The organism is Paenibacillus sp. fava2 (assembly GCF_058313675.1).
This window is the reverse complement of sequence record NZ_CM177755.1, coordinates 5,787,501-5,845,171: the sequence shown is the minus strand read 5'-3', so window position 1 is coordinate 5,845,171 and position 57,671 is coordinate 5,787,501. Positions and strand designations below refer to the sequence as shown.

Sequence of the window (57,671 nt, the reverse complement as noted above, 5' to 3'; positions counted from 1 at the left end):
TGGTAATGGTAATGGTAATGGTAATGGCAACAATAACGGCACCAATCCGGGTACGGATACCGGAACAAGTCCAGGCACTAATACAGGTGGAGTTACACCGTCACCAGCTCCTGTTACAGCTGGCAATTCCGAGAACGTTCAGAAGCAGAATGACAAGCTGCAGGACTTGCTGACCAGTACCACAGGTTCAGCAGCAGATAAAGCGGCAGCAGCACAAACAGCCATCAGCAGTATTGCGGATTCGTTCAAAGCTGCGTCAACCGCAGCGGAAGCGGAGCAGAGCAGCAAGAGTCTCTCGCAGGCGATGAATATAGCTTCAGACTTGCTGGCAACCATTCAGGATCCTGCAGCCAAGCAAAAGATTGTTGACTCGATTGCAGAGCTTGTTGGAAGTGCACCTTATCTGCTCGGCCGGATGGACAGCTCTGACAAAGCGGTTACGCTGGCGAATACACTGATTGACAATGCAGCGGCAGTGCTGAACAATGCGCAGGGAGTATCGGCAGAAGAGCTGCAGAAGCTGAAAGCTAATGTCATCACTTCAAGCCAGTCAGCGATTAACAAAGCGGGAGAGGTTACGATCGCCAAAGCGAATGTAAAGGTTGAAGGCAATGCGGTTTCTTCACAGCTTGATGAATCGCTGATCAGTACACAGATCCAATCTGCGAAGCTGGCCCTGTCGGATCTCTCCAAGAATCTGACCAGTAAGCTGGGAGCAGGAAGTGCCGCGGATCTGAAAGCAGGTATTACCGTTAAGGTGCCGGCAGTAGAAGAAGGGATTCACAAGCTGAATACTTCCCTTCCTTCGGATATCCTTACACTGGTTAAAGACAATGATATTTCCGGCCTGAAAATAGAGATGGACCAGACAGCCTTCACTATTGAAGCAGATACCTTCGGTCCGCTTGCAGCAGGACAGACTATTAAGCTTGCGGCAGAGGTTGTTGAAAATGCTGTCGTTACCAAACCAAGCAAGGCTGATCCGTTGGCAAGCATTCCAGTAATGGAATTCAGTGCATTTGTAGGAGCTGAGCAGGTGAAGAGCTTCAACAAACCAATTGATGTGACCTTTGATGTGTCGGCAATTGATACATCCAAATACTCTGAAGCGAACCTGGAGAATCTGACAGTGTATTTATTAAATGAGGAAAGTCTTACATGGGAGGCTGTCGGAGGAAAATATGACCCGGTTACCCGGACAGTGACAGCACCGAGAGGACACTTCAGTAAGTATACGGTAATGCTGGCTAAGGCTGCATTCACAGATGTAGCGGCAAGCCATTGGGCAGTGCAGGAAATTAACTATCTGCTGAATAAGGGAATCCTGGATCAGACTGCAGAGTTCCGTCCGGCAAGCGCAATTACGCGCCAGGAATTTGCAGCCATGATTGCCCGGGCTTATGGTCTTAGCGGCGATGGTCTGACATTATCGTTCAAGGATGTTACAGCAGCAAATCCTTACTACAAAGAAATTGCTGCAGCCTATGCAGCAGGCATTATTACGGGCAAATCGACTAATGCATTTGACCCGGATGCAACCATTACCCGTGAGGAGATTGCAACGATGCTTGCCCGGGCACTTACCGGCTTTAACGGCCAGCAAGCCGTTTCCCAGCCTGCATCTGTAAATGCCGTCTTTACAGATGCAGCCAAGATATCCAAATGGGCAGCGTCAAGCGTAGCCCTGACCAAGAGTATCCGGTTATTTGAAGGATTCGAGGATCAGAGCTTCCGTCCGGCCCAGACCGCGAGCAAAGCGGAGGCCGCTGCGTTAATCTACCGTCTGTATCAATTGAAATAGCAGGATACAATAAAACTGGCAGGGCAGCAGCGATCCTACTCGGGATCATTGCTGTCCTGTTTTTTGTGGTTTATTATGGTAAGTGCTTATTAAGTAAATAATCTCTAATAGGAGCTGAAACATGGAACAAGCTAAAAAAGCCCTGCTGAGGAATCTTGCCGTGTTCTCCTTAATCCTGAGCATCATGTACAGTTTTATCATAACCAATATGAGTAACTCATTCGTGTCTACACCGTATGCCAGCGGCCCGGGAGATGCTGTTGTATTTGTGCTGTTTTTTCTGATCTTGTACATGTGTCATATTGTGCTCAGTCTGTTACATTTCCTTATATTTAGGAACGGAGCATGGAAGCTTTCCGTAAAAATGATCATTTTTAACGGTATAGTAGCCGCTATAATTGTCATTTTATACTTGTCATGGAATGAACCAGTTGTGTTGTCATTACTCGTTACTCCGCTGGTCTTCTCTTTTAGGTTGTCGTAATCGAAGGAATCGTTGAATGGGAGGGCCTTCTATGCAAAAAAGAACGCCGTATCAAATATTATTAGCACTTTTAAAAACTATGGCTGCGATGAGTCCGTCAGTTGTGCTACTGATGGTCTTGATTCATTATTTTCCGTACACGGGACTTGCGAGGATTATTACTGTTCCGATTACGCTAGTTATTAATTTGCTATTTATAGCTTTTGGACATCTGTTAAGCCTGAGACTAAAGCGGCGGCCGTACAAGGTTTTATTGTGGGCCTTTATCATGGTCATAACGCTGGCAGTTACTTTATACATGTATCCACAGGAAAGCAGGCCGGCTGTTGTTGATGTACTGTGGGACAAGCTGGCTGGAAAGTAAGATCAGGAATCTTCTCTTTTTTTCATACGTAAGGTACCTCTGGTAAAAGAAAAAAACCGCCCCGGCACCCGTTATCAAATAACGGATACCCTCAGGCGGGCTTTCCTCAAAACCAATCTACAGCCTAATGCCCGCCATCCGTCTCCACAATCCATACCTCCGGCAGGTTGCGGTACTGCTCGGCGTAGTCGAGGCCGTAGCCGACGACGAACTCGTCGGGGATGTCGATGCCGCTGTAGTCGATGGGGATATCGGCCACACGGCGGGAGGGCTTGCTGAGGATGGTGCAGATGCGGACACTGGCGGCTTCGCGGAGGGCGAAGAGCTGCTTCAGGTGCTGCAGGGTAAGGCCGGTGTCGATCAGGTCCTCGACGAGCAGGACATGCTTGCCGCGGATGTCGGTGTCGATGTCCTGCTTGATGGTAATGACACCTGAGGTGGTAGCGCTGCTGCCATAGCTGGATACAGACATATAGTCAACGGCGACAGGGAAGGTGATCTCCCGCATCAGATCGGACATGAATACGGCGGCTCCCTTCAGGATGCCGATGAGGACAAGCTCCTTGCCTTCATAATCGTGTGAGATGGCGGCGCCCAGCTCCCGCACCTTGCTCTCAAGCTCTGCCTTGCTTACCAGTACCTTGCGTAATTCGTTCATAACCACTGCTCCTTGTGAGTCGATATTATCTGTCAGGATGTACGATCCTTCTCCTTTAGCATAACATCATGTGCCCCGCCTTCGTAAATAGTTGTGGCGGAGACAAGGGTGATTTTGGCGTGCTGCTGCAGCTCAGGGATGGTCAGGGCGCCGCAGTTGCACATGGTTGATTTGATTTTGCTGATGCTGAGATCCAGGTTATCCTTGAGCCGGCCGGCATAGGGGATGAAGGAATCGACGCCTTCTTCGAATTCGAGCTTGCTCTCCTTGTCGGCATTGCCGAAGTCGTAGCGCTGCCAGTTGCGGGCCCGGCTGGAGCCTTCGCCCCAGTATTCCTTGACGAAGTTCCCGCCTACGAGCAGCTTGCGGCCCGGGCTCTCGTCAAAACGGGCAAAGTAGCGGCCGAGCATAACGAAATCTGCGCCCATCGCCAGGGCAAGCACGATATGGTAGTCGTGAACGATACCGCCGTCAGAGCAGATCGGCACGTAAATTCCGGTCTGCTCGTAATATTCCTGGCGGGCTGCAGCCACTTCGATTACAGCGGAAGCCTGGCCGCGGCCGATGCCCTTCTGCTCCCGGGTGATGCAGATGGAGCCGCCGCCGATCCCGACCTTGATGAAATCCGCCCCCGCCTCCACCAGGTAGAGAAAGCCCTCCTTATCCACGACGTTGCCGGCGCCAACCTTTACAGCTTCTCCGAACGTTTCCTTTATATACCGGATCGTCTCCGCCTGCCATTCGGAATAGCCGTCAGAGGAATCGATGCAGAGCACATCTGCTCCTGCTTCTACCAGTGCGGGAACCCGCTCCTTGTAGTCACGGGAGTTAATGCCGGCGCCGACGATCAGCTGCTTGTTGCTGTCATGAAGCTCCAGCGGGTATTCCTGATGGCTGTCATAATCCTTGCGGAAGACCAGATACATCAGATTGCCTTCGCTGTTCACGACCGGCAGGCAGTTCAGCTTGTGGTCCCAGATCATATCGTTGGCTTCGGTCAGGGTAGTACCTTCCTGTGCGTAGATCAAAGAGGAGAGCGGAGTCATGAACTCTGTAATCGGGCATTCCCGCGGCAGCCGGTTCTCACGGTAGTCACGGCTGGTGACGATGCCCATCAGCTTGCCGGTCGGCTCCCCGTTGTCGGTAATGGCGATGGTGGAGTGGCCGCTGCGGGCTTTGAGAGACAGCACATCCTGCAGGGTGTCCTCCGGACGGAGGTTGGCGTCGCTTACGACGAAGCCGGCTTTGAATTTCTTGACCCGGCGGACCATCTCCACCTGCTGCTCGACGGACTGGGAGCCGTAGATGAAGGAGATGCCGCCGCTTTTGGCCAGAGCAATCGCCATATTGTGGTCAGAGACCGCCTGCATAACGGCAGAGGTAACCGGAAGGTTCATGGTCAAAGCCGGAGCCTCGCCGCGTTTGAATTTGGTTACGGGGGTGCGGAGATCCACATTGCCCGGGATACATGCTTTGGTCGTCAGATTTGGAACGAGCAGAAATTCGCTGAACGTTCTGGACGGCTGCTCATAATAGTAAGCCATTATTTTCACTCCTTGAATGTATGGTGAGCGCGGCTTCCTCAACTTTTGCCGTATGCAGCCCGCTTTTGGATAAATACGCAGTATTCTTTCATAAAACCGTCCGTTATACCGCCGACAGCACCCGTACCGGAATCCCGTAGTCTGCTTCCAGCTGTCTGTAATGCTCGCCTTTGGCCAGAATGCCCTGTACCCCGACAAGCTCAATCCCCATAATCTTCATTTGATCAGCGATGCAGCGGATCGTAGCGCCCGAGCTGATGACATCATCGAGAATAAGCACCCGGTCCCCGGCCGTGAAGCCGTCAAAATAAATGTAATTCTCGTTATACGCCGTCTCCCGCTTGATACATACCTCATAATTATCATACAGCTCGGTGCTGAGCCGCAGGATGTTCATCGGTTTGTTCAGCTTATAGGCCGCAAGCATCCCCCAGGTGTGACCGCCCGGCTCGGGCGACACGATGTAATCAAAGGCCGGGAACTGCTCCGTAATGCTGCTGGCCAGATTAGCGGTAATTTCACTGATCAGCTCCGGATGGATATAGGTGCCCCGCTCACCAAAAGGGTACAGCTTGAAATCATAGGCGGTCTCCTTGTTTTTGTAGATCCTCACGTTCTTGGCGCTGCTGATGGATTCACTGAGCCGTGCATACGATGCGCTCATGGCCTTCACTCCTTTTGTCTGAATATGCAAAAAACCCCGGAATACAAGAGACGCCTGCAGAGCAAATGTCGCTAAAAGCGGGCGGTCACAGTAACTTCTGCGGCAGCACGGATTCAAGCTTCTTTGTTCATGCGGAGTCTCTTGTAGCCTGGGGCAATTTACGGTTGCCTGTAGAAACGCTCAAACCGGATTAATGAGCTTATACAAGAGTTATGAATTTGTAAAGTTCGTGTTAGGTATTGTGACTTTGATTATTTTTATATATGCTATCACTGAGGATTATATGTGTCAATCCTTGATTTTTTGTCATTATATATGACATAAAAATCAGCGGATTTCAAAAAAATATGCCGATAAAGGAAAAACGTCTATAGTATACGAAGATGTAAAGGGATCGGGTACTTACTGTGAACAGAAAGAAGGGGAGAGACATGGTTAGCATTAGCCATTGGACAGTAGAAAAATATACGCTGCAAGGAGACGGGCAATGGAATGAGGATGCGCTGATCGTCAATGAACCTGCGGATATTTACGGAGTTGTGGACGGGGCCACCTCGCTGTCTCCTTACCGCAACAAGGAAGGAATGACCGGAGGGTATCTGGCTGCACAGCTGGCCGCTTCCTTTTTCGGGGAGGCGGACGGGCAGGCGCTGGAAAAGATAGCGGTTCAGGCCAACGCTCGTTTACGCGAGGTAATGGAAGCTGAAGGTGTGGATGTGCTGGATGCTTCTGCGCTATGGTCAGCTGCCTATGTCATTGTCAAAGTAAATCGGCATTCTATCGACTATATACAGTCAGGAGACTGTATGCTGCTCTGTAAATACAGGGATGGGGCGGCAAGGGTGCTCACGCACACCCAGGTGGCCCATGTTGACCGGCTGACGCTGAACCGGATGGAGGAGCTGCGTGCATCGGGAGTTGAAGATCCGGCCGAGCTTCGCAGGCTGCTGCTCCCGCTGCTTCAGGATAACCGCAGAAAGGCGAATACGCTGGAAGGTTACGGCGTGATGAACGGGAGTCCGGAGTTCCCGCTTTTTCTGGAAAAGGGTACATTCAACCGGGCCAATGTGGAGAGCCTATATTTGTTTACAGATGGCCTGTATTCAGGTGCGGAGAGCTGGGGGAGTCTGCTGGATAGCATTGATGCAAAAGGGCTGCAGGGCTACACGGATGAGATGTATGCAAGAGAGCAGGAGGATGCCATGCTGCTGGCTGTTCCCCGGCTTAAGGGTTCGGATGACAAAACAGGGCTCGTGATTCGTTTTTCCTGACTTATAAAAAAATAAAATTACCCATCATAAACCATAGTACTTTTATCATTTTTTATTTATAATTATTATTATCTGGATGTCATAAAGAATTCAAAGGTTTTGTAAAAAGCCCTATATTGATGTGATATACTTAACACACGTGATTTGAGGAATTGTGAAAGACAGTGCCTGCACCACTGAATAGAGACTAGGATGGTGAACAAGCGATGCACATTGTCGTCGTTGGCCTGAATTACCGTACGGCTCCCGTTGAGGTGAGAGAACAGTTCGCTTTTGCAGAGAAGGATCTGCCCGAAGCGCTTCATCAGCTGATGAAGACCAAGAGCGTGCTGGAAGGTGTCGTTGTTGCCACCTGTAACCGGACGGAAATTTATGTGGTCGTAGACCGCCTTCATATGTGCGGATATTTCATCCGCAGCTTTATGGAGCAGTGGTTCAATGTGAAAAGTGAGCAATTTACGCAGCATATGTATATATACGAGGATGAGCAGGCAATTGCCCATCTGTTCCGCGTAACCTGCGGTCTGGATTCCATGGTGATTGGTGAGACGCAGATTCTGGGCCAGGTGCGCAATTCTTTTTTGACTGCCCAGAGCGAGGGTGTGACCGGTACCTGGTTCAACCAGCTGTTCAAGCAGGCGGTGACGCTCGGCAAACGTGCGCATAATGAGACCTCGATCGGCGAGAGCGCGGTTTCGGTCAGCTATGCGGCAGTGGAGCTGGGCAAGCGGATCTTCGGCATGTTCACCGGTAAAAGAGTGCTGATTCTCGGCGCCGGCAAAATGAGCGAGCTGACCGTCAAGCACCTGTATAGCAGCGGCGCGGCTGAAGTTATTGTCGCGAACCGTACGCTTTCGCGGGCGGTAGAGCTGGCGGAGAAATTCTCCGGCAGACCGAGCACGATTGCTGATGCGCTGCAGCATCTGGATGAGGTCGATATTGTGATCAGCTCCACAGGGGCTGAAGGCTATGTGCTGACTGCGGACCAGGTATCCGCCGGCATGAAGCGCCGCCCGTCGCGGCCGCTGTTCATGATCGACATTGCCGTGCCGCGTGATATTGATCCGGAAGCTGCGAAGGTACAGGGTGTATTCCTGTATGATATTGATGATCTGGAAGGTATCGTGGAGAGCAATCTGGAAATGCGCCGCAGCGAAGCCGCGAAGATTGAAGTGATGATTGCCGAAGAGATGGAGGAGTTCCAGGTCTGGCTGAAGACGCTTGGCGTCAGACCGGTCATCCGCGCGCTGCAGGACAAATCGAATGCCATTTACGATGATACGATGGACAGCCTGTTCAACAAGCTGCCTGAGCTGGATGAGCATCAGCGCAAGGTGATCCGCCGCCTGACGAAGAGCATCGTGAACCAGATGATGCATGATCCGATTAATGTGATTAAGGAAATGTCCGGCGGCGACCAGGGAACCGAAGCGCTTGCGTATTTCACGCAGATCTTTGCCCTGCAGGAGCAGCTTGAGGCCGGCGGCGGAAGCGGAAGCAGACCGGCTCCTGTGCAGAAGAAAGAGGATGAGCGTGTATCCGCTGCTGAATTCATTGTGCCTAAGACCGTTTTTGCTCCGGCAGGCCTGCTGGGCGGGTGAGCAGCATGCAACTGCTGAACGGAATATATGATGCCGCTCTGCTGCTATATGCCCTGAGCCTGCTGTTTATTTTCTCGGATTGCCTAAGGCGTAATCCGGGCGGAAAGCGGCTGGGCACAGGGCTTCTTGCTGTTGTGGGCCTGCTGCAGCTGGCGGGACTTGCGGTGCGTTTCTCCCAGGAGGGCGGGCTGCCGATTTTTACCCCTTATGATTTTCTGTTCTGGTTCTCCTTCATTATCGTAATCACGTCGCTGGCCATTGCCTATACACGCGGCGGGGAATTTACCATTCTGCTGCTTAGCGGTGCCGGTTTCAGTGTCTTTCTGCTTAACCGGGTATGGCTGACGGCGGCAGATCATGGACTGGAGAGCTGGAGGGCAGTGCACGGCTGGCTGGCGATGCATATTATTTTGGCCAACCTGAGCTTTGGCGCACTGACACTGGGGACGGTTTTTGCGATAATGTACCTGTTCCTGCATATGAAGCTGAAGAATAAAAAGTGGGATGACCGTATCCGGCGGCTGCCGAGCCTGGAGACGATGGACAAATATTCGTATACGGCGATACTGGCCGGTGTTCCGCTGCTGGTTGTGTCACTGCTTCTGGCGGGGATGTCGATTATTGCCGAAGGGCGGACGCCGTTGTTTCAGGATTCCAAGGTATTGACCACAATGATCGGGCTGGGGGTATATATTACGTATATTCTGCTGAAAAAATCCGGCCGCAAAAGCGGTACGGTGATGGCCCGCTGGGCGATTTCGGGGTATGCTTTTATTATTCTGAATTTCCTGCTGAACTCGCTTTCTGACTTTCACGGCTGGAGCGGGAGGTGAACGGGATGGCGGGGTATTTGCCGGTTATGCTGGATGTCAGCGGGCAAAAGATTGTGGTGATCGGCGGCGGGGCTGTTGCGGAGCGCAAGGTACAGTCTCTGCTTGAAGCGGGGGCCGCGGTTACGGTAATCAGCCCGGCGCTCACTGCCGTACTCTCCGGGCTGGCCGGGGAAGGCAGAATACAGTGGGCTGCCCGAGGTTATAAATATGGCGATGTCTCGGGAGCGTTCCTCGTATACGCTGCGAGCGGTGATCCGGCGGTAAATGAAACGGCGGCTGCCGAAGCCAAAGCGCTCGGACTGCCGGTAAATGTAGCCAGTCATGCGGATGCGGGAAATTTCATTACACCGGGGGTTCTGCGCCGGGGAAGGCTGACTGTAGCCGTCTCCACATCGGGTGCAGGACCCTCTGCTGCGGCTGAGATTACTGCGCAGCTGGCGGATATTTTGGGTGTGGAGTATGAGCCTTACCTGGATTTTCTGCACATGATGAGGTCGGAGATTAAGCGGCAGGAGGCCTCTGCCGAAGTCCGCAGACGGCTGCTGCGCCGGCTCGGGCAGCTGGATGTGTTGAATCAGCTGCGGCAGGGCACCTTTATAGAATGGACGCCGGAGACAGCCCGGGCTTGGATTGCGGCGAACCGGGAGGAATAGCGGCGGAAGGAAGCCACCAGACCCTGGATGAGGGAAGAGATTGCACTTTGTGCAACAGAATCCTTGCTGATCGGGCGGGAAAAACATTCTATTGTATTCTGTACAATTGATTTCGGGAAAATGAGCCTAATACGCCTAATACGCGAGAATCTGCTGTACGCAATACAATAGATCCGCTGCTTAGGCTGATTTTACAATGATCTGTTGTACGAAATACAATAGATTTTCATTGCCTCATTTGGTCTATATGGAAGGTTCAACGTATATAATTGCATGCCGCAGACTGTATCAGAGTACAATGGCGGGAATAGCGGCGGGAGAAGTAGCGATACCGGGAGGAAGATGAGAAATGCGCAAAATTATTGTAGGCAGCAGACAAAGCGCGCTGGCGCTGACCCAGACTGGGCATGTCATTGACGATCTGACGCGGCTGAGTGAGAAGCATGGCTTCGGGTTCACCTTTGAGGTGCACAAAATCATTACCAAAGGCGACCGGATTCTCGATGTCACCTTATCCAAGGTCGGCGGCAAAGGGCTGTTCGTCAAAGAAATCGAACAGGCCATGCTCGATAAAGTTATTGATATGGCCGTACATAGTATGAAGGATATGCCATCCGAGCTGCCGGAGGGGCTGATTAACGGGGCTGTACCGAAGCGGGTCGACCCGCGAGACTGTCTGATTGCCACGGATGCGGCTAGCCTTGAGGAACTGCCTAACGGCGCACGCGTAGGCACAAGCAGCCTTCGCCGCTCCAGCCAGCTGGCCGCGCTGCGCCCTGACCTGGTGATTGAGCCGGTACGCGGCAACATTGATTCCCGGCTGAAGAAGCTGGAGAACGGCGAATACGATGCCATTCTGCTGGCCGCAGCCGGCCTGACCCGGATGGGCTGGCAGAACCGGGTGACCTCTTATCTGGAGCCGGAGGTATGTCTACCGGCAGTCGGCCAGGGTGCGCTTGGTATAGAATGCCGCGAGGACGATACTGAGCTGCGTAAGCTTTTGGCGCTGTATAATGATGAGCAGACGGCTCTGACTGTAGCTGCAGAACGGACGTTTCTCGGTGCGCTGAACGGCGGCTGCCAGGTGCCGATTGGCGCGTTTGCGGTACTTGGGGCAGAGGAAGCAAAGAGCGGGGCTGGGCGTGAAGAGGCGGCTGCGGAGCAATCTGCGAATAATGAAAAAGCTGTAGAAGAAGCCTCGGGTGTACAGGGAGCGTCAAGTAATCCGGCTGGACGGGTAATTACTTTGACAGGGATGGTCGGAACACCGGACGGTTCTGTGATTCTTAAAGAGACGCTTACGGGGACTGATCCGGTACAGCTTGGTGAAGAGGTGGCCCGCAAGCTGATTGCCCGGGGTGCGGAGAAGATTCTGGCGGATACAAGGGGATGATGGAGATGGCGGAGAAGACGGGGAAAGTATATCTGGTAGGCGCCGGTCCGGGAGATGCGAAGCTGATTACAGTAAAAGGGCTGGAGTGTATCCGCAAAGCGGATGTGCTGGTCTATGACCGGCTGGCCAGTCCAAGGCTGCTCAAGCAGATGAAGTCCGGCGGTGAGAAAATCTATGTCGGCAAGCTGCCCGACCGCCACACCATGAAGCAGGAGGAGATCAACCAGCTGCTGGTTGATCTGGCGCTGGAAGGCAAGACGGTGGTGCGGCTCAAGGGCGGGGACCCGACGATTTTTGGCCGGGTGGGCGAAGAAGCGGAGCTGCTGCGCCGGAACGGCATCTATTACGAGATTGTGCCGGGCATTACCTCGGCCATCAGCGTGCCGGCGTATGCCGGCATCCCGGTCACACACCGGGACTATGCGTCCTCCCTGTCGATTATCACCGGACATGAAAGCCCGGACAAGCTGGACCATTCCATTCATTGGGACAAGGTAACGAATGCTACGGGAACGCTGGTCTTCCTGATGGGCGTAGCCAAGATCGGCTACATCAGCGGCCAGCTGATCAAGCACGGCCGTCCGCCGGAGACGCCGGTGGCGCTGGTGCGCTGGGGCACACGTGCGGAGCAGGACACGCTGACCGGCACGCTCGCCGACATCGAGGCGAAGGTCATTGCGGCGGACTTCAAGCCGCCGGCGGTCATTGTCGTCGGCGAAGTGGTGCGCCAGCGCCAGCAGCTGATGTGGGCCGAGGCGCTGCCGCTGTTCGGCAAGCGCATCGTGGTTACCCGCGCCCGCAGCCAGGCGAGCGAGCTGGTGGACCGCATTGAGGAGCTCGGCGGCGAGCCGTACGAGTTCCCTGTCATTGAGACGGTCATGCCGGAGGATGCCGGGAAGAAAGCCGCCATCGCTTCCGCGCTGGGAGCGCTGGAAGCCTATGACTGGGTTTTCTTCACGAGCCCTAACGGCGTGGAGTTCTTTTGGCGCCACCTGGCGGAGCTGAAGGTGGACATCCGCGGTTTGCACCGCGCGCGCATCGGCGCGGTGGGGCCGGCCACAGCCGCCGCGCTGGCGGAGCGGGGGCTGGTGGCCGAGGAGCTGCCCGCCCGCTTCCAGGCGGAAGGGCTGCTGGAGGCGTTTGGCCCGCAGCTTGAGGCGGGCCAGAAGGTGCTGCTGCCGCGCGGGGATCTCGCGCGGGAGTGGCTTCCGGCCAAGCTGCAGGGGCTTGGGCTGGAAGTGACCGAGATCGACACTTACGAGACGGTGGTGACGGGCGAGGACGATATCGAGCTGCTGCGCCTGCTCGAAGAGAAACGCATCCATGCAGTTACCTTCACCAGCTCTTCGACCGTGCGCAATTTCATCGAAATCCTGAAGCGCATGGGTCTGGAAGATCCGGTGGCCGTGCTGGCCGGCGTGAAGATCGCCTGCATCGGCCCGGTGACCGAGGAAACCGCCGTTGCTGCCGGCCTGACCCCTGGCCTGCTGCCGGACGAGGCCACGATCGAAGGCCTGGTGCAGGAGCTGTGCCGCTGGAACGAGTCAACGAGAGTAAGGTAATAGGGGGGCTGCATCCCATACCTGCGAGGCGTGGGACTCTCCCGACCAACATCAAAGGTACTCCGGACATGCGCTGACATTGCTCAGTGCTGCCGGACTTTTTTTACATATTAACTACACAGGAGGATACATCAATGAGCTTTCCAATTACCCGGCACCGCCGTCTGCGCGGTACAGCCGGAATTCGCGGGATGGTGCGGGAGACCGTGCTGAATACGCTGGATCTGATCCAGCCGATTTTTGTGACGTACGGGACGGGTGTGAAGACTGAGATTGGCTCGATGCCGGGCGTGTATCATTTTTCGCTCGATATGCTGAAGGCTGAGGTGGACGAAATAGCGGCGCTGGGAATTCCGGCGGTCCTGCTGTTCGGGATTCCGGAGACGAAGGATGCGGTGGGTTCTTCCGGTTTTGCCGATGACGGGATTGTGCAGGAGGCGACACGCCTGATCAAAAAGTGGTACCCTGAGCTGCTCGTTGTAGCTGATACCTGTCTGTGTGAGTTCACGGATCACGGCCATTGCGGCATGGTGCACACTCATGTGGTGGACGGCGTGGTGCATGGCGATGTTATCAATGACGCTTCACTTGAGCTGCTGACTCGCACTGCGGTATCGCAGGCCAAGGCCGGGGCGGATATTATCGCGCCTTCGAACATGATGGACGGGTTTGTGCAGGCAATCCGCGCCGGACTGGATGAGAATGGTTTCGAGCATGTGCCGATCATGTCTTATTCGGTAAAATATGCCTCTGCCTTCTACGGCCCGTTCCGCGAGGCTGCTGATTCTGCGCCGCAGTTCGGCAACCGCAAAACGTATCAGATGGACCCGGCCAACCTGCGGGAAGCGATCCGCGAAGCGGACTCCGATGTGCTGGAGGGTGCCGATATGCTGATGGTTAAACCGGCGCTGGCTTATCTCGATGTGATCCGGACGATCCGCGACCAGTTCGATCTGCCGCTGGTGGCCTACAATGTGAGCGGTGAGTATTCGATGGTCAAAGCGGCGGCGCTGCAGGGATGGATCGATGAAAAAGCAATCGTAATGGAGATGCTGACCGGCATGAAGCGGGCGGGCGCGGACATTATTATCACTTACTTTGCCAAGGATGCAGCCCGCTGGCTGCGCGGCTAAACTAACGAACAGAACAGGAGTGAATAACATGGGCAATGTGCCATTGTCGCGCCGGGAAGAGGCTTCCCGGAACGCTTTTGAAGAAGCTAAGCAGTATATTCCCGGCGGGGTGAACAGCCCGGTGCGGGCGTTCAAATCGGTCGGCCTGACACCGGTGTATGTGGATCACGGGATCGGCTCGCGTATTTATGATATCGACGGCAACAGCTTTATCGACTATGTCTGCTCCTGGGGCCCGCTCATTATGGGACATGCCCATCCGGAGGTGGTTAAAGCGCTGCAGGAGACTGCGGTAAAAGGGACAAGCTTCGGCGCGCCGACGCTGCTGGAGACGGAGATGGCCAAACTGGTCGTAGAACGTGTGCCGTCTGTTGATATCGTGCGGATGGTTAATTCCGGTACAGAAGCTACCATGAGCGCCATTCGTCTGGCCCGCGGCTATACCGGACGCAGCAAAATCCTTAAGTTCGAAGGCTCCTACCACGGCCACGCGGACAGCCTGCTGATCAAAGCGGGATCGGGTGTCGCAACCTTGGGCCTGCCGGACAGCCCGGGAGTCCCGGAAGGGGTAGCGGTGAACACGATTACTGTACCTTACAATGACCTGGAAGGTGTCAAAATCGCCTTCGAACGCTACGGCAACGAAATCGCCGCAGTCATCGTCGAGCCGATTGCCGGCAACATGGGCGTGGTGCCGCCGCAGCCGGGCTTCCTGGAGGGCTTGCGCAAGGTGACTACGGGTTATGGGGCGCTGCTGATTTTTGATGAGGTGATGACCGGATTCCGGGTGAACCGCAGCTGTGCGCAGGGCCTGTTCGGTATTGAACCTGACCTGACCTGCTTCGGCAAGGTCATCGGCGGGGGGCTTCCGGTCGGCGCTTACGGCGGCCGCAGGGAGATCATGGAGCAGATGGCTCCGGCGGGGCCGATCTATCAGGCCGGTACGCTCAGCGGCAATCCGCTGGCGATGGCTGCCGGCTACAGCACGCTGAAGCTGCTGACTCCTGAAGTGTACGACCGTCTGGAAACGCTGGGCGCGCGTCTGGAAGCAGGGCTGAAACGCAATAGCGTTGACACTGGTATTCCGCTGACAATCAACCGGATCGGATCGATGGTCTGCCCGTTCTTTACGGAAGGGCCTGTCTATAACTTCGAAACGGCCAAGACCAGTAACCTTGAACACTTCCGCAGCTACTTCGGCAAAATGCTCGACCAGGGCATCAGCGTTCCGCCTTCCCAGTTCGAGGGCATGTTCGTGTCGGGCGTACACAGCGAGCAGGATATCGACGATACGCTTGAGGCGCACTACCAGGCGCTGAAGTCACTTTGATGGCTGGCGGCGGGGAGAAGCCGAGAAGCGGCAGCGAGGGCAAGTCTGTAAAGGGCGTTGAGAATAAAACGGGCAGAGGCCGCTGGGACAGGGCTGCAATGGTCAACGAGAACAAGACGGTGACTGGCCGCCGGAATAAAGAGGTTCAAGGCAGCGGGAAGAAGGCTGCGAAGGGCTTTGAGAATAGGACGGCCAGAGGCAGCTGGGATACGGCTGCAAAGGTCAACGTGAACAAGCCGGCAACAGGCAGCTGGGATAACGCTGCAACAGGCACCGAGAACCTAACTATTAAGGGAGCCGTCAACAAGGCGGTAACAGTTAGCTCTGAGAAGGCCGCCAACAGCAGCATGGACCAAGCTTTAAAGAACGTTGAGCATAAGGCGGCAGAGGCTGCGGGGAACAAGGCGGTCCAAGGCGGCGGCGCCTGGAAACGGCGCGGGGAATGGCTTGAGGCCATGCCCGGCCGGGCCGTTACCGGAGCGGCCGATAAGGAGGCCGCCATTGACCGCTGGCTGCTGGAGACTGCCGGGATGCCGGCGAAGCTCCATGCCCGGCTGCGCCGCGAGGGCGGCATCCAGTGGCGGGGCGACCGGCTGCGGCTGGCGCTTTGGCCGCAGCGGGAGGCCGGGATAGAGCCGGTATGGCAGGAGGCCCGGGTGCTGTATGAGGATGACTTCTGCCTTGTCGTCCATAAGCCTGCGGGCATGGCAGTCCACCCGGACGGCAGCGGATCGGATGTAACACTGGACCATCTGGTGGCCGGTCATTACGCCGCTTCCGGCGGCGGCATTGCCGTGCGCCATATCCACCGTCTGGACAAAGATACGACCGGTCCGGTGCTCTATGCGAAGAATGAGTACGCGCAGCTTGTACTCGATGAGGATATGCGGAGCAAGGACATTTCGCGCCGCTATGCAGCCATCGCTGAAGGTGCTGTGCCTGCCCAGCTCACCGTCATCGACGCGCCGATCGGCCGCGACCGCCATCATGCGTCGCGGCGGCGGGTGTCGCCCGGCGGCCAGCCGGCGGTGACGCGGATTACCGGGCGCGAGGTGCTGCGCGGGGCAACCGCCCTGCAGGTCGAGCTCGAGACCGGCCGGACGCATCAGATCCGCGTCCACCTCAGCCATGCAGGTCATCCTCTCATCGGGGATGACCTGTACGGCGGGCGCAGCTGGGGACTGGCTGCGCGCGGACGACAGGCGCTGCATGGCGAAGCGCTGGCCTTCCGCCACCCATGGACCCGGGAGCTGACCGTTGTGGCCGATCCGTGGCCCGAGGACATGCTCCGGCTGCGCGAGTCGCTGGGCGGCGCGCCTCTGTAACAAGGCGTACCGTTGAGCTGGACTGGCGGGGAAATGGAGTACGCTCAACTGCCTGCTTACTAAATCACTCTATGTTTTTTTAAATAAGACCCGCACGGCCTGCCAGAATATTGGCTGGCCGTGCGGGTTTTATTTAGGTGTATGGAAATCTGCTTCTCTAACGAGCCTGCAGCATAGGCTTGATATGATTCACCGCAGGGCAAAGCCGGCGAATGAAGTGGAAAAATGCTATCTATTTCTCGCCAAAACAGCTTAACGCGGAATTTAGGTGGAAAAAGGTTACTTAATTTAACTATTTTCACCTTAAAAGGGGGTTGCAGCTTAAATTAAGTGGCATTTTTCCACTTGAGAATTGATGAAGTGGAGAATCAAAGAAAATAGATGACGAAAATCCAACTAAATAGAAAGCCCGTACAATACATGAACCCCGCACAATACATAAACCCCACACAAAATATAGCCCGCACAAGTATTTCTGCCGGAAGCCGCACTCCAGGCAGAATGTTAAACGTGCCCATTAGAACCCCTGCCATTTACCTCAATTTTCCAACAGTCTTACCCTGCCGATTTTGGGTATAACACTATTAAGCGTTAGCACATGTTAATAAGGTTTTGCTGTTTTTACTGTTTTCGCTGTTTTCGCAAGACTCCCGAATGTCCGGACTGTTCCGGAAACAATAATACACAATGTAAACAGACTGGAGGAAGGACCATGAAGTGGCAGGGAAGAAGAGGCAGCTCGAATGTGGAGGACCGCAGAGGCAGCGGCGGCGGTGGCGGAAAGCTGATTGGCGGCGGGATCGGAGGCATTATTCTGGTGGTTGTAGTCACGCTGCTTAGCGGCGGAAATGTCGGGGATATCCTGGGTAATCTGACTTCGGGCGGAACCACCACCTCAAATGCCCCTTACCAGGAAACGGCCGAGGAGCAGGAGCTGGCACAGTTTGTCTCAGTGGTGCTGGCGGATACGGAGGATGTGTGGAGCGAGCTTTTTGCCCAGCAGGGGATGACTTACACTGATCCTACACTGGTGCTGTATAGCGGCAGTGTGAATTCGGCCTGCGGGACCGCAAGCTCGGCGGTCGGACCGTTTTATTGTCCGGGGGACAGCAAGCTGTACATCGACCTGAGCTTCTATGACGAGCTGCAGCAGCGCTTTAAGGCGCCGGGTGATTTTGCAATGGCCTATGTCATCGCCCATGAGGTGGGGCATCACGTGCAGACTCTGCTTGGAACGACCAAGCAGCTGGATTCCCTCCGCCGCAGCTTGAGCGAGACGGAATACAACAAATATCAGGTCCGCTTTGAACTGCAGGCGGATTACCTGGCCGGAGTCTGGGCGAACCATGCCCAAGGGATGAATCTGCTGGAGGAGGGCGATCTGGAGGAGGCACTGACGGCTGCGAGCGCTGTCGGCGATGATACGATCCAAAAGCAGGCCCAGGGCTATGCGGTGCCGGACAGCTTTACCCACGGGACGTCGGAGCAGCGGAAACGCTGGTTCTACAAAGGCTTTAACAACGGTACGATTACCGGCGGAGACACTTTTAACGCTGCCGAGCTGTAGTTAAACGCGCCGGTTAGGGAGCCGGTGATGTCCGCACTATTTATGGGGGCTGCATGAACACAGCAGGGATTGCGGAGGGATGCCGCTTACGCTTATGCAGCTCTGCAGACACAACAAGAGCCGTTTCAGCCGGGCAACCGGTGGAACGGCTCTTTTGCATAACAGATTAGTCAGCCAGGGCATTATGGGACGAGAGCCGGTTGCGGCCGAGTTTTTTGGATTCCAGCAGGAGTTGGTCGGCGCGGACGTACCCTTTTTCCATGGAAATGCTCTGATCTGCTTTGAAGTAATAGAGGCCAAAGGAAGCCGAATAGCTGACCTTGATCTGCTGTTCCTCATAATCTGCTTCAGCTGAACTTCCTTCAATAGCGAGCAGCATTTCCTGAATGATCAGGCGGCACTCCCGGTATGATTTGCCCCTCAGAAACAGCGTGAATTCCTCTCCGCCGCTGCGGAACAGGATGTCTTCCTCCTGCAGACGGGCTTTCAGGGTATCGGCAAAATGAATAATGACCCTGTCACCTACAGCGTGATTGTAGGTATCGTTGATTTTTTTGAAACGGTCGATGTCAGCTACAACTATGCCTATATATTCGCTACTGTGGTCGAGCTCGTTCATCATTTTGTCCATATGTGCCCGGTTGAAGGTTCCGGTCAGGAAATCCTGATAGGCCATCTGCTCAAACTTGTCCCGTTCGAATTTATGCTGGGCACTCTGGGATTTGGAGAAAAAGGATAGGTTGACAATGTAGTTCAGCAGGAACAGCGCGATCAGCATCTCCCACTTCTCCATCTGCAGCAGGCGCAGCAGCAGGGCGTTGGTCAGCGCTACTTTGCTGAAATCCAGCAGGTTTCTGCTCTTGAACAGCAGGTCAAGGGCTTCCTTGCGTGTTGTAATGTCTCCGGAGAGGGCGAAGGTTATGACCAGAAACCCCGAGGACAAAAGGGTTGTCACACAGACCACCAGGAGGAACAGCAGCCAGTAACCGGCGGGAACATGTGCGGCAGCCGGATAGAGCAGCGTGTACAGGTAATAGGCGGCGGTCCCGCCAAGCGTGAAAGAGCCGATATTATAAAAAGCATCCAGGAATTCTCCCGGATCGGCGGTTTTTGTTTTCTTTTTATATACATACACTGTAGTCCGGTAGAAAATCTCATAAATCAGCGTGCCGAGCGGTCCGGCAAAAATACCGAAGGAAGAAGTATAGCTGATCGCATAGTCGATCGTGGAATTCCCTTTCCGGGTAACAATGCGCAGCTGAAAGTAAAAGCTGGCGAATACCCAGTAGAGCAGCATGGCTTTTATATATGTATTATCCAGAACCACTGAAGGGTGCGTTAGAAGCGCCAGGACCACAGCAGCCGCGAACAGGGAGAGGTCGAATAATCTAGCTTTAGACATATCAGTAACATCCTTTCGAGCGTTATACCGATTATACCCGAAATGTGTAAATATGATGAAAATAGTTTTGCAAAATTCACACTTTACTTCGTTGATAGAATTGAGACTCCCACCCATACCGGAAAACCGGGGCCGGACATATAATACTTTGTTCATGCATATGCCGGCTGTTTCTATTTCTGTAGTGAAATCTATAACCGGAGGAGAGGAATTCATGAGAATATTGCTGGTCACCTACTGGGGACTCACGAATCTGGGCGGGATCTGGACCTATATGAAGCAGCTCTCAGACAAGCTGGCCCAGCAGGGGCATGAGGTTACGCTCATGGGCAGCCATGTGGACAGTAACACGTTGTATCTGCTGGACCGGAATGCTTCTTTTGACAAAAAAGCGTACTACTCCTCGCTGCTTCCTTATCTGGATCCGCTGCAGTTCCCCCATCTCCACCAGGAGCACGGGATTTTCAGCTTTGAGCTGGGGCGCTATGTATTTGAAGGCGGTGCCGCCGCTCTCGGGCTGGAGCAGTATGATGTTATTCATGCTCAGGATCCTATTTCTGCATATGCGCTGCGTAGGGTAATGAAGACGGCGGTGCCGCTGGTGGCAAGCATGCACGGGGCACTTGCCCGCGAGTCCTATTATGAATACAGGGGGCTTGAGCCGGGGCTGACCCGGGAGGAGTACGAGAAACGGCCGATCTGGAGCTATTTCCGGAGAATGGAGCTGCTTGCTGTACATGCGGCAGATCTGATTCTTGTTTCCTCAAAATGGATTGGCCAGGTTGTGGGCGGCCACGGTGTCACGCCTGACCGGATTCATATTCAGCCCTACGGGGTCAATCTGAAGGAGTATGACGCCAAGGCTTCAATGCCATCACCACTGAATCGGCCTCAAGGTAAGAAGCTCATCATGTATGCTGGACGCCTTGAATACATTAAGGGAGTTCATATCCTGATCCGTGCGCTCGGCCTATTGCAGCAGCGGCGCCGGGATTGGACCTGTGTCATCGCCGGCAGCGGGAGTCTGCTGGAGGAGCTGAAGCTGCAGGCACAGGCGCTGGGCGTGCAGGATGACATTGAATTTGCCGGAAGAATAGACAATATTCCTGCTGCGCTGACGTCCGCCGATATCTATGTCCAGCCCAGCCTTCAGGATACCCAGCCCTTTTCGGTTACGGAAGCCCAGCTTGCCGGCATAGCGCCCGTGGTGGCGGGTACGACAGGGATGCCGGAGATGGTACAGCACGGACTGACAGGCTGGATTGTGCCTGCAGACAATGCAGCAGCACTGGCCGGTCAGCTGGAGCTGCTGCTGCGTGATGACAGCCTGCGGGCCAGAGCTGGCACTGCGGCGCAGCGATGGGCACGGGCAAACCGTTCGCTGGATACGATGGCGGAAGGAACGCTTAAGGCCTACCGCAGAGCAGCAGAGATGCATGGCTGGCCGCAGCGGAGCCGTCCTGCCGGGCAGTCCGGACACCATATGCAGGGGGCTTTTCATCCGGCCGACCTGCTGAATGTAATTACCCCCGGCAATCCGCTGGAATCCGTGCTGCGCAGCCGGCTTCCAGCTGATTACAGGATACCTGATGCTAATATTCTCCCCGGGTAAAAGCCGGTAAACACGGGACAAAAGCGGATGTGTCCAAATTAGTCATGCCTTCCTGATTGGAGCATATACATGAGTGGAGTAACATTTTGGGCTTATGCTCTGGGCTTGTCTCAGGGTTAGATTATGCCAAGAAGGAGGAAATTTCCCGTGTTTGACCAGTCCCACGGCTTGCGGTTTGATATTTATGAACGCATTCACCTGCCTGCAGAACTTCCGGGAATCGCTGAGCTGGAAGAGGTGGAACTCATTCCGGAAATTCAGGTGATTCAGCGGGAAGACCGGGCCGAGCTCTACGGCCAGCTGCTGCTCACCGGACTTTACCGGGGAGAAAATGACCGGACGGAGCGCCTGGAGCATGCGATCCCCGTTGAAATCACAGTCCCGCTGACCCGGGTCAGCTCACTTGAAGACATAGGGGTAGAGATCGAGAACTTCGATATCGACCTGCTTACGATGCGTACTGTCAACATAACCGGCGTGCTTTCCCTGAGGGGAATAGGCGGAACGGAGACAGGGACGGCCTGGCAGCAGGAGGAGTATACAGTGGCCTACTCTCCCGAGCAGGAAGACCGGGCAGCTGCTGCTCCGGCTGAGGGCAGGGAACAGGACGGCGATGCCCTGTACGAGAATTCACTGTGGACCTATGGCGAGGGAGCAGCGGAAATTCCTGCAGACCAGCAGGAATACACCTCCTTTATTCCCGATGCGGCAGCGGTCAATCCGCTGGTTCTGGAGAGCTCCGTCTATACACAGGCGGCCGGACCTGCTGCCCAGCCGCATAAGGAAAAGGAAGCAAAGCTGCGCACGCACAGCCTGGAGGATCAGGCGGGATTCACAGGCGGAGCGGCGGCGGAAGCCTGGCAGAAGGGGAAGGCACCGGCGGAGCCGGTATCCGGGTATTTTTTCGGCACGCGCGAGAAGGAACCGGCAGTGAAACCGGCCGCTTCTGCTGCTGAGATTACGCGGGACGGGTCCGGTGATGCTGCAGAGGAGATTGTTCCCGCAGCTGCGCAGGCGTTTGATTTCGCGGATATCGCCTCCGGTCAGCTCTATGCCGAGAGACAGGAGGAGCCGGTTGTTGCGGTTGAGCCTGAGTATACTCCTCCGGAAATCCAGGAAGAAGCGGTGCTGCCGGAGGCGGAGGACACCAAGGAGAATGATACGCTTCTCTCACCGGAAACACTGCCTGTCCAGGAAGAAAAGGCAGATCTCAAGGTTGCGCTCGGCAGCAAGAAGGAAGAGGCAAGCTCCGCCAAGGAGCATCTCACCTTCTCTTCCCTGCTCAGCTCAAGCCGGGCCCAAAAGGAGCAGGAGAGCGCAGTGACGGCTGCAGCGGTTCCGCAGCCGGAGGTTCAGGAACCGGGGAATGACAGCGACTGGAAGAGCCGGTTTATCAACAGAACCGGCGGTGCGGAGCTGTTCCGCAAGGTCCGGATGTGCATTGTGCAGCGGGAGGATACGCTGGATACGATTGCCGAGAAGTATCAGCTCAGCGCAAGGGAGCTGGTAATGTACAACCGGCTGGCCGGACAGAATGTGGAGGAGGGGCAGGTTTTATATATTCCTTAGGCCGGGAGGCTTAAGGAATGGATCAGGACAGAGCAGCGGTTTTTCCCGTAATCGGGAAACGCTGCTTTTTTGTTGTTTGCGCACCGCGTTTGTGCTGAAACAACGGTAAAAGTCCCGTTGTTTCGGCGTTCCCGCCGCGCGTTCCCGTTGAATAAAGTCAATTCTCCGCACAGACCCGCTGTTTGTGCGTATGCTGGTTGACTAGGAATAGTACTAAATGTATTATGGGAGTAAGTAAAACTTAGCTAAAGACTGGGAACGGGAAGAGTAGGTCGTCAGCCCTTCAGAGAGCGGAATTGTAATTGCTGTGAATTTCCGCAGGATGCATGCCACCGAAGTCGCCCCGGAGTCGCCCTTCCGAAGGTTAAGCCGTTATCAGGCTGATCGTGTAGGATGTGGCCGGACGCAGCCGTTATCTGCATGAGTGTCGCGCTAAGCTTGGAGAACCGCAGGTTCCCGGGCACAGGGTTATTTGGTATTAGCGCGAAACAAAGGTGGTACCGCGAAAGAATGGCCTTTCGTCCTTTGAGACGAAAGGCCTTTTTGTATTTTCAGAAGAAGAAGAAATTAATGGAGGTTCTGAACATGGCTGATGACATCAAAGCGGCAGAGATGCTGCCGGACACGCAGGAAGCGGCAGCGCAGGCTGCGGCTGACAATAGCGCTAAGAACGACATGCCTACTACTTACGACCCGAAAGCGGCAGAGAACAAGTGGTACACCTACTGGATGGAGAATGAATTCTTCAAGGCCGGCCAGCGGCCGGACGCAGAGCCTTACAGCATTGTAATCCCTCCGCCGAACGTAACAGGGATGCTGCACATCGGGCATGCGCTCGACTTTACCCTGCAGGACATTCTGATCCGTACCAAACGGATGCAGGGCTATGATACCCTCTGGCTGCCGGGAACGGACCATGCCGGGATTGCTACACAGACGAAGGTTGAGCAGAAGCTGCGCCAGCAGGGCATTTCCCGCCATGACCTGGGCCGCGAGAAGTTCCTGGAGCAGGTATGGGCCTGGAAGGACCAGTATGCCGAAACGATCCACGGGCAGTGGGCGAAGATGGGCCTGTCCCTGGACTATTCCCGCGAACGCTTCACCCTGGACGAAGGCTTGACCAAAGGCGTACGCCAGGTTTTTGTTGAGCTGTACCGCAAAGGCCTGATCTACCGCGGCAAGCGCATCATCAACTGGGACCCGGCTGCACGTACAGCCCTGTCTGATATTGAGGTTGAATACAAAGAGGTTAACGGACACCTGTACCACCTGCGTTATCCGCTGAAGGACGGCAGCGGCCACATTACTGTAGCCACTACACGTCCGGAGACGATGCTCGGCGATACAGCGGTAGCGGTGCATCCGAAGGATGAGCGTTATAAGGATCTGATCGGCAAAACACTGATCCTGCCGATTATCGGCCGTGAAATTCCGATTATTGCTGATGATTACGTAGAGAAGGAATTCGGCAGCGGTGCGGTTAAGATTACTCCGGCCCATGATCCGAATGACTTTGAGGTAGGCCAGCGCCACAATCTGCCGCAGATCAATGTGATGGATGAGGGCGGCATCATGAATGAGGAAGCCGGACCGTATAACGGCCAGGACCGCAGCGAATGCCGCAAGAACATCGTAGCTGACCTGAAGGAGCAGGGCGTTCTGATCTCGATCGAGGATCACGTACACCAGGTAGGCCACAGCGAGCGCTCCGGCGCCGTAGTTGAGCCTTACCTGTCCACCCAGTGGTTTGTAAAAATGCAGCCGCTGGCTGAGGTGGCCATCAATGCGCAGAAAGAAGGCAACGGCGTTAATTTTGTTCCTGAGCGTTTCGAGAAAACCTACCTGAACTGGATAGAAAATGTCCGCGACTGGTGTATCTCCCGCCAGCTGTGGTGGGGACACCGCATTCCGGCCTGGTACTCGGAGTCCACAGGTGAAGTGTTCGTAGCCTACAGTGAAGAAGAAGCCCGCGAAATAAGCGGACTTGATGATCTGAAGCAGGATGAAGACGTGCTGGATACCTGGTTCAGCTCGAACCTCTGGCCGTTCGCCACACTGGGCTGGCCTGACGAGAGCAGCAGCGACTACCAGCGCTACTATCCGAACAACGTGCTCGTTACCGGATACGATATCATCTATTTCTGGGTAGCGCGCATGATCTTCTCCGCCTTTGAATTTACCGGCCAGAAGCCGTTCGCCGATGTATTCATGCACGGTCTGGTACGCGATGCCGACGGCCGCAAAATGTCCAAATCGCTCGGCAACGGGATCGATCCGCTGGATGTTATCGAACAGTACGGCGCGGACGCTATGCGCTATATGATTTCTACCGGTATTACTGCCGGGCAGGATCTGCGTTTCCGGATGGAAAAGGTAGAGCAGGCGCGCAATTTTGCCAACAAGATCTGGAACGCATCACGCTTTGCGCTGATGAATCTGGAGGGCGTGAACTTTGCAGATATTGACATTTCAGGTGAGCTTACAACGGCCGACCGCTGGATTTTGCACCGCCTGAACGAAACTTCCCGCGATATTACGCGTCTAATTGACGCGTACGAGTACGGCGAGACCGGCCGTCTGCTGTACAACTTCATCTGGGATGATCTGTGCGACTGGTATATCGAGTTCGCGAAGCTGTCGCTGTACGGTGCGGATGCGGCTGCCAAAGCCAAAACCCAATCCGTGCTCGCTTACGTGCTCGACCGCACGCTGCGCCTCATTCACCCGTTCATGCCGTTCATTACCGAGGAGATCTGGCAGCATCTGCCGCACGAGGGTGCAACGATTACGCTGGCAGAGTGGCCTAAGTACGACGCAGCGCTGGAAAGCCCTGAGGCTGTGGCCGAAATGAACCTGCTAATGGACATTATCCGCGCGGTACGCAACATCCGTGCAGAGGTTAATGTACCGATGAGCAAAAAGGTAGAACTGATCATCAAGGCAGGCAGTGCAGAAACACTCAGCATCATTACCCGCAACGACAATTACATCGGACGCTTCTGCAACACGTCTTCGTTTGAAGCCGGACTGGAACCGCAGACGCCGGACAAAGTAATGTCCGCTGTCGTTACCGGAGCAGAGCTGCTGCTGCCGCTGTCGGGGCTGATCGATATTGACCAGGAAATCCTCCGTCTCGAAAAAGAAGTGCAGACGCTGAACAGTGAAGTGGAACGCGTTGAGAAAAAGCTTGGCAATCAGGGCTTTGTTGCCAAGGCTCCGGCTAAAGTCATCGAAGAGGAACGGGCGAAGCAGGCGGATTATTCCGCTAAGCGCGAGAAAGTGCTGGCCCGCATCGCAGAGCTGAGAGGATAAGGGATATGGAAGAGATGATCGGGAGCGGTAACGCCGCTCCTTTGGGTTCTTATACAGAAGCAGTGGACTGGATCAACGGGCTGATCCCCTTCGGTATCCGTCCGGGGCTGGAGCGGATCGAGCTCCTGATGGAGAAGCTCGGCAACCCGCACCGCAGGCTGAAGTTTATTCATGTGGCGGGAACGAACGGCAAGGGCTCGACCTGTGCTTTTCTGACAAGCGTGCTGCTCAAAAGCGGCTATAGTGTAGGAACGTTTACATCCCCCTACATTACCAAGTTCACCAACCGTTTTCAGTACAACGGTACGGATATTCCCGAAGATACCCTTACTGCGCTTGCAGAGAAGCTGCGTCCCTTAGTGGAAGAGATCGCCGCCGGCGAGCTTGGTTCACCGACGATGTTCGAGGTCGCGACAGCATTGGCTATCCTCTACTATGCCGAATGCTGTTTCCCTGATGTAGTCGTATGGGAGACAGGGCTTGGGGGAAGGCTGGATGTAACGAACATCGTAATGCCGGTTGTTTCCGTTATTACCAATGTCGGGCATGATCATACTGATGTCCTGGGCGATACACTGGAGAAGATTGCCTTTGAGAAGGCCGGGATTATTAAACCCGGTGTTCCTGTGGTCAGCTGTGTCAGCCAGCCGGAAGTGATAGCTGTCCTGAAGGAGCGGGCTGAGGCCTGCCGTTCCAAGCTCTATCTGGCAGGGGAAGATTTCAGATATGAGCTTACAGGAATCGAAGAAGGTGTACAGAGCTTTACCTTCAAGGGACCGTTCCGTGAGCTTCAGGTCGGGATCGCCATGAAAGGCGAGCATCAGCTGAGCAACGCGGCCGGAGCAATGATGGTTGTTGAGGTTTTGCGCCAGTATATGGCGTTCATGCTGGACGATGAGGATGTGCTGGATGGCTTCCGCGATACCTTCTGGGCCGGACGCCTGGAGGAAGTAAGCCGGCATCCGCGGATTGTACTTGACGGTGCACATAATCCCGAAGGAGCGGAGAGCCTGGCCAGAAGCCTGCCGCAGTTTTATAAGTACGGTAAATTAAATTTACTCATGGGGATGCTGGCTAATAAGCATCATGAGTCATACTTCAAGCATATACTGCCTATAGTGGATACGCTCATCCTGACCGAACCGGATTTCCGGAAGAAAATGGACGCTAAAGAACTGCAGGCCATCGCAGAACGTCTGCGGGATAAATATGCCAGGAACCATTTGGAAATCATAGTAGAACGTAATTGGGGCAAGGCGCTGCAGCTGCTGCAGTCGATCACGTCGGAGAAGGATCTTGCGGTCGTGTCCGGCACATTGTATCTGATTTCCGATGTGCGCAGTACGCTTTTGCAGCAACCCGATTCTGAAAAAGGCTGGTGACGAACTGTTGGATACTACTGAACGTGTGCATTTTATTGGGATCGGCGGCTACGGTATGAGCGCGATTGCCCGGGTAATGCTGGAAATGGGATACACGGTTACGGGCTCCGATGTGGCTGCCCAGGAATTAACCGAGAAACTGATTGCCAAAGGCGCCAAGGTCTATATCGGGCATACGGCCGAGCAGGTTAAGGGTGCCGATCTTGTTGTCTATTCAACCGCGCTTGCAAGCGACAATGTGGAGTGGGTGGAGGCCGAGCGCCTCAACATCCCGGTGCTGCACCGTTCCCAGATGCTGGCGCGTCTGCTGAATGAACGCAAGGGCGTTGCCGTTGCAGGGGCGCACGGCAAAACCACCACCTCCTCCATGATTGCATTGATCATGGAAGACTGCGGAGTGGACCCGACATATATTATCGGCGGGGAGATTATGAATGTCGGTACAAATGCCAAGGCAGGACAAGGGGAATACGTTGTAGCCGAAGCAGACGAGAGCGATGGCTCCTTCCTCCAGTACCATCCTTGGCTGGCTATTGTAACCAATATTGAAGCAGATCATCTGGAAAATTACGGCGGTGATTTCGGCAAGCTGAAGGCCGCTTACGTCCAGTTTATGAATCAGCTGCGTGAAGACGGCACGGCGATTGTATGTGCTGATGATGAGACAGCCAGCTCTCTTTTGTCTGAAGTGAAGGGCAGCATTATCACTTACGGCATTGATTCTCCGGATGCGGACTACACTGCTACTGATATCGTGCTGGGGGACAGACAGGTCTCCTATACGATGAATCATCAAGGGCGCGTGCTGGGCAAGATTGAGCTGTCCATCCCGGGCAAATACAATCTGTACAACTCGATGGCTGCGGTAATCGCCTGTCTGAAGTCAGGCGTTGCCTTTGATGCCATTGCTGCCGCCATTGTGAAATTCCATGGCGCCAAGCGCCGCTTCCAGGTGCTGGGCGAGGTTAATGACATTCTGGTCATTGATGATTACGCCCACCATCCGACAGAGATCCAGGCTACGATTAGCGCCGCTAAGGCAACCGGCAAACGGATTATCGCCGTATTCCAGCCGCAGCGCTATACGCGTACCTTCTTCCTGCTGGATGCGTTCAGCCGCGCCTTCAGTGAAGCCGATGAGGTCATTATTACGGATATCTACTCGCCGGCAGGTGAGAAGCAGATTGAAGGAGTAACCTCTGCGAAGCTGGTAGAGCTGATTGTGCAGAACAGCAATTCCAGCGCAAGGCATCTGCCGACCAAGGAAGCGGTGCTTGCCGATCTGCAGGACCGTATCGCTCCCGGTGACCTGGTGCTCACCATGGGTGCAGGCGATATCTGGAAGGTAGGCTACAAGCTGGCCGAAGGCCTGCGGGAATAGGGAAAAGCACAGGAACAACAAGTAGGTTCTGCGTTCTGATTTCTAAATGCAGACGGATAATAACCAAGCAGCCAGAACGTGCCGATACTGAATCGGTGCGCTCTGGCTGCTTTTTTTTCCTGAAGGTAATCTTGTGTTAGGAGAAAATTGGATAAAGAAATAATGGGATTCAAATCCCGGGTACGGATTGCCGATAATAAATTTGATGTGCTGCATGCACAATGATAACGTTATTGATCCCCGGACATATAGGGTGGTGTGGATATGGAATTTCAGCTTGATATCAGAACCTTATTGTACCTTTTCATTTTAGGGAATTTATTTACGGGTCTCCTGATCACCTTTTACCGGTTCCATTCACCCAAGGATAGGGCTTCAGCCCTGTTTATCGGCGGTAAATGGGTGCAGGTGCTCTTTTGGAGCTCGATCCTCCTGTGGGATTATCTGCCGCATAAGCTGATGATCCCGCTGAGCAATGTCCTGATTCTGATCGGGGGAATACTGGAAATTACGGCACTTTTGATGATGATGGATATCTTCGGCCGTTCGGCCAGACTGTATTATGGGCTGCTGACAGCATTAAGTGTTACGAGCTTCTGTGTGATTGCGCTGTTCTTTAATCAGGCCAATCTTCGGGTAGCTTCAGCCTCACTGTCGGTGCTGCTGTATGTCCTCTATCCGGCTGTCCGGATGACTGCAGGTAAGCAGAAGCCCCCCCTGCACAGATTGACCGGGATTATTTTTTATGGCATTGCCTTTGTCATGCTGGGACGGTTTGTTGCTGCGCTGTTTATTGACCCGGAGATGGGCGCATTATCGGCTAATATGGCGCAGTATCTTTATTATCTGGGCATGTTTTTTATGCTCGTGTCAGGAACCGCAGCGTTCATCCTTCTCTCCAATGGGCATTCCTACGAAAAGCTGAAAAGAATCGCTACCTACGACTCCCTCACAGGTATCCTTAGCCGCAGGGCGTTTCTGCTCGCAGCGGAGCTGAAGCTTGCGCTTGCTGTAAAAAAAGGCAGGCCCTATTCCCTGCTGCTGCTGGATCTTGATCATTTTAAGAGGATTAATGATACCTATGGGCATGATAAGGGTGACGGAGTACTGCAGGAATTTGCCCTTACCGTTCAAAATAATCTTGGCAACGGCGCTTTGTTCGGAAGGGTCGGCGGAGAGGAGTTCGCTGCCGTTCTGTACGGTCTGGGTGAAGCTGAGAGCAGCCTTAAGACAGATCAGCTGCGCATGGCGGTAGCGGAAACCTCCGGGATTACTGGCACGGTTGGGTACACAGTCAGCATTGGCGTCATGACGATCATTCCGGATCAGCATACCTCGGTCAATATGCTGTTCAAGCTGTGTGACCGGGCACTGTACCAGGCCAAGCAGGAGGGAAGAAACCGGGTTGTCCGTTACAGCAGCCACTAGGCGGGAAAGAGCGCCAAAATACATATTAGGATTCAGGAATAATTCAGGGCAGGGAAGGTGAACCACATCGCGGCAGCGGTCAGTTTGGATTTTGAAACAATGCTGGTATGCCTTTTTATTGTCAACTTCTTTACTGTTCTGTTCATGCTGTCGCACCGTTCATGTTATACGAAAGGCAGCGGCCTTCGGCCATACATCATAGCCAAGCTGATTCACCTGCTGGTATGGATGCTACTGCTGACGGAGGCCGCTGTTGAATTGCGTGGCGTGCAGCTGCCGGTTATGCTGATAAGCCTGGCCGGGGGAATGATGGAAGCTTTTGCCCTGCTAAAGCTGCTGGGAGTATACAATTCCGGAATCCGGCGTTTATATTACAGGCTGGCAGCCATTTCGGGGGTCGGGGTGCTGCTGCTGGCGGAGCTATATCCTTCAGCGGAGCCGGCCGGCGCCCTGACTGCAGCTGCAGGTGCGGCAATGATCGTCTATCCTGTCTATTTACTCTGCATGAAGCTAGGGGAGACTCCGCTGCAAAAGCTGATCGGGCTGCTGTACGGCCTTGCCATTATTGCGCTGCTCGGGCAGGCGGTCCACCTGCTGTACGCGCAGCCCTTGGCAGGCTCGGCGGCGTCCCGCTGGCTGCAGGAGTTTTTTTATATCAGCCTGTACCTGCTGATGTTTCTGGGGACGGCCGGATACATGCTGCTCTCGCGGGAGCATACTTATGCTGAATTGGAGCGCGTGGCTACCTATGATGAGCTTACGGGAATCCTGAACCGCAGGGCATTTGTGGTGCGGGCCCGGCCGCTGATTGCTGAAGCAGCCAGAGCGGATGCGCCCTTTTCTTTTCTGCTCCTCGATGTGGATCACTTCAAGCAAATCAATGATACATTCGGACATGAGACCGGAGACAAGGTGCTGTGGGATTTTTCGCGCAAAATCGAGGCTCAGCTCAGCAGCAGCGACCTGTTCGGAAGATTTGGCGGCGAGGAATTTGCGGTACTGCTGCACGGGGCGGATGAGACCGCCAGTACCGGGATTGCCGAGCGGCTTAGGCGGTGCGTTCTGGGTGCGGTTATTGATGACACCTTGCTGCCGTATACAGTGAGCATCGGAGTGGTGACCATCCGCTCGGAGAAACGGGTACCGCTGGACAGATTATACAAGCTGACCGATTTAGCCCTGTATGAGGCCAAGCAAACAGGCAGAAACCGCGTCGTCAGAACCTATGAACACAGCAGTTTGCTGGACGAAAAAGTACCATCCTCTTAACAGCTTAACGGAGGAGGGTGCTTTTTTTGTTTTGACTGAAAAGATAGATTTATATAAAAGAAATAATTTAGAAATTTTTAAAATATTTTACCAGTTAATAGTGGGGAAAAGGTATTCATCCGGGTAATATATGCTAGACATCAGCGCAATACACATACATACACATATATAGATTGCAGGAGATGGGACGATGAAAAAGGAGAAAATACTGTTCATTTCCGCTGAGAACCCTTTTCCGCAGGACAGCGGCGGCAAGCTGAGGACTGGAAATATTCTAAACCTTCTTTTGGCAAAATACGATGTGGATCTGCTGACCTACAGGAATCAGAGGCCGGACAACCGGCATGGGCATGTCCCGGGTCTTGCTGTACATGAGGTGGAACGTACGATGAGCTACCGTAAAGCCATGCTCCGTTCGCTCTATAAGTGGCGAAACTGCTCATACTTGAGTCATGCGGATAAAGATATGAATGGCCGGATTGCCGTGCTCAGCAAGGAGAACCGCTATGATCAGGTCTTCATTTCACACAGCCTGCTCGGCTCCTGTATTGATATTGTACGCAGCGTGCTTCCGGAGGCAGTCATTATTACAGATGCCCACAATTTTGAGAGCAGCCTGTCCGCACAGCTGGCAAAGAAAAAGCAGGGAATAGCCAGGCTGTACTTCAGGCTTAATGCAGTGTGGACGAGAGAGGATGAACGGAAGCTGATGGATAAGACGAGTCTGCTGCTGGCGACCTCTGAACAGGATGGGTTGTCATTCAAAGCTCTTTCTTTTCACAATTCGCACAAGGTGCATGTCATCCCCAACTTTATCCGGATCAGCGACTATACTCCCAAGCCGGATTCAGGCAAGGAACAATGGATCATACTGCCGGGTAACATGAACTATTTTCCGAATATCAATGCCGCCTCCTATTTCAGCCGGGAAATCTATCCTCTTATTAAAGCGAAGCTTCCGGATATTAAATGGTATATCGTGGGCCGGGATGTGCATCCGGAGGTGGCTGCGCTGGCTGAAAGGGATCCGTCGATCGTTATTACCGGCTACGTCGACAGCGTGGCTGACTATGTGCACAGAGCCGGTGTCGTGATTGTACCGCTGCTGGAGGGCAGCGGTACCCGGCTGAAGATTCTGGAGGCCTGGGCGCTGAAAACGCCTGTTGTTTCAAGTACCATAGGAGCAGAAGGCCTCCTTTATGAGCACAACAAAAATATTTTGATTGCCGATAGCCCGGCTGCCTTTGCTGATAGTGTTCTGCAGCTGCTCGGTAACCGGGAGCAGGGAACAACACTCGCTGATAATGCATACCAGACGCTGCTGGCCCATTATGAGGCGGAGAGTGTGAAGCAGAAGCTGCTGAGCCTTGTCTGAACAATGTCATATTTAGAAATAAAAAAAGTTTTCTCCCATGAATCGACAATCTTTCACATTGAACTGCGCTACTATTGATCTACAACTAAAGTTTCAGGTTAACTAGAATCAAGGAGTCGTAAGAGATGAGAGAGAGAATGCTGTATCTGTCCGCCCGGAACCGGGGTCCGGAGGAAGAGATTGAGGAAGAAATGCGCACCGAAGGGATGATCGGCATCCTGCTGGAGAAATTCGATATCGATTTGCTGGAATACTGCAGCTACGGGCGGAAGACCCACCTGAGGCCTGATCCCGCATTGAGAATACATGCAGTTACTCCTGCACCGAGGCCGCATACTATCCTGAGAAATTCACTGAATAAGCTGCGCGGCAGCTCGTACCATACCGATACGCATAAAGATTTGCTGAATGAGATCAGGCACCTGTGCAAAACAAATGACTATAGTCACGTGTATATTACCCGGGGAGTGCCGGGCAACTGCGTGGAACTTATTTCATCCCTGCTGCCGGAAGCCTTTATTATCACAGACGCGCTGTATCTGGAGAGCCGGCATTCTGAGGGGAAGGCAGCCGGCAAGCGGGGTCTGAGCAAACGTTATCACATGCTTAATGCAGTGCTCTCCCGGCGGGATGAGCGCAGGCTGATGAACAAAACCGGACTGCTCCTGACCGCTTCGGAGTGGGAGGCGCTGTCCTTTAAGGCCCTGTCCTTTGCTGATGCAGGGAAGGTCCATGTGGTGCCGCAATTTATAGATCTGGACGAATACCGGTTCAGCGAACCAGCCGTCAAGGAGGATGCGGTTCTGCTGCACTGGAATATGCAGACCAGCCAGGGCAAGAACACTGCGCTGACCTTCCTTAAGAAGGTGTTTCCGCTGATCAAGGAGAAGGTGCCGGGCTGCAAATGTTATATTGTCGGCCCTGAGATTCATCCGGAAGTGGCAGCACTCGCCAATCTGGATTCCTCAGTACAGGTTATAGAAGAAGGCAGTGCCGTCCAGGAATACATACGTCGCTCCAAAGCAGTAGTAGCCTCCCTGCGCGAAGGCTGCGGCGGCCAGCTGCGGATCCTGGAGGCATGGGCGCTGCGGACGCCGGTAGTTACCGGCCAGAAGAGTGCAGAAGGATTAAACTGTGAGCCGGGCCGCAACATTCTGCTTGCCGGTACAACCGGGGAAATGGCCGACCAGGTGTTAAGGCTGCTGCAGACGCCGGAGCTGGGACCCATTATCGCTGATCAGGCATACCGGACACTGCAGAAGCATTATGAAGCAGGTAATGTCCGGGCTAAAGTGCTGAGCCTGGTGTAAAGATATTATTATCTCAAAATAGCATATCCCTCTCTTCTCTATCATATATTCTCTTAAAGAATTGAAGATAGCGAGGTGTGGGATTTGAATAACGGAAAGATGACGTTCCGCTTTGATACAGGCAATGGCAGGGATAAGTCCGGACAAGCAGGAAGCATAAAGGATTCGGATTCCGGTAACGTTAAGAGTTACGAGGCGGCTAAGGATTATGACATAGTCAAGGATTACCCTACCCCGCTGCATCGTGCCGATGTTTCTGAAGAAGGCCGGGCATACAATACTGCCGGCGATTCCGGCTTGCGGGAGCAGTACAGACAATATAGGGACAGCGTGTCCGAAGCCGAACCGGTACCGGTGCACTATGGGGGCCGGGATGACCATAGCCGCCGGTCCGAACGGCCGGCACCGTCCTTCTTCCGTCCGGAGCCGGTGACTGACCTGTGGGAAAGAACACCACCGCGCCGGACTCCGGAGGTTATCCAAGAGGACGGGTACGGTGACAGTGACAGTTATCCTGAGACTTATGCGGAAAATGAGCCGGGCACGTTCGGGGATATTTCCTACTCCGGAGTCAGTTACGGGGGCGGAGGCTCATATCAGACCCGCCGGCCGACCCATTGGTGGAAGTTTGCCCTATCCATCGCGGGGGCCCTTGGTACAGGGCTGCTGCTGGGATACGCTGCGCTGAATTTCATCAGCGGCGTGAACGACGGCGGCAGCGGATCTAAGCCCGCTGCCGTGCAGAATGCCGATGCAGGGGCTAACGGCCAGCAGGCTGCCGGCGGTGCTGCATTGCCGTCTGCGGCCGGCAGCAGACCGGTTGCAGTTGCTTCGCAGAGCTATTACCTGCTTCAATACGGCGTGTTCAGTACACCTGCCGGAGCAGAGCAGGCGCAGCAGGAGCTGCTCGCTGCCGGGCTGGCCGCAGGAGCTGATCCCGAAGGCGGCAACCGTGTCTATGCTGGAGTGTCGCCTGACCGTGAGCAGGCCAAGCTGCTAAGCAGCGGACTCAAGCACCAGGGGATAGAGCTTTACGTCAGGGAGGTTAAGCTGCCAGCCTTGGAACAAGCTGCTTTTTCCGGAGAGGGTGCGGCGGTAGACAGCTATTTCGCGGCCAGCACAGAGCTGCTGAATGAGCTAAGCAGCCTGTCGGCCTCCTTGCTAAGCGGCGCTTCCGGGTTGCCGGACGCCGCTGCCGTCAGCAATCTTCATATGCAGTGGACCGAAGCCGTCAAAGCGCTGGAGCCTGGCCTGAGCGCGCAAGGGCAGAGCCTGTGCGCAAGTCTGCAGAAAGCTATGAGCCAGGGGATTGCCGCCCTGAATGAATACTTCAAAAACCAGGCGCAGGGCCTGCTCTGGGAGGTGCAGGAATCCATGCTGAGCTTCCTTAAAGGTCAGAAGGCCCTGCTCTCCCTGCTTGCTTAGACTGGTGAAGTCCCCCGGCCGCGGTAACCCCGCGGCCGGGGGACTTTTGTTTGGGAGAATAGGGTTCCGTTTTTTGGGCTAAATCTGCCGGCTGGAAGCGTAGGTGTGGTAATCATTTCCGCTGAGGATTTTGAGTTTGTATTGAGCCAAGTTTCACCGTATAATAATTAGGGTGTCAAAAAATGGCGAGGGAAGACGTGGATGAAGAAGAAAAATGTAGGAACATTGCTGTTATTTCTTATTCTGGGCTGGCTCGCCGGTGCGTGGATCGCAAAGCTGCTGGAGCCTGTAAAAGCCCTGTCTTTGCTTACAGCTTCGACTGTCCTGTCATGGTCGCCGCAAGCCGATTTGGACATCATAACCTACGACATCACTATTCATTTGAAATTGTGCCTGCTCAGTCTTGCCGGTATGATTACAGCCGTGTGGCTGTACCGCAGGCTGTAGCTTTCAAGCTGCTGACTTTAGAAGGGACGTTTATACAGTGGAGCATGACAACTCACGAATCATTATCCTTGCTTCAGGCTCACCACGCCGCCGGGAGCTGTTATCCAATCTTGGCCTGCCTTTCGAGGTGCTGGTCAGTGATGCGGATGAGAGTACGCCCGCAGATTATACACCGGAGATGATCGTGCATACCCTGGCTTTGCGCAAGGCGGAAGCCGTCATGCCTGCCGCCCGGGATAGGAATGCAGTCATTGTCGGCAGCGACACTATTGTCGTGCTGGACGGTAAAGTACTGGGCAAGCCTAAGGATGCGCAGGACAGCCATGCTATGCTGAGCATGCTTCAGGGTCGTACACATGAAGTGTATACCGGCGTAGCCTGCATCGGGCTGCCGGACGGCAGGTCCGAAGTGGCGCACCGGGTAACTTCAGTAACCATGAGAGCACTTGGCGAAGAGGAAATCTCCGCCTACATAGCGACTGGAGAGCCTGCTGACAAAGCCGGCTCCTATGCGATACAAGGGTTTGGTGCCACGCTGGTCGAAGAGATCCAGGGCTGTTATTTTAACGTGGTTGGACTACCGCTGTCGCTGCTTGGCGGCATGCTGCCCCGGTTTGGCATATCTGTGCTGGGCCGGCAAGGATAGTACAGGAGAGAGGGATAGGGATGGAGTCGCACACATTTATGCTGCGGGACCTCCCCCATGAAGAACGACCACGAGAGCGCATGATGCATTATGGGGCAGAATCACTCAGTCAGGCGGAGCTGCTGGCAATCCTCCTGCGCACGGGAACGCGCCGGGAATCAGCCATTCACATTGCCCAGCAGCTGCTGGGCCATTCAGGCGGACTCCGCGGGCTCGCGGACCTGAGCATTGAAGAACTTACGAATATCAAAGGCATCGGCCCTGCCAAGGCGGTGCAACTGAAAGCTGGCATAGAGCTGGGCAGGCGGATGGCGAACTCCAGGCTTACCGAGCCGGTCATCATCCGCAGCCCGCAGGACGCAGCTGAGATTCTGACAGAGCAGCTGCGTTATCTACAGAAGGAGCATTTTGTCTGCCTGTTTCTGAATACGAAGAATCATGTAATTGCACAGGAAACCTTGTCGATGGGCAGCCTTAACGCATCAATCGTGCATCCGCGCGAGGTGTTCCGGGCTGCCATGAAATGCAGCAGTGCAGCGATTATCTGTGCGCATAATCATCCTAGCGGCGATCCTGCGCCGAGTCCCGAGGATATTTCCCTGACCTCCAGACTGGTTCAGGCGGGCGAAATTGTCGGAATTGACGTACTGGATCACCTGATTATCGGCGACAGCCGGTTTGTAAGTTTGAAAGAAAAAGGGTACATGTAATATAATTGTGCAGATTCACTAGGAAAAGGAGAATACAAGCATGTTAGGTGGTTTTACGAAAGATTTAGGGATTGACCTGGGGACAGCGAACACGCTCGTCTATGTACGCGGTAAGGGAATTGTAGTGAGAGAGCCTTCCGTGGTGGCCATTAATACTGATACTAAGACAATTGAAGCGGTAGGCGAATCTGCCAAAAAAATGATCGGCCGCACGCCGGGCAACATCCGTGCTATCCGTCCGATGAAAGACGGCGTTATCGCTGATTTTGATACGACGGCGACGATGATCAAATACTTCATCCGCCAGGCGCAGAAGCAGCGCTCCATGTTCCAGCGCCATCCGAACGTGATGGTCTGTGTGCCGTCAGGCATTACTGCGGTTGAGCAGCGCGCCGTTGAGGATGCAACCAAGCAGGCAGGCGCACGTGAAGCCTACATTATTGAAGAGCCTTTTGCTGCGGCAATCGGTGCAGATCTTCCGGTGTGGGAGCCAACAGGCAGCATGGTGGTCGATATCGGCGGCGGAACGACTGAAGTTGCTGTTATTTCGCTTGGCGGTATCGTTACCAGCCGTTCTGTACGTGTAGCCGGCGATGAAGCGGATGAGTCCATTATCCAGTACATCAAACGCCAGTATAACCTGATGATTGGTGAACGTACGGCTGAGCAGCTCAAGATGGACGTAGGTTCGGCTCTGCCGCTGGAAAAGGCGGAAACGATGGAGATCCGCGGCCGTGACTTGGTAACCGGACTGCCGAAGACGCTGACCATTACTTCAGATGAGATTTGTGAAGCGTTGTCTGATACAGTAAATGCAATTGTCGAAGCTGTAAAAGTAACGCTAGAGAAATGTCCTCCGGAGCTCGCAGCCGACATTATGGACCGGGGCATTGTACTGACCGGCGGCGGCGCACTGCTGCGCAACCTGGACAAGCTGCTTGCCCGTGAAACAGGGATGCCGGTCATTGTTGCCGAGAATCCGCTGGATTGTGTCGTTATCGGCACAGGCAAGGCGCTGGATAACATTCATCTGTTCAAGAGCCGCAACAATACAGGACTTCGTCAGAAACGTTAGGCCTACTGTTATTTGTGCACATCAACCCCTGATATGGGTGGAATACGGTTGTTAGAGGGTGTTGAAACTGTTTAAACTGTTTAACAATAAACGTCTGTTCATCCTGCTGATTACACTGGTGATGTTCATCGTGGTCATGGGCTTCAGCCTGGGGGCGAGGAAGTCCTTGTCCTGGCCGGAGAATTTCCTCAGGGATACGACCGGATTCGTGCAAAATTTGTTCTACAAGCCCGCTGGATATGTAGCGGGCTTCTTCCAAGATATAGCAAATTTGCATGATTTGGCCGAAGAGAACGAGCAGCTCAAAATTCTGGCCGCCCAGTATGCCCGGGACAAAGCGATCTATAATTTCACCAAAGCGGAGAATGAGCGCTATAAGGAAAGACTGGAGTTCAAGGAAGCCCAGAAGAAGCTGTACGATTATGAACTTCACATTGCGCAGGTCATCAGCCTGACGACAGAGCCCAGCAACAGCTCGGTTGTAATTGATCTAGGTTCGAAGGACGGAATTAAACCCAACATGTCTGTAATTTCGTCTGAGGGGATGGTCGGTGTTATCAGTCAAGTGAGCAATTTCACCTCGACGGTGAAGCTGATGACGATGATGGACAGTAAGGACCCTAATTCCCAGCCGCCGATTGCCGGAACCGCGCTGAACAAAGAGCAGAACAGCTTCGGCATGATCGAGAGCTATGATCCGCAGACCGGATTGCTGGAAATGAACAAAATTCCGGTTGGCGATCCGATCGCTGTTGGTGATACCATTATTTCTTCAGGCGGCGGAGGAGTATATCCGCGTGGTTTGACCATTGGTACTGTAAAGAGTGTTCAGGAGGGAGCCTATGGCTATACCTCAACTGCCCTCATAGAACCTACGGCCAATTTTCAGGACTGGAAGGATCTGTTCGTGGTGTTTACGGAGGAGCGTGCTGAATAGTGAGGATGCGCAGATCAGTACTTGTCCTGTTATTATTTCTTCTGTTTATTGTTCAGGGAACCCTTTTGCCATGGCTGCTTCCGGATGCCTGGGAAATGAGAATCATCCCTAATCTTGTCTTTATCGTAATTCTATTTGTTACTGTGTATCATCACCGGCATACAGCACTTATTCTGGGTTTAGCCTTCGGCATGCTGCATGATGTGGTTTTTTATGGAAGAATCCTTGGGGCCCATTCCTTTGCGATGGGCTTATCCGCCTATCTGATCGGTCTGGTTTTCCAGCTTCCCCGGGCGCCTCTGCCTCTGATGATGACGGTTGTCCTGCTCGGAAGCCTGCTGGAGGACAGCATCCTGTTTGGCATTTACAGTGTATTCAACCTGAACAGGGAACCATACAATTGGGCACTTCTGAATCATATGCTGCCGACCATGCTGTTCCATTTCGCTATCGGGCTGCTTCTGTACATTCCGGTAAGGCGCCAGCTGGAGCTTATCAAGAAAGAGACCAGCAAGAAGGAAACGGCATAGCCGGGCTCTGCATTTTCTTTCAGGCAAAGCAGGAATTTACCTGATCCGGAACGAATGAATGAGGATGGGGGGACAGGCATATGACAGTAAAATCCAAGCACGTGAGGATTAAGGGCATCAAGGACGGCCTGGTATTCCTGCTAGACGACAAGTGTCCCTTTGAAGATCTCTTAAGCGAGCTGCGTTACAAGCTGGAGCACAGCCATCAGAATATTCTAACCGGACCGATTGTGCATGTGGACGTTAAACTGGGCAGCCGTCCCGTTACTGAGGAAGACAAGGCAGCTGTGCTGGAGATTCTTAAAGGACAAGGCAACCTGCTGATCCGGTCCATAGATGCGGTTGTTGAATCCGACGAAACCGATCAGGACGCCCTGTTCATTATGAGCGGGATCATCCGTTCCGGCCAGGTGGTTCATCATGTGGGTAATCTGTTGTATCTGGGTGATGTCAATCCGGGAGGAACGGTTACCTGCACAGGTGATATCTATGTCCTCGGAGCGCTCAGGGGCGTCGCTCATGCCGGTGTGGACGGAAATCAGGAGGCGATAATCGCCGCTTCTTTATTAACCCCGACCCAGCTGCGGATTGCCGATTGTATCAGCCGGCCTCCGGATGAATGGGGATCCCGGGAGAGCAGTATGGAATTTGCCTATTTGTCCAGTGGTGCTATGCAAATCGACAAAATTCATAATATAGTCAAAGTACGTCAGGGTTTAAATGTGTTTAAAGGGGTGTAGCCTCCATGGGAGAAGCGATTGTCGTAACCTCGGGCAAAGGCGGTGTTGGCAAAACAACCACAACGGCCAATATTGGAACCGCGCTTGCACTGCAGGGCAAAAAAGTATGTCTGGTTGATACGGATATCGGACTGCGGAATCTGGATGTGGTTATGGGGCTGGAAAACCGGATCATTTATGATCTTGTTGATGTGGCGGAAGGGCGCTGCCGCCTGAATCAGGCGCTGGTCAAGGACAAACGTTTTGATGAGCTGTACATGCTTCCCGCTGCCCAGACAAAGGATAAAACGTCCGTTACTCCGGAGCAGGTTAAGGACATCATTCTGGAGCTTAAAAAGGAGTACGAATACGTACTGATCGATTGTCCGGCCGGGATTGAGCACGGGTTCCGCAATGCTATAGCCGGTGCCGACAAAGCTATTGTGGTTACAACTCCGGAACATGCGGCTGTGAGAGACGCAGACCGGATCATCGGGCTGCTGGAGCAATCCAGTGTGGAGTCACCGAAGCTGGTAGTTAACCGCATCCGCCCCGGGCTGGTCAAAACAGGGGACATGCTTGATATTGAAGATATTTTACAGGTGCTTAATATTGACCTGATCGGAATCGTTCCGGACGATGAGCTGGTCATTAAGGCAGCCAATAACGGTGAGCCTACGGTCATGAATCCAGACTCGTCTGCCGCCATTGCCTACCGCAATATTGCCCGCCGGATTCTCGGCGATGCCGTGCCGCTGATGCAGCTGGACCGGAAGATGGGCGCTTTCAAGAAATTCAAGAAATTTTTCGGCATGGGCTAATCCTTATTCAGCAATCATACAAAAACATATAATCCCGCCGCAGGGCATACTGCGGCGGGATTTTTGCGGTGCGGAGAGACATAGCGGCCCTTATACCCGTAGCGGTATCCCAGCGATCTTCCCTTTTCCGGTATTGTGTATGCTGCCGCGGAGGGCTTGTTCTAAACAGGCTCCAGGCTCTCATAAACTAGCAATAAAACAAGCCCGCCGGAGGGATCAATATGGAACAGGGATCAGGGATCAAAGGACGGCGCAAAGAGCGAATCCGCAGTCTGCTGGATGATCAAAGGGAAGCCGCACCGCTTCCGCTGTATACGCTGGAGGAGGAAGCACCCAGCTTCAAGGAATGGGGCAAGCAGCGCGACGGAAGGGAGCCCGGCTATGAGCCGGACCCCGAGGTCTTGTGGAAGCAGAACCGCGGAGGGTGGATGGACGAAGGGGGCGACGGCGGCAGGCCGCGCTTCACGGCAGGGCTTATCCGCAGAACTGTAGCAAGTGTACTTGTGTTCGGGGCAATATGGGGTATTTTCCTCGCCAGGGAGCCCTGGGCCGTCAAAGCGCAGGCATTTATTACAGATGCGTTGAGCAACGATATGGATTTTGCAGCTGCCCAGGTATGGTACGAAACGCATTTTAACGGTGCGCCATCGTTTATTCCGATCTTTGGAGAGGATGAGGTTCCGGCCGAAAAGGTCAGTACCGCACATACCCTGAGTGCCCCGCTAACGGGCAGTATCCTGCGTTCTTTTGCCGATACCCTGTACGGTGTAGAAATTATGCCTAAGTCCGATTCAAGCAGCAATGTCACGGTGAAAAGTGTAGATACGGGACGGGTTCTGTCCGTGTCCAAGGAGGCGCAGGGAGGCATCCGGATCGTTATCCGCCATACAGGCAGCCTGACGGCGGAATACGGGCATTTAAGCGGAACCAGACTATCGGCGGATGACTGGGTGGAGAGCGGTGATACCGTCGGCTGGATGCAGGAGACGGAGAGCGAGGCACCTCTGTTTTTTTTCGCGGTTATGAAAGACAAGACTTATATTGATCCCGCTGAAGTGGTATCGTTTGATTAGGATATTTGGAATTCAGCTGTCGCTGCATCCGCTGTTTGTATTGGTTATGCTTCTTTCGGTTATCACCGGACAGTTCCTGGAACTGCTAACGTTATTTATGATCGTATTTATTCACGAAATGGGACATGTGTGTGCCGCTCTGCTGAACGGGGTTACGGTGAAGTCTGTCCAGCTGCTGCCCTTCGGCGGGGTGGCTGTCATTGAGGATCATGGACGGCTGAATGCCGGCCGCGAGATTGCCATTGCGCTTGCCGGACCTCTGCAGAACGGGATCATGATTCTGACCGCGCTCCTCCTGCAGCAGCTAGGGGGCGGCAGCAGTGCTTTTCTTGCCTACTTTATCCAGGCCAACGCTATAATTGCACTGTTCAACCTGCTGCCGATATTGCCGCTGGACGGTGGCAAAATCGTGCAAGCTGCGCTCAGCACGCTCCTGCCCTATTACTATACCCTGCTCTGGAGCGGAAGAGTGAGCATTGCAGCAAGCGGATTTGTCATCAGTTATGCGCTGCTGCCCCTGACAGCAGGGGCCGGACTGCGGCTTAATCTGCTCATGATCGGAGCGTTTCTGCTCTATTCCAATATTACGGACCAGCGTAATCTGCCTTACCGCTTTCTGGCTTTTCTGATGAACAGGGAGGCTGCCTATGAGCGGTATTTAAGCCTCGGCAGAGCGGCTCGTCCGATTGTTGCTTTTTCCGCGAAACCTTTAGATGATATATTGCGTCTATTTAAACGTAACCAGTATCATTTTATCTATGTAATGAATGAGGATAACAATGTGGTAGCCGTTGTACCGGAGCAGCGCCTGATCTCCTCTTATTTCGGGAGGTAGAGCATGGGTTAGCGCTGCACAGCGGATGGCGACGAATGAAGATTTAGACCAGAGGTGAAGCCATGAAACAAATGATCGTTCACTGCACGCAGCATGTTACCCGGATGGCTCTTCTGGAAAACGGGCGGCTCGTGGAGTATGCGGCTGAACGCGATCAGCAGCAAGGGCTGGTCGGCAGTTATTATAAGGGCCGGGTTATGAATGTTCTGCCAGGCATGCAGGCTGCTTTTGTCGATATCGGACAGAAGAAAAATGCCTTTCTATATGTAGATGATGTCCTCCATCCCCACCTGGAGAAGCAGCCGCAGGTGAAGCCCTCTATTGATACTCTGCTGCAGCCCGGCCAGGAGATCATCGTCCAGGTCCGCAAAGAGCCGCGGGGGGGCAAGGGGGCGCGGGTAACTACCCATTATACACTGCCGGGACGCTGGATGGTGTACATGCCCTTTGCCGAATATGTCGGAGTATCCAAAAAAATCAGCCGCGAATCAGAGCGCAACCGGCTGAAATCAATCGGCGAGCGGCTGCGGAGGCAGGAAGAAGGATTGATCATGCGTACCGTATCCGAGGATGAGCAGGCGGATGCGGTCGAAGGGGATCTGTCCTTCCTGCGCGCGCAGTGGGAGATGATTGTCCGCCGGGCTGAGGAAGCAACTGCACCTGCCCTTTTGCACTCGGATCTCAGCATTGTGCAGAGGCTCATCCGTGATGCCTTCAACCCGCAGCGGGATGAGCTGATGATTGACTCGCCGAAGGCCATGCGGGAAGCGGAGGCTTTTCTCGCAGATATGGCCCCTGACGGGTATAAGCCGGTCGGCCTCTACCGCGGGCAGGAGTCGATCTTCACCGCCTACGGCGTTCAGGAGCAGCTGCTGAAGAGCTTCAGCCGCAAAATCATCCTCGAAGGCGGAGGCACGCTGATCTGGGATGAAACCGAAGCGCTGACGGTTATTGATGTTAATACAGCACAGTACACAGGCGGATCAACACTGGAAGAGACTGTGACACAGACAAATCTGCTTGCGGCAGAGGAGATCGGCCGGCTGATCCGGCTGCGTGATACCGGGGGCATCATCATCGTTGACTTTATAGATATGGAACTGGATGAGCACCGCCGTCAGGTGCTGGAACGGCTGGAACGGGTGATCTGCAATGACCGTACCAAAACGCATATTCTGGGCTGGACGCATCTTGGCCTGCTGGAGATGACCCGCAAAAAGGCGAGGCATGATGCAGCAAGCTTTGCGCCCGTCATCTGCCAGTGCTGCGGAGGGACAGGCAAGGTTGGCGCCTGGCTGGAATAAAGGAAATTCAGTTTTCATTATTGACTCTATTAAATAAGTATGATAATATCTTCAAGTATGTGTTTGGTTATCTTTTTCCTGCACATGCTGTAACCGCTCCGATCGGGTACATAAGCGCGGTTCCTCCGGGAATCTGCCACCTAGACTAGGCGAGTCTGAGACATGAGGAGGTGCAAGTACAATGTATGCAATTATCGAAACTGGCGGTAAACAATACAGAGTCCAAGAGGGCGATGTTCTGTTCATCGAGAAGCTGGAAGCTGAAGACGGCGCAAGCGTAACGTTTGACCGTGTATTGGCTGTTTCCAACGAAGGCGGTCTGACTGCAGGAACTCCGCTCGTAAGCGGCGCGTCTGTAACAGCTAAGGTCGAGAAACACGGTAAGGGTCAGAAGGTTGTAGTTTACAAATACAAACCGAAGAAGAACTACCACAAGAAACAAGGCCATCGTCAACCGTACACTAAAGTAACTATCGAGAAGATTCAGGCGTAAGAAGGTGCGTTAATGATTAACGTGCGGATTACACGGGCTTCTAACATGGGTACTGTTATCGGTTTTGAGGTGGAAGGGCATGCAGGTTATGCCAAACGCGGTGAAGATATTGTGTGCGCCGGAGTATCTGCTGTTACAGTGGGTACGGTGAACTCCATTGAGAGTCTGACCGGAATTTCCATGGATACGTCCATGAAGAACGGCTTTTTAAGCGGAACCCTGGGTTCTGTTGAAGATGCTGAAACCTCCGCGAAAGTTCAACTGCTGCTGGAATCCATGGTCTTAATGCTCAGTGATATCGCAGAATCATACGGGAAGTATATTAAGATACAGCAAGTCATCATTTAAAGAAGGAGGTTGACCAACATGTTGAAATTGGATCTTCAGTTATTCGCATCCAAAAAAGGGGTAGGTTCCACAAAGAACGGACGTGACTCCCACTCCAAGCGTCTTGGCGTGAAACGTGCTGACGGTCAGGCAGTTACCGGCGGTAACATCCTGGTTCGTCAACGCGGAACCAAGATTCACCCGGGCACTAACGTAGGTATCGGTAAAGATGATACGCTGTTCGCTCTGGTTGATGGCGTAGTGAAGTTCGAACGTTGGGGACGCGATCGCAAAAAAGTGAGCGTGTACCCGGTTGATGTCGCTCCGGTAGCAGCGGCAGTGGAAGCGTAAGCTTTCCGAACCATATTTGCATGAGAAGCCTCCGGCATGAGTGCCGGGGGTTTTTTTGATAAGTGAGACGGCGGATCAGGGGGGTCCCTGAAACTGTCTGAATGCTGGTGATTGCACCGGATGCGTGTGTTATACTGGAAAATGGTAAAAGCGCCTTAGGGCTGGCTAGACTAAATTTGGCATGAATTTTGCGAACTGAGGGACGGGGAGAAAGAATGAAATCCTGGAAAGGTATTGTCTGGGCAGTCATGTTATCCGTAACGCTTCCTTTGGGCCTTCTGTATTGGCACACCACCCTTTTCACATGCCTGCTGCTCGCGGTATGGGTAGCTGCAGTGCTTGCTTTCAGCTTTTTTTACAACCGGCGTCATTTTGAAGAGGAACTGCGTATACAGGAGAAGACTCTGCAGCAGGCGGCGAACCGGACACTGAATCATCATCGTCATGACTGGATGAATGATCTGCAAGTGCTGTATGGATATATTCAGCTGAACAAGCCTGATAAATCCGTACAATGTGTGGAAAGAATAAAGGAACGAATCGCACTCGACAGCCGGATCGCCAAGCTTGGCATTCCGTCACTGGTATTCTATCTGCAGTCGTTCCGCACCTTCAGCAGCAATCTGGAGCTGGAAGTACAGGTGGAGGAAGGCTTACAGCTGGAGGACAAGCTGACTCCCGGCCGGGGTGACGAGCTGACATCTGTGGTGATGCAGACGGTAAGGGCTTACCAGTACAGCGGGCTTACGTCCCAGGGCGATACGCGGATACTCCGCCTCAGCTTTACACAAGACAAGGGAGATATTCTTATCTCATTCGAAAGCAAGGGTGAGCATGGTAACCCTGGGCTGCTGCAGGAGCAAATTTATAATATAGTGCAAGGCAAAATCATGAAGGCGGAGCAGTGGAGGCCAAGCGAGGCTTACATAGAGCTGCGGGTGCCGCTGGAGATGTAAGGAAGGTGAATATTCATGTTCGTAGATAAGGCTAAGATTTATGTAAAAGGCGGCGACGGCGGCGACGGTCTCGTGGCTTTTCGCCGTGAGAAGTACGTGCCGGAAGGCGGGCCGGCCGGCGGTGACGGCGGCCGGGGCGGCGATGTGATTTTCCGTGTGGATGAAGGGCTGCGGACACTGATGGATTTCCGTTATCAGCGCCATTTTAAAGCTGACCGCGGAGTAAAGGGCCGTAATAAGAGCCAGCACGGGGCAAATGCCGAGCATATGATCGTGCGAATCCCGCCGGGAACTATACTGATTGATGATGATACCCAGGAAGTCATTGCCGACATGACCCGTCATGGACAGCAGGTAGTTGTAGCGAAGGGCGGACGGGGCGGACGCGGGAACATCCGGTTTGCCACTGCAAATAATCCTGCACCTGAACTTGCCGAGAACGGGGAAGAAGGCCAAGAGCGTTACATTGTGATGGAATTGAAGGTCATGGCGGATGTGGGCCTGGTAGGCTTTCCGAGTGTAGGCAAATCTACTCTGCTGTCAGTAGTTTCTGCAGCTCAGCCAAAGATTGGTGCGTATCACTTTACTACGATTACCCCGAACCTGGGTGTGGTTGCAGCGGGTGACGGCCGCAGCTTCGTTATGGCGGATCTTCCGGGTCTGATTGAAGGGGCAAGCGAAGGTGTGGGCCTTGGACATGAGTTCCTGCGTCATGTTGAGCGCACGCGGATCATCATTCATGTAGTGGATATGTCCGGCTCCGAAGGACGCGATCCGTTCGAGGACTGGGTGCTGATCAACGATGAGCTGAAGCAGTATAATGCCAATCTGCTCGACCGTCCGCAGATCGTGGCGGCGAACAAGATGGATATGCCGGAATCGGAGGAGAATCTGATTACCTTCCGGGAACGGATTGCTGAAATTCGCCCTGACCTCGAGATTATGCCGATCTCCTCGCTTACCCGCCAGGGGATTCAGGAGCTGCTCTACCGTGCGGCGGATCTTCTGGACAGCATTCCGGTTGCTCCGGTGGTCGAAGAAGTTGCCGAAACAGTGGAACGCAAGGTGTACAAGCTGGAAGCCGAAGCGGATGACAGCTTCACTATTACGCGTGATAACGAGGCCTTCGTCGTCAGCAGCCCGCGTATTGAGAAGATGCTCAAACGCATGCAGCTGAGTACGCATGATGCGATTCTGAAGCTGGCCCGTACGCTTCGGCATATGGGAGTCGATGCCGAGCTGCGCAAGCGCGGAGCTGTAGAAGGAACGATCGTCCGCATTGGCGATTTCGAATTCGAATTTGTTGAGAACAGCAGCTACTACTAAAAAAAATGCTTCTGCCCGCGGGCAGTCAGTCATAGAACGCCGGCAGTGCCTTCTCCTGGAGGAGAGCACTGCCGGCGTTTTTTTATCATGCAGGGCACATCCAAACCGGCATCAGATCGTATACAATGGGAGATGGAAGGCGCGGTTTCCTATATAAGCCGGATAGCCTGAACTGAAGCCAGGGCAGAAGTTCTGCGGCAGGTGTGGCAGAAGGACCGGTTAAAGGAGGACATTATGCAAAAGAACAGGAGCTATACCGGAAACATTAGTCTAATCTATGCAGCAGCGGTAATTCTGACAGTCTCCTTCTTCATCATCCTTGGGCTGCCCGGACTGCAGCTCCGCTCTTTCGTCAGCATGCTGGCTATGCTGGCTGCGGAGAGTGTAGTCTTCGGCTTTACCGTATGCCGGCTGCGCTCGGCCAAGAGTAACCCGAATCCCTCTCCGGTGCTGACTGGCGGCGCCTGGATTACTGCCTCTTATGCGGCCGCTGTTTTGATTGCGGCGGCGCTGCTCGACTGGGGGCTGCAGCTCCAGGCGCCGGCTTATGCGGCAGTGCAGCTGATGCTGCTGCTGGTTAGTGCTGCCCTGCTTGCGGTGACAGGCCTATACAGCCGCACTGCCGGTGCAGGGGGACGGCGGACTGACAGTGCCGCCAGGGCTCATACACAGCACCAGGCCGAGCTGAAGGACATCCGGGAGCTGGCCGGAAGCTGGAGGCATCCCGGGGCGCAGTGGCTTGCGGAGCTTGTCGCCGGGCTGGAGGAGCAGTTCCGGTATAGCGACCCGCACTCCAGGCCGGATCTTTATGATACCGAAGAAATGCTTACCCGGCAGATTTCTTTGCTGCATGATCAGGTGGCGCTACTGCTGACGCTCAGGGACCCGGGCAGCGGCTGGGAAGGGGCGGCCGGAGAACTGGCGGATAACATAGCCGGTACGCTCCTGCGGCGGAACAGGGAGCTTGCGGCAGTAAAGTAGGAGACAGCGTACTGCACCGCTAGAAGCTGTGATAGCCCCATGATATCTTTTTGTGCAGGCTGATCTTTCAATCGAACGGGGATGGCACAAGCTGCATTGGGTGAAAATCTATTGCTTTTTTCAGAGCTTTTCAAGTATAATGTCCACTATGAAAACACAAAAGTCTTTGGGGTGAGGACGTTCGTGAAAGAGCGCTATTATTTGGTCCGCGAGGACATTTTGCCTGACGCTGTGCTGAAGACCATGCAGGTCAAACAGCTGCTGGAAGCAGGAGACGCCAAGACGGTACATGAAGGTGTGGAGCAGGTTGGACTTAGCCGCAGCGCTTTTTATAAATATAAAGACGGCATTCATCTGATTCACCAGTTGGAGCGGGAACGGATCGTAACCATTTCACTTGATCTGGAGCATGAGTCGGGTATGTTGTCCAAGGTGCTTGGCTGTGTGGCGGTTCACGGGGCAAATGTGCTGACGATCAATCAGAGTATTCCGCTGCAGGGACGGGCGAACGTCGTCATCTCTGTGGAGATTTCACATATGAATCAGGAGCTTGGCGATATGCTGGACGGTCTGCGGGAGATATCCGGTGTAAAACGGGCTTTGATCATAGGCCAGGGGTAGCTGTATAACTTCATTTACACTAAGCGGATGCTTACGAAGCAAGTTTTATTGCGTAGAAATTCAGAGGAGTGTAGCTTCATAAAACTTTTAGGAGGAACCACATGAAGCCGGTTAAAGTTGGATTATTGGGCCTTGGCACGGTCGGTGCAGGTGTTGTCCGTATCGTGGAAGGAAATCAGGAGGACCTGAGCAGTCAGGTGGGTTCCCCGATCGTTATTGAACGTATAGCTGTAAAAAATGTCGATAAGCCGCGGGACATCGAAGTCGATGCAGCGCTGATCACTACAGATCCGTGGGAGGTTATCCGCGATCCTGAGATTGATGTTATCGTTGAGGTAATGGGCGGCATCGCCGGCACGAAGGAATATATTCTTGAGGCGCTGGAGCTCGGCAAGCACATCGTCACCGCCAATAAAGACCTGATGGCACTCCACGGGTCGGAGATTCTGGCCAAGGCGCAGGAGAAGCAGTGTGACGTATTTTATGAGGCCAGCGTGGCCGGCGGGATTCCGATTATCCGTACGCTGATTGAGGGCTTTTCCTCTGACAAAATCAAAAAAATCATGGGGATCGTAAACGGTACAACCAATTACATACTGAGCAAAATGAGCCAGGAAGGCGCCTCTTACCATGATGTGCTGAAAGAAGCGCAGGGACTGGGCTATGCCGAGTCTGACCCGACCTCTGATGTGGAGGGCCTTGATGCAGCACGCAAAATGGCCATTCTGGGCACGCTCGGTTTCCGCACCAACGTGGAGCTGAATGATGTCAGCGTGAGCGGGATTTCCGGCGTGAGCAAGGAGGATATCGCTTTTGCCAAACGGCTTGGCTATGATATGAAACTGCTGGGAATCGCTGAATGCGAGGATGAGGAATTCAGCATTAGTGTTCAGCCGACGATGATTCGTACGGGCCACCCTCTTGCCTCGGTGAACGGGGTGTTTAATGCAGTTTATGTATACGGGCAGGCGGTTGGAGAGACGATGTTCTACGGTGCAGGTGCAGGTGCAATGCCTACGGCCACCTCTATCGTGGCTGACCTGGTGGCAGTGATCAAGAACCTGAAGCTGGGCGTGAACGGCTTGAAGCAGATTGTGCCTTATAAGCAGAAGAAGCTGAAGAGCGACGAAGATATTTTTTACAAAAACTTCTTGCTGCTGCATGTGGATGACAAAGCGGGTGTGCTGGCCAAAATTACCCAGGTGTTTGCCGAGTATGAGGTCAGTCTCGATTCCGTGGTGCAGCAGGCCAATCCGAATAATCCAGATGCGGAAATTATTATTGTAACGCATAATGCCAGCAAGGCGAGTATGAACAAGGTGCTGCGCCACCTCGAGGAGCTTCCGGTTATTCACCGGATCAAGAGCCATTACCGTGTAGAGGGATAGGACTCGCAAAAAAGACGAAGGAGATTTCACCCGCTATGAGTATGTATGGAAGGTCTAGAGTAAAAGTACCCGCCAGTACCGCCAATCTGGGCCCCGGCTTTGATACGCTGGGAATGGCTTTGTCGCTGTATGCCTGGATTGAGATGGAAGAAGCCGAAGAGACGGTGTTTCACTTTTACGGCGACCAGATGAACGGACTTCCCTGTGATAAAAGCAATCTGCTCTACCAGGTGGCCCAGATGGTATTTGCCGAAGCAGGCGTCTCTGTTCCTGAGCTGTCCATTTCGATGTATTCGGATATTCCGCTCACCCGGGGGCTTGGCAGCAGCGCATCGGCCATTGTCGGCGCGCTGGCTGCGGCCAATACGCTGATCGGCTCACCGCTGGACAACGCCAAGCTGTTCGATATGGCCTGCTCGCTCGAAAAGCATCCCGACAACGTTGGAGCCTCCCTGTTTGGAGGGATCATTACGGCTGTATGGGACGGCACGCATGCCGACTATATCCGGATTGAACCGCCCCGGGATATGGAGGTGCTCGTTGTAATTCCGGAGTTTGAGCTTGCTACAACCAAGGCACGGGGGGTTATTCCTGCGGAAATTACCGTCAGCGATGCCGTGTATAATATTAGCCGTACCTCGCTGCTTACAGCAGCCTTTGCTGCAGGCAGGCTTGATCTGATCGGCCGGGCGATGCTGGACCGTCTGCATCAGCCATACCGCGCTCCGCTTGTCCCCGGCATGGAGAAGCTGCTCGCAGAAGCCCCGCAGCACGGGGCGCTGGGAATTGCGCTTAGCGGAGCAGGCCCGACCCTGCTCTGTCTGGTGGACGCCGGCAGCAGTCAGAAGCAGGAGCTGGAGCTGTTCCTGAAGGAGACAATGGCGGAGCACGGGATTCCGGCGCAGACCCGCTGGCTGCCTCCGTGTACGGATGGCGTAAAGGCGGAGCTGCTGGAAAGAAACGGGATGCAAAACGGCTCATTTTTGGATATGATAAAAGGAGAAGTACAGTCATGAAATCAATAGCGGTATTGCCGCAGGGTACGGTATCCCACGAAGCGCTGCTGCATTTATTTGGTGACGAGCCGGTCAGCATAGTGCATCACAAGCTGATTTCCGATGTTTTTCTCTCGACGGCAGACGGCACTACGGATTACAGTGTGATCCCGATTGAGAATACGATCGACGGTTCGGTAAGTCTGCATATTGACTGGCTCATCAATGAAGTGAATTTGCCTATGCAGGCGGAGTGGATTTTTCCGTCTATTCAGAATCTGATCGGTCATCCCGGAGAATTCAAGAATAGCAGCGGCGAAAAGGATTATTCCGGAATGGTGAAGATTCTTTCTCATCCTGTCGCTATGGCGCAGTGCCTGCAGTTCATACGCGAGCATGCACCGTGGGCTGAGCTGGAGTCGGTGGGAAGCACCTCCGAGGCTGTGGAGATTGTGAAGAACAATCCCGGCCGGGGCTGGGCGGCCATCGGCACGGCGCTTGGAGCCGCTACACACGGACTGGAGATTGTCGAGCGTAAGATTACGGATCACCATAATAACTACACGCGTTTCGTTCTGGTAGGACCGCAGAAGCTGAGCCTTCCGAAGAAGAGCTCTGGTGACAAGACGAGTATTCTTGTAACCCTGCCGGAGGATTTTCCGGGAGCCCTGCATCAGGTGCTGGCCGCATTTGCCTGGCGGCGGCTGAATTTATCACGCATTGAATCACGGCCGACGAAGAAGAAGTTGGGTACTTATTATTTTTACATTGATGTGCTGGAACCGATAGAATCGGTCCTGCTGCCGGCGGCGATCGAAGAGATCAAGGCCTTGGGCTGCCAGGTGCGGATTCTGGGCTCGTATCCCACATACACCTATGAGGAAGAGAAAGCGGAGGTGCAGTAAGTTCATGGCTGAGCAATGGATCTATCTGGATGGACAACACGTAAATAAGGAAAATGCAAAGGTATCCGTATTTGATCACGGTTTTCTTTACGGGGACGGTATTTTCGAAGGCATCCGTATTTATAACGGCAATATTTTTAAATGCAAAGAGCATCTGGACAGGCTGTATGATTCGGCCAAATCCATCATGCTGGACATTCCGCTGACTTATGATGAAATGCTGGAAGCGATGGCAGAGACGATCCGCCTGAATGAAATGCGCAACGGCTATATCCGTTTGATCGTTTCGCGCGGTGTCGGTAATCTTGGGCTTGATCCGCGCCGCTGTCCTAAGGCCAGTGTAATCATCATTGTGGAGCAGCTGGCGATCTATCCGGAGCAGGCTTACCTGAACGGCTTGCGTGCCGTCTCCGTATCCCAGCGCCGCAACCTTCCGGATGCGCTCAATCCGAAGATCAAGTCGCTTAACTATCTGAACAACATCCTCGTCAAAATCCAGTCCAATCTGGCGGAAGCCGACGAAGCCATTATGATGAATGCACAGGGCTATGTAACTGAGGGCTCCGGCGACAACATTTTTATCGTCAAAAGAGGAGTTGTCTACACGCCGCCTTGCTATCTGGGGGCGCTGGAAGGCATCACCCGTCTGGCGATCATCGAGCTGTGTGCGAAGCTGGGTCTGCCTTTGAAGGAAGAGCCTTTCACCATGCATGACGTGTATATTGCTGATGAAGTGTTCTTCACCGGAACTGCTGCCGAAGTTATCGCCGCACGCGAGATCGACGGCCGGATTATCGGCGAAGGACATGCCGGTCCGATCACGCTGCAGCTGCTTGAAGAATTCCGCAATGCCGTGGATAAGGACGGCTATAAAGTCTGGGAGTAAGGTTTATCCGGGACTGAGCCAGCTTTAATTAGACATATAAATCCCTTCATGCAAGCGGGATGGACCTTTGTTAATAAGACAAAGGCCAGTCCCGTCTGAGCATGAAGGGATTTTTTTTGTTCCAGGGATGTCAATCGCCCATGGGCTGCATAAGATGTAGTAACGAAGGAGGCAGCTGTAACGCATATAACGATGCTCAGGGAGCAGTACCCAGGAGTGGGGACGGATGCTTCAATGAGCCGGAATTTGCAGCCGGATCAGAGAGGACATGGCTGTAAAGCTTGCAACGCGCTCCAACCATTACGCATTCTTTAGGAGGTTAATGCTGCGTGAAAATACACATTGTCAAACAAGGCGATTCGCTTTATGCATTATCGCAAAAGTACGGAGTACCGCTGCAAAAAATCATTGAGGCTAATCCGCAGATCAGTAATCCGGATGTGCTGAACGTAGGGGATAAAGTCAAGATTCCATCAGCTCCGGCCTCTGTGCCGGAAACCAGTGAGCTTTTTTATAAACACACAGTCAAACAAGGGGATACCTTGTGGAAATTATCCAAAGCCTGGGGAATTACGCTCAAGGAAGTGATCGATGCCAATCCACAGCTGAAAAATCCGAATGCGCTTTTGACCGGCGAGATTGTGAACATCCCTAAGAAATCGAATGGCGCGGCCATCCAGCCGCAATCTATCCAGGGGAATGTCACACCGGTTCCGGCTGACGCCACATCTCCGGCAGTTGTAGATAAAACAAAGGTCGGCGGAAAAACCTACACCGGACCTATAGCAGAGCCTGCTAAGAAAATGGAGACGGCCCCGATAGCAGAAACGCTTCCTGAGCCTGTGATCAATAAAGCGCCCGAAGTGAATACTGCTCCGGAAGTGAACATAGCTCCGGAAGTAAATATAGCTCCGGTAGTGAATAAAGCGCCTGAGCCTGCGCCTGTCCAGATGGTCCATGAATCGCAAAGCCTGTACGTGCAGATTTCCGTTCCCGCCCAGGAAGCCGTGGTCTATGAGCCTAAGGAAAAAGGAAAGACAGCGGTTGAACCGGCAGTCTGGGCTCCGGCAACTAAGGAAACACATTGTGATCCGGCAGCGGGCTACCCGGGATTAAATGAAAATCCTTATGTTTATGACTGCCCGCCGGTATCCCCGTATTATGAGCAGGCTATGCCGGTAACGGGCATCAATCCGGCGCACAATATGATGGAGCCGGCCATGTATATGCCAGATTGCATGATTCCGTACGGTGTGCCGTATGGCTACCCTGGCAATGTATATCCGGCAGCTGAAGCACAGGGGGCCTGGTATCCGAATATGGCGCCTGACTATCCGGCTGCACCGTTTACCGGTGTGAGCCCAGCGGCCGATTATCCGCCTTACGGAATTCCGCAGTACGGCGGCGGCCAGCCGGTTAATCTGCCATGGCCGTCCTGCGGCTGCGGAGGGGGACCAGTGATTCAACCGTACAGCTATGAACAGCCCGTATATGGCGGCGGCTATCCTGCATTCACGCCTCAGCCAGACGGAATTTCGCCATATGGATTTATGAATGAGTCTATGCCTAATGCCGGCATTAACGCTTCAGCGCCATTAGGTGCATACGCTAGTCCGGCAATAGCCGGTGTTCCGGCTTATCCGGTGTACCCGGGTATGGAGAACGCTGTGCATAACCGGGTGCCGGAGATTCTGGAACCGGAGCCTGCCGTGCAGGATTCCTCTCAAGCCTCCGCCGAACTGAAAGAGACGGCAACGAAGGGAAAAGCACGGAGTGGTAAGACGGGAGGCGCGAAAGTGAAGGTCTCCAGCCATACCGACGGGAAATCGGCGAAAACCACAACGTCTAAACAGGGAAGTAGCCGGAGTAGTAAAAAAAGCAAAAATCCATGGATTTCGAATTAACCGGGATTAGTTTATACAGAAGCATGCGGGCTGTAGGGCCTGCATGCTTTTTTAATAGAATATAAATGCCCTTGGGAGAGTAGCTCTTTTGTACTAATGCAACAAATTTACAAATGGGAAATATTGTGGGTTGTCTTTATGAGACAGACCATGGTATATTATAAATCCAGTCGCGAACAGCAAGAAATCATTGGTGACTGGGACATGCTCTGATGATGAGATTGCAAAACACTTTTTCAAAAAAAAGTGTTGCATTAAATCGAAAGACATGATATATTATAAAAGTTGCTGCTGACGAGTTGATCGAAAGCGACGACGAGCTTGATCTTTGAAAACTGAACAACGAGTGAGTATCGGAATTCACTTCGGTGATTCCAAATTAGAGAATGTAACATTCTCGTCAGATGTTTCAAAATGAGCGAATCGCTCTGACAATAGTTTTCGGATGGTTATTTCCTCGGAGTAATTCGGGTGAAGTAACCGCTCGGAAAAACCTTATTGGAGAGTTTGATCCTGGCTCAGGACGAACGCTGGCGGCGTGCCTAATACATGCAAGTCGAGCGGAACTTATCCTTCGGGGTAAGCTTAGCGGCGGACGGGTGAGTAACACGTAGGCAACCTGCCCCTTAGCCTGGGATAACTACCGGAAACGGTAGCTAATACCGGATAATCCCTTTCCTCGCCTGAGGGAAGGATAAAAGGCGGAGCAATCTGTCGATAAGGGATGGGCCTGCGGCGCATTAGCTAGTTGGTGAGGTAACGGCTCACCAAGGCGACGATGCGTAGCCGACCTGAGAGGGTGAACGGCCACACTGGGACTGAGACACGGCCCAGACTCCTACGGGAGGCAGCAGTAGGGAATCTTCCGCAATGGGCGAAAGCCTGACGGAGCAACGCCGCGTGAGTGATGAAGGTTTTCGGATCGTAAAGCTCTGTTGCCAGGGAAGAACGTCCGGTAGAGTAACTGCTACCGGAGTGACGGTACCTGAGAAGAAAGCCCCGGCTAACTACGTGCCAGCAGCCGCGGTAATACGTAGGGGGCAAGCGTTGTCCGGAATTATTGGGCGTAAAGCGCGCGCAGGCGGCTATTTAAGTCTGGTGTTTAAACCTTGGGCTCAACCTGAGGTCGCACTGGAAACTGGGTGGCTTGAGTACAGAAGAGGAAAGTGGAATTCCACGTGTAGCGGTGAAATGCGTAGAGATGTGGAGGAACACCAGTGGCGAAGGCGACTTTCTGGGCTGTAACTGACGCTGAGGCGCGAAAGCGTGGGGAGCAAACAGGATTAGATACCCTGGTAGTCCACGCCGTAAACGATGAGTGCTAGGTGTTAGGGGTTTCGATACCCTTGGTGCCGAAGTTAACACAGTAAGCACTCCGCCTGGGGAGTACGGTCGCAAGACTGAAACTCAAAGGAATTGACGGGGACCCGCACAAGCAGTGGAGTATGTGGTTTAATTCGAAGCAACGCGAAGAACCTTACCAGGTCTTGACATCCCTCTGAATCCTCTAGAGATAGAGGCGGCCTTCGGGACAGAGGAGACAGGTGGTGCATGGTTGTCGTCAGCTCGTGTCGTGAGATGTTGGGTTAAGTCCCGCAACGAGCGCAACCCTTGACTTTAGTTGCCAGCAGGTAAGGCTGGGCACTCTAGAGTGACTGCCGGTGACAAACCGGAGGAAGGTGGGGATGACGTCAAATCATCATGCCCCTTATGACCTGGGCTACACACGTACTACAATGGCCAGTACAACGGGAAGCGAAGCCGCGAGGTGGAGCCAATCCCAGCAAAGCTGG

Annotated in this window: 49 protein-coding genes, 1 rRNA gene, 1 riboswitch and 2 other annotated features (2 of these 53 cut by a window edge); of the genes, 46 read left to right on the top strand and 4 right to left on the bottom strand. The window is 53.8% G+C overall.

The genetic code is table 11. The features are described from left to right. Together AC4G46_RS25655 and AC4G46_RS25650 are read left to right on the top strand one after the other, a co-directional pair. Positions 1 to 1,801: the 3' portion of an S-layer homology domain-containing protein gene (locus AC4G46_RS25655; RefSeq protein WP_491125191.1), read on the top strand. It extends 3,461 nt beyond the left edge of the window; 1,801 of the gene's 5,262 nt are visible here — the last part of the coding sequence; its start codon lies off the left edge, out of view; its stop codon occupies positions 1,799 to 1,801. Between the two features lie 515 nt (positions 1,802 to 2,316). Further along, positions 2,317 to 2,649, top strand: coding sequence for a hypothetical protein (locus tag AC4G46_RS25650; protein ID WP_491125190.1), 333 nt, complete (start codon positions 2,317 to 2,319; stop codon positions 2,647 to 2,649). Positions 2,650 to 2,773: 124 nt separating this feature from the next. On the opposite strand, the gene hpt is transcribed toward AC4G46_RS25650, so the two are convergent. From hpt to AC4G46_RS25635, 3 genes are all read right to left on the bottom strand, one after another. Further along, on the bottom strand, positions 2,774 to 3,307 hold the full coding sequence (gene hpt / locus AC4G46_RS25645) for a hypoxanthine phosphoribosyltransferase (RefSeq protein ID WP_491125189.1): 534 nt from the start codon (positions 3,305 to 3,307) through the stop codon (positions 2,774 to 2,776). Between the two features lie 32 nt (positions 3,308 to 3,339). After that, on the bottom strand, positions 3,340 to 4,851 hold the full coding sequence (locus AC4G46_RS25640; RefSeq protein ID WP_491125188.1) for an IMP dehydrogenase: 1,512 nt from the start codon (positions 4,849 to 4,851) through the stop codon (positions 3,340 to 3,342). A 103-nt stretch (positions 4,852 to 4,954) separates the two neighbouring features. Then, the gene (locus AC4G46_RS25635; RefSeq protein ID WP_491125187.1) at positions 4,955 to 5,515 is read right to left on the bottom strand and encodes a phosphoribosyltransferase; all 561 of its coding nucleotides are present in this window, start codon (positions 5,513 to 5,515) and stop codon (positions 4,955 to 4,957) included. Between the two features lie 124 nt (positions 5,516 to 5,639). Further along, positions 5,640 to 5,742, bottom strand: a riboswitch (purine riboswitch). Between the two features lie 204 nt (positions 5,743 to 5,946). On the opposite strand from AC4G46_RS25635, the gene AC4G46_RS25630 reads away from it, so the two are divergent. The 10 genes from AC4G46_RS25630 to ypfJ all read left to right on the top strand — a co-directional run bounded on the left by AC4G46_RS25630 (position 5,947) and on the right by ypfJ (position 18,183). Next, on the top strand, positions 5,947 to 6,786 hold the full coding sequence (locus tag AC4G46_RS25630; RefSeq protein ID WP_491125186.1) for a protein phosphatase 2C domain-containing protein: 840 nt from the start codon (positions 5,947 to 5,949) through the stop codon (positions 6,784 to 6,786). 206 nt (positions 6,787 to 6,992) lie between these two features. After that, a complete protein-coding gene (gene hemA / locus AC4G46_RS25625; protein ID WP_491125185.1) occupies positions 6,993 to 8,387 on the top strand; it encodes a glutamyl-tRNA reductase in 1,395 nt (464 codons plus the stop codon). 5 nt (positions 8,388 to 8,392) lie between these two features. Beyond that, entirely contained in the window at positions 8,393 to 9,220 is an 828-nt protein-coding gene (gene ccsA / locus AC4G46_RS25620; protein ID WP_491128978.1) for a cytochrome c biogenesis protein CcsA, read from the top strand. A gap of 5 nt (positions 9,221 to 9,225) precedes the next feature. Beyond that, positions 9,226 to 9,873, top strand: a complete 648-nt coding sequence (locus tag AC4G46_RS25615; protein WP_491125184.1) for a precorrin-2 dehydrogenase/sirohydrochlorin ferrochelatase family protein — start codon at positions 9,226 to 9,228, stop codon at positions 9,871 to 9,873. 349 nt (positions 9,874 to 10,222) lie between these two features. Continuing rightward, complete coding sequence (gene hemC, locus AC4G46_RS25610; protein WP_491125183.1) at positions 10,223 to 11,266, top strand: hydroxymethylbilane synthase; 1,044 nt, start codon at positions 10,223 to 10,225, stop codon at positions 11,264 to 11,266. A gap of 5 nt (positions 11,267 to 11,271) precedes the next feature. Next, positions 11,272 to 12,828, top strand: a complete 1,557-nt coding sequence (cobA, locus tag AC4G46_RS25605) for a uroporphyrinogen-III C-methyltransferase (protein WP_491125182.1) — start codon at positions 11,272 to 11,274, stop codon at positions 12,826 to 12,828. A 134-nt stretch (positions 12,829 to 12,962) separates the two neighbouring features. Continuing rightward, positions 12,963 to 13,961, top strand: coding sequence for a porphobilinogen synthase (gene hemB, locus AC4G46_RS25600; RefSeq protein ID WP_068728447.1), 999 nt, complete (start codon positions 12,963 to 12,965; stop codon positions 13,959 to 13,961). A gap of 28 nt (positions 13,962 to 13,989) precedes the next feature. Beyond that, positions 13,990 to 15,291, top strand: coding sequence for a glutamate-1-semialdehyde 2,1-aminomutase (gene hemL, locus AC4G46_RS25595; RefSeq protein ID WP_491125181.1), 1,302 nt, complete (start codon positions 13,990 to 13,992; stop codon positions 15,289 to 15,291). 455 nt (positions 15,292 to 15,746) lie between these two features. After that, on the top strand, positions 15,747 to 16,616 hold the full coding sequence (locus tag AC4G46_RS25590; protein ID WP_491128977.1) for an RluA family pseudouridine synthase: 870 nt from the start codon (positions 15,747 to 15,749) through the stop codon (positions 16,614 to 16,616). A gap of 712 nt (positions 16,617 to 17,328) precedes the next feature. Beyond that, positions 17,329 to 18,183, top strand: a complete 855-nt coding sequence (ypfJ, locus tag AC4G46_RS25585) for a KPN_02809 family neutral zinc metallopeptidase (RefSeq protein ID WP_491125180.1) — start codon at positions 17,329 to 17,331, stop codon at positions 18,181 to 18,183. Between the two features lie 166 nt (positions 18,184 to 18,349). Here ypfJ and AC4G46_RS25580 read toward each other — a convergent pair whose 3' ends face one another. Next, positions 18,350 to 19,585 (bottom strand): GGDEF domain-containing protein, encoded by a 1,236-nt coding sequence (locus tag AC4G46_RS25580; protein WP_491125179.1) that lies wholly within the window; start codon positions 19,583 to 19,585, stop codon positions 18,350 to 18,352. Positions 19,586 to 19,799: 214 nt separating this feature from the next. On the opposite strand from AC4G46_RS25580, the gene AC4G46_RS25575 reads away from it, so the two are divergent. The 34 genes from AC4G46_RS25575 to AC4G46_RS25410 form a co-directional block, all read left to right on the top strand. Continuing rightward, a complete protein-coding gene (locus AC4G46_RS25575) occupies positions 19,800 to 21,197 on the top strand; it encodes a glycosyltransferase family 4 protein (RefSeq protein WP_491125178.1) in 1,398 nt (465 codons plus the stop codon). A gap of 147 nt (positions 21,198 to 21,344) precedes the next feature. After that, positions 21,345 to 22,766, top strand: a complete 1,422-nt coding sequence (locus AC4G46_RS25570) for a LysM peptidoglycan-binding domain-containing protein (protein WP_491125177.1) — start codon at positions 21,345 to 21,347, stop codon at positions 22,764 to 22,766. Positions 22,767 to 23,011: 245 nt separating this feature from the next. Beyond that, positions 23,012 to 23,295: a binding site (T-box leader), on the top strand. An 83-nt stretch (positions 23,296 to 23,378) separates the two neighbouring features. Further along, entirely contained in the window at positions 23,379 to 26,078 is a 2,700-nt protein-coding gene (locus tag AC4G46_RS25565; RefSeq protein ID WP_491128976.1) for a valine--tRNA ligase, read from the top strand. Between the two features lie 5 nt (positions 26,079 to 26,083). Next, the gene (locus AC4G46_RS25560) at positions 26,084 to 27,460 is read left to right on the top strand and encodes a bifunctional folylpolyglutamate synthase/dihydrofolate synthase (protein ID WP_491125176.1); all 1,377 of its coding nucleotides are present in this window, start codon (positions 26,084 to 26,086) and stop codon (positions 27,458 to 27,460) included. Positions 27,461 to 27,467: 7 nt separating this feature from the next. Then, a complete protein-coding gene (murC, locus tag AC4G46_RS25555) occupies positions 27,468 to 28,841 on the top strand; it encodes a UDP-N-acetylmuramate--L-alanine ligase (RefSeq protein ID WP_491125175.1) in 1,374 nt (457 codons plus the stop codon). 264 nt (positions 28,842 to 29,105) lie between these two features. Then, complete coding sequence (locus AC4G46_RS25550; protein ID WP_491125174.1) at positions 29,106 to 30,269, top strand: GGDEF domain-containing protein; 1,164 nt, start codon at positions 29,106 to 29,108, stop codon at positions 30,267 to 30,269. A gap of 84 nt (positions 30,270 to 30,353) precedes the next feature. Continuing rightward, positions 30,354 to 31,538 (top strand): GGDEF domain-containing protein, encoded by a 1,185-nt coding sequence (locus AC4G46_RS25545; protein ID WP_491125173.1) that lies wholly within the window; start codon positions 30,354 to 30,356, stop codon positions 31,536 to 31,538. A gap of 190 nt (positions 31,539 to 31,728) precedes the next feature. Continuing rightward, a complete protein-coding gene (locus AC4G46_RS25540) occupies positions 31,729 to 32,913 on the top strand; it encodes a glycosyltransferase family 4 protein (protein WP_491125172.1) in 1,185 nt (394 codons plus the stop codon). Between the two features lie 125 nt (positions 32,914 to 33,038). Continuing rightward, positions 33,039 to 34,223 (top strand): glycosyltransferase family 4 protein, encoded by a 1,185-nt coding sequence (locus tag AC4G46_RS25535; protein WP_491125171.1) that lies wholly within the window; start codon positions 33,039 to 33,041, stop codon positions 34,221 to 34,223. A gap of 84 nt (positions 34,224 to 34,307) precedes the next feature. After that, positions 34,308 to 35,648: an SPOR domain-containing protein gene (locus tag AC4G46_RS25530; RefSeq protein WP_491125170.1), complete on the top strand. Its 1,341-nt coding sequence runs from the start codon at positions 34,308 to 34,310 to the stop codon at positions 35,646 to 35,648. Positions 35,649 to 35,849: 201 nt separating this feature from the next. Continuing rightward, positions 35,850 to 36,095, top strand: a complete 246-nt coding sequence (locus tag AC4G46_RS25525) for a DUF4321 domain-containing protein (protein ID WP_068728431.1) — start codon at positions 35,850 to 35,852, stop codon at positions 36,093 to 36,095. Between the two features lie 37 nt (positions 36,096 to 36,132). Then, complete coding sequence (locus tag AC4G46_RS25520) at positions 36,133 to 36,741, top strand: Maf family protein (RefSeq protein WP_491125169.1); 609 nt, start codon at positions 36,133 to 36,135, stop codon at positions 36,739 to 36,741. Between the two features lie 20 nt (positions 36,742 to 36,761). After that, positions 36,762 to 37,451 (top strand): RadC family protein, encoded by a 690-nt coding sequence (radC, locus tag AC4G46_RS25515; protein WP_221803993.1) that lies wholly within the window; start codon positions 36,762 to 36,764, stop codon positions 37,449 to 37,451. Positions 37,452 to 37,491: 40 nt separating this feature from the next. After that, positions 37,492 to 38,526 (top strand): rod shape-determining protein, encoded by a 1,035-nt coding sequence (locus tag AC4G46_RS25510; protein ID WP_068728428.1) that lies wholly within the window; start codon positions 37,492 to 37,494, stop codon positions 38,524 to 38,526. 58 nt (positions 38,527 to 38,584) lie between these two features. Next, a complete protein-coding gene (mreC, locus tag AC4G46_RS25505; RefSeq protein WP_491125168.1) occupies positions 38,585 to 39,463 on the top strand; it encodes a rod shape-determining protein MreC in 879 nt (292 codons plus the stop codon). After that, positions 39,463 to 39,993 (top strand): rod shape-determining protein MreD, encoded by a 531-nt coding sequence (gene mreD, locus AC4G46_RS25500; protein WP_491125167.1) that lies wholly within the window; start codon positions 39,463 to 39,465, stop codon positions 39,991 to 39,993. Before mreC ends, mreD begins: the two co-directional genes overlap by 1 nt. An 80-nt stretch (positions 39,994 to 40,073) precedes the next feature. Next, on the top strand, positions 40,074 to 40,733 hold the full coding sequence (locus AC4G46_RS25495; RefSeq protein WP_491125166.1) for a septum site-determining protein MinC: 660 nt from the start codon (positions 40,074 to 40,076) through the stop codon (positions 40,731 to 40,733). Between the two features lie 5 nt (positions 40,734 to 40,738). Then, a complete protein-coding gene (gene minD, locus AC4G46_RS25490) occupies positions 40,739 to 41,533 on the top strand; it encodes a septum site-determining protein MinD (RefSeq protein ID WP_221803989.1) in 795 nt (264 codons plus the stop codon). A 221-nt stretch (positions 41,534 to 41,754) separates the two neighbouring features. Then, positions 41,755 to 42,606: a peptidoglycan DD-metalloendopeptidase family protein gene (locus tag AC4G46_RS25485; RefSeq protein ID WP_491125165.1), complete on the top strand. Its 852-nt coding sequence runs from the start codon at positions 41,755 to 41,757 to the stop codon at positions 42,604 to 42,606. Then, positions 42,599 to 43,441 carry a M50 family metallopeptidase gene (locus tag AC4G46_RS25480; RefSeq protein ID WP_491125164.1) on the top strand — a complete coding sequence of 281 codons (843 nt, stop codon included), beginning with the start codon at positions 42,599 to 42,601 and terminating at the stop codon, positions 43,439 to 43,441. The genes AC4G46_RS25485 and AC4G46_RS25480 overlap by 8 nt, the downstream gene beginning before the upstream one ends. A gap of 62 nt (positions 43,442 to 43,503) precedes the next feature. Next, positions 43,504 to 44,745, top strand: a complete 1,242-nt coding sequence (locus tag AC4G46_RS25475) for an Rne/Rng family ribonuclease (protein WP_491125163.1) — start codon at positions 43,504 to 43,506, stop codon at positions 44,743 to 44,745. An 81-nt stretch (positions 44,746 to 44,826) separates the two neighbouring features. Continuing rightward, positions 44,827 to 44,912: a sequence feature (ribosomal protein L21 leader region), on the top strand. Between the two features lie 14 nt (positions 44,913 to 44,926). Continuing rightward, the gene (gene rplU, locus AC4G46_RS25470) at positions 44,927 to 45,238 is read left to right on the top strand and encodes a 50S ribosomal protein L21 (RefSeq protein ID WP_019908991.1); all 312 of its coding nucleotides are present in this window, start codon (positions 44,927 to 44,929) and stop codon (positions 45,236 to 45,238) included. Positions 45,239 to 45,250: 12 nt separating this feature from the next. Next, on the top strand, positions 45,251 to 45,586 hold the full coding sequence (locus tag AC4G46_RS25465; RefSeq protein WP_206101672.1) for a ribosomal-processing cysteine protease Prp: 336 nt from the start codon (positions 45,251 to 45,253) through the stop codon (positions 45,584 to 45,586). Positions 45,587 to 45,604: 18 nt separating this feature from the next. Beyond that, complete coding sequence (rpmA, locus tag AC4G46_RS25460) at positions 45,605 to 45,916, top strand: 50S ribosomal protein L27 (protein ID WP_039876443.1); 312 nt, start codon at positions 45,605 to 45,607, stop codon at positions 45,914 to 45,916. Positions 45,917 to 46,131: 215 nt separating this feature from the next. After that, positions 46,132 to 46,872 carry a Spo0B domain-containing protein gene (locus AC4G46_RS25455; RefSeq protein ID WP_491125162.1) on the top strand — a complete coding sequence of 247 codons (741 nt, stop codon included), beginning with the start codon at positions 46,132 to 46,134 and terminating at the stop codon, positions 46,870 to 46,872. A gap of 15 nt (positions 46,873 to 46,887) precedes the next feature. Next, positions 46,888 to 48,198: a GTPase ObgE gene (gene obgE, locus AC4G46_RS25450; protein ID WP_491125161.1), complete on the top strand. Its 1,311-nt coding sequence runs from the start codon at positions 46,888 to 46,890 to the stop codon at positions 48,196 to 48,198. Positions 48,199 to 48,432: 234 nt separating this feature from the next. Then, positions 48,433 to 49,179 carry a hypothetical protein gene (locus tag AC4G46_RS25445; RefSeq protein ID WP_491125160.1) on the top strand — a complete coding sequence of 249 codons (747 nt, stop codon included), beginning with the start codon at positions 48,433 to 48,435 and terminating at the stop codon, positions 49,177 to 49,179. Positions 49,180 to 49,362: 183 nt separating this feature from the next. Then, positions 49,363 to 49,800: an ACT domain-containing protein gene (locus AC4G46_RS25440; RefSeq protein WP_090718259.1), complete on the top strand. Its 438-nt coding sequence runs from the start codon at positions 49,363 to 49,365 to the stop codon at positions 49,798 to 49,800. Between the two features lie 101 nt (positions 49,801 to 49,901). Continuing rightward, on the top strand, positions 49,902 to 51,188 hold the full coding sequence (locus tag AC4G46_RS25435) for a homoserine dehydrogenase (RefSeq protein WP_491125159.1): 1,287 nt from the start codon (positions 49,902 to 49,904) through the stop codon (positions 51,186 to 51,188). 35 nt (positions 51,189 to 51,223) lie between these two features. Beyond that, positions 51,224 to 52,204, top strand: coding sequence for a homoserine kinase (gene thrB, locus AC4G46_RS25430; protein WP_491125158.1), 981 nt, complete (start codon positions 51,224 to 51,226; stop codon positions 52,202 to 52,204). Further along, positions 52,201 to 53,088: a prephenate dehydratase gene (gene pheA, locus AC4G46_RS25425; protein WP_491125157.1), complete on the top strand. Its 888-nt coding sequence runs from the start codon at positions 52,201 to 52,203 to the stop codon at positions 53,086 to 53,088. Before thrB ends, pheA begins: the two co-directional genes overlap by 4 nt. 4 nt (positions 53,089 to 53,092) lie before the next feature. Continuing rightward, positions 53,093 to 53,974, top strand: a complete 882-nt coding sequence (gene ilvE, locus AC4G46_RS25420; protein WP_491125156.1) for a branched-chain-amino-acid transaminase — start codon at positions 53,093 to 53,095, stop codon at positions 53,972 to 53,974. A 329-nt stretch (positions 53,975 to 54,303) separates the two neighbouring features. Continuing rightward, positions 54,304 to 55,878, top strand: a complete 1,575-nt coding sequence (locus AC4G46_RS25415) for a LysM peptidoglycan-binding domain-containing protein (RefSeq protein ID WP_491125155.1) — start codon at positions 54,304 to 54,306, stop codon at positions 55,876 to 55,878. Positions 55,879 to 56,373: 495 nt separating this feature from the next. After that, positions 56,374 to 57,671 (top strand): 16S ribosomal RNA (locus tag AC4G46_RS25410); it runs 250 nt beyond the window's last position.

Coding starts and splice junctions, on each gene's coding strand:
- cobA (WP_491125182.1), top strand. CDS start 11,272: ATGGCGGAGAAGACGGGGAAAGTATATCTGGTAGGCGCCGGTCCGGGA.
- AC4G46_RS25540 (WP_491125172.1), top strand. CDS start 31,729: ATGAAAAAGGAGAAAATACTGTTCATTTCCGCTGAGAACCCTTTTCCG.
- AC4G46_RS25565 (WP_491128976.1), top strand. CDS start 23,379: ATGCTGCCGGACACGCAGGAAGCGGCAGCGCAGGCTGCGGCTGACAAT.
- minD (WP_221803989.1), top strand. CDS start 40,739: ATGGGAGAAGCGATTGTCGTAACCTCGGGCAAAGGCGGTGTTGGCAAA.
- radC (WP_221803993.1), top strand. CDS start 36,762: ATGGAGTCGCACACATTTATGCTGCGGGACCTCCCCCATGAAGAACGA.
- AC4G46_RS25550 (WP_491125174.1), top strand. CDS start 29,106: ATGGAATTTCAGCTTGATATCAGAACCTTATTGTACCTTTTCATTTTA.
- AC4G46_RS25640 (WP_491125188.1), bottom strand. CDS start 4,851: ATGGCTTACTATTATGAGCAGCCGTCCAGAACGTTCAGCGAATTTCTG.
- rpmA (WP_039876443.1), top strand. CDS start 45,605: ATGTTGAAATTGGATCTTCAGTTATTCGCATCCAAAAAAGGGGTAGGT.
- AC4G46_RS25575 (WP_491125178.1), top strand. CDS start 19,800: ATGAGAATATTGCTGGTCACCTACTGGGGACTCACGAATCTGGGCGGG.
- ypfJ (WP_491125180.1), top strand. CDS start 17,329: ATGAAGTGGCAGGGAAGAAGAGGCAGCTCGAATGTGGAGGACCGCAGA.
- hemL (WP_491125181.1), top strand. CDS start 13,990: ATGGGCAATGTGCCATTGTCGCGCCGGGAAGAGGCTTCCCGGAACGCT.
- pheA (WP_491125157.1), top strand. CDS start 52,201: ATGAAATCAATAGCGGTATTGCCGCAGGGTACGGTATCCCACGAAGCG.
- AC4G46_RS25630 (WP_491125186.1), top strand. CDS start 5,947: ATGGTTAGCATTAGCCATTGGACAGTAGAAAAATATACGCTGCAAGGA.
- AC4G46_RS25510 (WP_068728428.1), top strand. CDS start 37,492: ATGTTAGGTGGTTTTACGAAAGATTTAGGGATTGACCTGGGGACAGCG.
- hemC (WP_491125183.1), top strand. CDS start 10,223: ATGCGCAAAATTATTGTAGGCAGCAGACAAAGCGCGCTGGCGCTGACC.
- hemB (WP_068728447.1), top strand. CDS start 12,963: ATGAGCTTTCCAATTACCCGGCACCGCCGTCTGCGCGGTACAGCCGGA.
- AC4G46_RS25560 (WP_491125176.1), top strand. CDS start 26,084: ATGGAAGAGATGATCGGGAGCGGTAACGCCGCTCCTTTGGGTTCTTAT.
- AC4G46_RS25485 (WP_491125165.1), top strand. CDS start 41,755: ATGGAACAGGGATCAGGGATCAAAGGACGGCGCAAAGAGCGAATCCGC.
- AC4G46_RS25590 (WP_491128977.1), top strand. CDS start 15,747: ATGCCCGGCCGGGCCGTTACCGGAGCGGCCGATAAGGAGGCCGCCATT.
- AC4G46_RS25455 (WP_491125162.1), top strand. CDS start 46,132: ATGAAATCCTGGAAAGGTATTGTCTGGGCAGTCATGTTATCCGTAACG.
- AC4G46_RS25495 (WP_491125166.1), top strand. CDS start 40,074: ATGACAGTAAAATCCAAGCACGTGAGGATTAAGGGCATCAAGGACGGC.
- AC4G46_RS25650 (WP_491125190.1), top strand. CDS start 2,317: ATGCAAAAAAGAACGCCGTATCAAATATTATTAGCACTTTTAAAAACT.
- hemA (WP_491125185.1), top strand. CDS start 6,993: ATGCACATTGTCGTCGTTGGCCTGAATTACCGTACGGCTCCCGTTGAG.
- AC4G46_RS25445 (WP_491125160.1), top strand. CDS start 48,433: ATGCAAAAGAACAGGAGCTATACCGGAAACATTAGTCTAATCTATGCA.
- AC4G46_RS25465 (WP_206101672.1), top strand. CDS start 45,251: ATGATTAACGTGCGGATTACACGGGCTTCTAACATGGGTACTGTTATC.
- rplU (WP_019908991.1), top strand. CDS start 44,927: ATGTATGCAATTATCGAAACTGGCGGTAAACAATACAGAGTCCAAGAG.
- AC4G46_RS25535 (WP_491125171.1), top strand. CDS start 33,039: ATGAGAGAGAGAATGCTGTATCTGTCCGCCCGGAACCGGGGTCCGGAG.
- AC4G46_RS25580 (WP_491125179.1), bottom strand. CDS start 19,585: ATGTCTAAAGCTAGATTATTCGACCTCTCCCTGTTCGCGGCTGCTGTG.
- ccsA (WP_491128978.1), top strand. CDS start 8,393: ATGCAACTGCTGAACGGAATATATGATGCCGCTCTGCTGCTATATGCC.
- AC4G46_RS25635 (WP_491125187.1), bottom strand. CDS start 5,515: ATGAGCGCATCGTATGCACGGCTCAGTGAATCCATCAGCAGCGCCAAG.
- obgE (WP_491125161.1), top strand. CDS start 46,888: ATGTTCGTAGATAAGGCTAAGATTTATGTAAAAGGCGGCGACGGCGGC.
- ilvE (WP_491125156.1), top strand. CDS start 53,093: ATGGCTGAGCAATGGATCTATCTGGATGGACAACACGTAAATAAGGAA.
- AC4G46_RS25615 (WP_491125184.1), top strand. CDS start 9,226: ATGGCGGGGTATTTGCCGGTTATGCTGGATGTCAGCGGGCAAAAGATT.
- hpt (WP_491125189.1), bottom strand. CDS start 3,307: ATGAACGAATTACGCAAGGTACTGGTAAGCAAGGCAGAGCTTGAGAGC.
- AC4G46_RS25435 (WP_491125159.1), top strand. CDS start 49,902: ATGAAGCCGGTTAAAGTTGGATTATTGGGCCTTGGCACGGTCGGTGCA.
- AC4G46_RS25525 (WP_068728431.1), top strand. CDS start 35,850: ATGAAGAAGAAAAATGTAGGAACATTGCTGTTATTTCTTATTCTGGGC.
- thrB (WP_491125158.1), top strand. CDS start 51,224: ATGAGTATGTATGGAAGGTCTAGAGTAAAAGTACCCGCCAGTACCGCC.
- AC4G46_RS25475 (WP_491125163.1), top strand. CDS start 43,504: ATGAAACAAATGATCGTTCACTGCACGCAGCATGTTACCCGGATGGCT.